The sequence below is a fragment of the Enterobacter sp. 168J2 genome (assembly GCF_034107265.1).
GTDB lineage: Bacteria > Pseudomonadota > Gammaproteobacteria > Enterobacterales > Enterobacteriaceae > Enterobacter > Enterobacter nematophilus.
This window is the reverse complement of sequence record NZ_JAWNEB010000005.1, coordinates 1-57,671: the sequence shown is the minus strand read 5'-3', so window position 1 is coordinate 57,671 and position 57,671 is coordinate 1. Positions and strand designations below refer to the sequence as shown.

The window sequence follows — 57,671 nt, the reverse complement described above, 5'->3', positions numbered from 1 at the left end:
GCCCACCACCACGGCGCCAATCACCGCGCTTTTATTGGCGAGGAATTTCTTCAGCACCCGGTTCTGCGCGCGCGGCAGCGCGGGGGCTACGGTTTGCGTCGTCAGTTCCGCCATGGTTAACCTCGCATTTTCGGGTTGATAAGGACGTAAAGCACGTCGGCCAGCAGGTTGAGCAGCAGGAAGCCGATCGCCACGATCAGCACCACGCCCTGCACCACCGCGTAGTCACGGTTGAACACCGAATCGACGATCATCTTGCCAAAGCCCGGAATGGTGAACACCTGCTCGGTCAGCACCGCGCCGCCCAGCAGCTCGCCGAACAGCAGCGTGGTGAGGGTGATCACCGGCACCAGCGCGTTGCGAAACGCGTGCTTTAGAATGACCGCCTTCGGCAGCAACCCCTTGGCGCGTGCGGTACGGATATAATCCGCTTTCAGTACCGCAATCATCGACGCGCGGGTATGGCGCATCAGCGTCGCCGCCAGCCCGGTTCCGAGCACGGATGCGGGCAGCAGCAGCGTGCGCAGGTTCTGAAGCGGATCTTCACTGAACGGCACGTAGCCGGACGCGGGCAGCCACTGCAGGTTCACCGAGAAGACCAGAATCAGCAGGATCCCCAGCCAGAAGTGGGGAATAGAGATCCCCGAGATCGCCACGAAGTTCGCCCCGTGATCGACCCAGCTGTTTTTGTTCACCGCCGCGACGATCCCCATGCTGATGCCAAACACCAGCGCGATAATCATCGCCAGCAGCGACAGCTCCAGCGTAACCGGCAGCTTGCTGGCGATAAGCTCGGTCACCGGTTCGTGCGTGCGCAAGGAGACGCCCAGATCGCCCTGCAGCGCCCGCGTCAGCCAGTGGAAATACTGCACCGGGATCGGCGCATCCAGGTTCAGCTCCGCGCGCAGCTGGGCGATCACCGCCGGATCGCGCTCCTCTCCGGCCATTGCAATCAGCGGGTCGCCGGGCAGCAGCTTTTGCAGCCCGAACACCATCATGCTCACCAGCAATAGCGTCGGGACAGCCAGCAGCAGACGTTTGCAAATCAGTTCCAGCATGGGTTCTCCTCAGGACGTTTATTTCGCCAGCGTCAAACCCGCCAGACGCACGATGCCGTCCGGGTAAGGCTTAAAGCCCTGCACGCGCTTGTTCAGGCCAAAAATGCGCGGCTCGAAGTAGAGGTAGGCAATCGGCATGTCGGTTTGCAGCTGCTTCACCACCTTGTCGTACAGCGGCTGGCGTGCGGCCTGGTCGGTGCTCTGGCGCGCCTGCGTCAGCCACTCGTCGACCTGCGCGTTGCTGTAGCGGCCGTCGTTCAGGGTGCCGTTGCTGTGAACGAAGCCGTAGATGCTGCCGTCCGGATCCGGGCGTCCCGACCAGCCGGAGAAGCTCAGCTGATAATCACCGCTCTGCTGGCGATCCAGCAGCGTGGCAAATTCGGTCATCTGCAGGTTCAGCGTGAAGCCGGCCTCGGCGACCATCGCCTGCAGCACCTGTCCCACCTGCTGTGAGGTTGGGTTGTTCGGCACCAGCAGGTTGACGGTCAGCGGCGCGGTGACGCCTGCCGCTTTGAGCAGCGCTTTGGCTTTATCAACGTCGCGCGGTGGAACCGGCAGATTCACGTGATACGGGCTCACCGTCGAAAACGCCTGGTTTGCCGGGGTGTAGAGGCCTTCGAAGACCACCTGGTTTAACGCCTCACGGTCGATGGCCTGAGAAAACGCCTCACGCACGCGGGCATCTTTGAACGGATCGTTCGCCGGAACCTTGCCGTTGTTAATATTGAAGGTGATCCCCTGATAGCCCAGGCCGGTGACCTTCGCCAGCGCCAGCTTGCTGTCGGCTTCGACGGTTTTGACGTCGCTAGCGGCGATGCCTTCGGTCAGGTCAAGATCGCCCGCTCGCAGGTTCGCAAGGCGCACGGAGGCATCCGGGATCGGCAGATAGATAATTTTATCGAAGTGGTAGGCGCCTTTGTTCCAGTAGTTGTCGAAGCGGGTCAGAACGATGCGGTCCTGCGACACGCGGCTGTCGAATTTATACGGGCCGGAACAGACCGGATGGGCGGCAAAGTCCGGCTTTTTCGCCGCTTCGGGTGCCATCATCGCCCCCGCGCGGTCGGTAAGCTGCATCAGCAGCGCGGCGTCCGGGGTTTTCAGGTGCAGCGCAATCTGCATCGGGCCGGTGACCTCTACCGACTCCACGGAGGAGATCTCGCTTTTCCTCAGGGAGCCTTTGAGGGTCAGGGCGCGGTCGAGGTTGTATTTCGCGGCGGCGGCATCGAATTTCTCTCCGTCATGGAAGGTCACGCCTTCGCGGAGATCCATGGTCAGGGTTTTGCCGTCGGCGCTCCAGGCCCATGATTTCGCGAGACCCGGCACGACCTTCAGATGCTCGTCGACGTCCACCAGCCTGTCGCACAGGGAGGCAAACACGAAGCGGCCATAGTAGGTGCGCGCCAGGTGCGGGTCGAGCATGTCCGGGTCTGCCCCCAGGCCGATTCGCAGCACGCTTTCAGAATGGGCGGGCAGCGCCGCGCCAAGCAACATAACACTTCCCAGTACGGTCAAAAGAGAATTACGCATAGTCATTATCATGAGTTCCTTGAAGGAAGGGAGGAGTGAGTGGCCGCGTGTTCAAACAGCGCGCGGCGGCGCAGAAAGGCTGCGGATGGCGGTGCGATCTGGATAACGCTGCGATCGCGGTTAATGTCCTGCCAGCGGTGGCAGGCAACCTGACGCCCGCCGTCGAGCACCTGATTAATCGGCTCGACCTGGCGGCATTCGTCGGTGACGTACGGGCAGCGGGTGTGGAACCGACAGCCCGACGGCGGGTTAGCCGGGTTCGGCAGATCCCCCTGCAGCAGCGGCGCGTCGCGCTCAACGCCCGGCTGCATCTGCGGCGCCGAGGCGATCAGCGCCTGCGTGTAGGGGTGCAGCGGGGCGTCAAAGATCTCATCGACGGTGGCAAGCTCGACGATTTGCCCAAGGTACATCACCGCCACGCGGTCGCTCATGTGGCGGATCACCGCCAGACCGTGGGCGACGATCACCATCGTCAGCCCGAGCTGGTGCTTCAGGCTCTCCAGCAGATTAACCACCTGCGCCTGCACCGACACATCCAGCGCGGAAACCGGCTCGTCGCCCAGCAGCAGCTCTGGCCCGGAAGCCAGCGCGCGGGCAATGCCGATACGCTGGCGCTGCCCGCCGGAAAATTCGTGCGGATAGCGCCCGGCCCAGGCGGCAGGCAGGCCAACGGTCTTGAGCAACTCGGCAACGCGGTACTGACGATCCGCTTTCTTCATGTTCTGGTGCAGCCACAGCGGCTCACCGACGATCTGCTCCACCGTCATGCGCGGGTTGAGCGAGGCAAAAGGATCCTGAAAAATAATCTGCAGCTCGCGCCGGAGCTGGTTCAGACGGGCGCCTGTGGCGTGGGTAATTTCCTCCCCCTGATAAAACACGCGCCCTTCGCTGGCGGCCAGCAGACGCAGCAGCAGACGGCCGAGGGTGGATTTCCCGGAACCGGACTCGCCGACAATCGCCAGCGTTTCGCCCGGCATCACGGAAAGCGAAACGCGATCGACCGCCGTGACAAACCGGGCCGGGGAAAAGAGTTTTTTCGGGCCGGGGAAAAGCTTGCTGAGGTCCCGGGCTTCAAGAATGGGCGTGGTCATGCGGTCTCTCCCAGAGCAATGTGGTGTTCGAGCGGCACGCGGAAGCAGGCGACCTGATGGCCCGCGCCGAGCGTGGTGAGCTGCGGTTTTTCATCGTGGCAGCGCGACTGCGCAAACGGGCAGCGCGTCGCGAAACGGCAGCCTTTCGGCATGGACTCCGGGAGCGGGACCGATCCGGGAATGGTGGAGAGCTGGCCTTTGCGTGCGCCCAGCGAAGGGATCGAGCCCATCAGGCCGATGGTGTACGGGTGCTGCGGGTCAGCGAATATCGCCTCCACGCTTCCCTGCTCCACCACCTGCCCGGCGTACATCACCGCCACCTGCTGGGCGACTTCGGCCACCACGCCCAAATCGTGGGTGATCATCAGCACCGCCGTGCCGGTCTCCTCTTTTAGGGTGTTCAGCAGGGTCAGGATTTGCGCCTGGATGGTGACGTCGAGCGCGGTGGTCGGTTCATCGGCAATCAGCAGTTTGGGGTGGTTGATCAGCGCCATGGCAATCATCACGCGCTGGCGCATGCCGCCGGAAAGCTGGTGCGGATACGCCTTGAGGCGCATCTCCGCCGCCGGGATCTGCACCTTCTCGAGGATCTGCAGCGCGACCTTCATCGCCTCCGGGCGCGTAACGTTCTGGTGGCGCATGACCGCTTCACTGAGCTGATCGCCTAACGTGAAGGCCGGATTGAGCGAGGTCATCGGCTCCTGAAAAATCATCGCCAGCTCGCTGCCGCGCAGGTCGGCATATTCCCGCGGCGAGAGCTTGCGCAGGTCGTGGCGGCGAAACTGCATATCGCCGCTGACGATCTGCGCGCTGGCGGGCAGTAACCCCATCAGCGCCAGTGAGGTGATACTTTTCCCGCAGCCGGACTCCCCCACCAGCGCCAGCGTTTCGCCCGCTTTGACCGTCAGGGAAATGCCGTCCAGGACGCTGACCGGCGAGCCGGAAAACTTAACGTTGAGATTATTCAGCCGGAGTACGGGCGTGGAGTCCTTAAACGGGATCGTCGTCATAGCGTGAAATCGTCCTCAAGGTGGATCGCCTGAATCAGGGCGTTTTGCAGGCTGAGCAGGTGTTCGCGCATGGCGGCCGCTGCTTCATTAGGCTGGCGATGGATAATCGCGAACATGATCTTGTGATGGTGGTCGTTGTAGCTGTCGACACGTTCGGGCGTGCGGGCTAATTCACGCAGATGCTGCCAGCCGGGTTCGCGCCGCACGGCATCAATGGCGTCAAACAGGCCGAGCATCAGGCGGTTGCCCGCCGCCTCGGCAATGGCGCGGTGAAAGGCGCTATCCCACAGTTCGTTGAGATCGCGGTCATCCGGGCTGACCTTGTCGATGCGTTCCAGCATGCGCTGCATGAGCGCGAGGTTTTCCCTGGTGGCACGCAGTGCCGCAAGCCGGGCTAAGCCGGGTTCGATCTGTATACGAGCTTCCATCACTTCCAGCAGATTGGTCTGCTGAACCAATCCCTGAAGGGCCAGCGGTTCAACCGGGGCAGCCGGACCAATAAAGGTGCCTTTGCCCTGTTTACGCCAGATCCGCCCTTCTTCTTCCAGCACGTCCAGCGCGCGACGCACTTCGCGTCGTCCTACGCCGAGTGTTTCCGACAGCTCACGTTCCGTGGGCAGCGGAGTGCCTGGTGTTGACTCATGCTGGTTGATTAGCCCGCGCAGCTGCTCAAGCGCGGTGCTGGAATTGGCCAGAAACCGTGACGGTTTTTCCATATTGGTTCGCTCACTATCATCATTATTTTCTTTTTATGAACGATAAGTTATTGATATGGCGTGCTACTTATCGTGCTAATGATTAAGCAATAAACGAACCAATTCTTTATTGGTTCGAAAAAGATTTGAAAAAGCGATAGTAAATGAAGGGGTTACAGCAACGTATTGTTACAGATGCAGGCGGCATCGGAGACGATAAAGGCGAGAAAAGAACATGAAATGCACAAAATCAGTGCAAATATCGCACTATAATGGTGCCAATGTTAAATTTTTGCACTGAAAATGATAACAATAAGTTAACAAAAAGTAATAAATAAGGCGTGCTCACATCTGAAAATGGCCCCCTTGCGAGGGCCGCGAAAGATTAAGGAACAGGCTGCCAAAGCGTCGCAGCCGCAGACGGTGCCCAGTCGGACTGAGACGTATGCCCCTGCACGCAGCGGTACTGCGTGCCGTTATACGTGACGATTTCTCCAGTCTTATAGCGCGTACCGACTTTCCACTCGCCTTCCGGCTCAGGCGTCACTGACCCCTCTTTCGTCGTGGCTTTAAACGGTGTACTGGCGAGAGACTGATGACCTTTGGCATTTTCGGCGATCACCTGGTAGCTGTAGGTTGTACCCGCGCGCAGGCCGCTGTCGAAGATCTGCGTTCCGCTTACGGTGAGTAACTCCGCGCCATCGCGCAGGACGTGGTATTTCACCGCTTTGTCTACCGCGTTCCATTTTACCGTCAGGCTGTTTTCCGTGGAAGAAACCAGGGCCAGGCCGGTTGGCGCGTCCGGACGTCCCTCTTCAACCTGTACGGTTTCTACCTTAACCACGTTGCTGCTTTCAGAGATATTGTTCGCTGCATCACGTGCTTTCACGCGGTAGTGGTACACCACACCGCCGGTTTCAACCGCATTATCGGTCCACTGGGTGTCCGTTGAAGACCCGACTTTTATGTCGTTACGGTAGATGTCATATCCCACTACGCCATGGTCATCGGTGGAGGGCTGCCAGGCGAGGGCGATCGTTAAGCCATTGCTCAGCACCTTCAGTTCTGTTGGCGCAGTTGGCGCGACGGTGTCCTGCGGGCGTTCAGGCGACATCAGGTCCGCGCGCTCTTTCATTTCATTGAAATAGTCAACCTGCTGCGACATGGACAGCTGCTGATCGTTTGAACCCAACGTCCAGATAAAGAACCCGCCATAGCCGTTTTCCGCCTGCCAGCCCGCACGGTTTACGTTGTTCTGTCGGCTTTCAACAAAGCGACCTTCTGGCCCCCACTGGGAGTTGATGGTCTGACCGAGAACGATTTTGCTCTTATCACCCACCGCCCGGGCGTAGTTAGCCATCGCCACGTCATACTTAAAGCGCGGACCGGCATCATAGGCCATGACGTTGAAGAAATCGAAAACGTTTTTCCCCTGCGTCAGCAGCGGCAGAACTTCGCCGTGGTGTGAAGAACGCTTCGGCTCAACGAAGGAGCAATTCTCGGTTACCGCGCTATCGTCGCAGTTCTCCGGGTCAGCGCCAACGTGATAGGTAGTCAGACTCAGCAGCTTTTTGCTGCCGGACGCATTGAGCTTATTACGAACCCGTTCAGCCAGATCCAGCAGGTTTGCATTTTCCTCTGGCGTGACGCGATCGGATTTTTCAAAGTCAAAATCGATGCCGTCAAGCTGAACGGTACCCGCCTTCTGGTAGTTAGCCATATTACATTTGCCTTGCCAGTCGGTGCTCAGGCATTCGCCGACCATCTCTTCAGGCTTCATGTTCTTTTTATACACCGGGAAGTTGGTGTTAAGCAGATTCACCAGATTCTGCGCCAGCGTTTCTCGCGTTTGCGCGTTATTCAGATAAGACCACATGGCGGAATACGTCTCACCGCCGAGCGCCAGCATCATTTTTTTCTCCGGGTGCGCCAGCTTCAGCTGACTCCACACGACATAGGCTGGCGCATTAATGTACCAGGGATCATATTGTGGTACTGCAACAATATTATCGGAACTGGACAGCTTACCGCTTGCATCCCAGCCACCAAATGAAAGCAGGAGCGTATCCGCTTTCACCTCTTTCATATCCTCAACGGACTCGACCGAAACGCCCCAAGAGGTCAGATAAGTTACCGCTCTCGGTGCCTGCGCCGCGAAAGCCGACTGCGCCATTAATGCGCTACCAATTAACAGAGATAATGTAAGTTTTTTCATCAAAGTTCCTTATTGCTTTGTGATGATAGTCCTGTGGATTACCTCGCAAATTGTCTTTTTTTTTAGCGCTGAGATCGTTGGGGATAATAGAGTGGTGAATCAGGAAACCCTCCGTATTAAATAAGAAATATCTCTCGCATTTATAATAAATACTTCAACGACAGCCCGGGAAAATTCTCGCATCCTGTAAGACGCTTCTTTATTTAATTTTCCCATCTTCACCAATTAAAAAAGATGGCATACCTGTGTGCCTGCTCTTTTATCAGGGAAAATTCAGGAATTAATCACAACTATTATTTTACAAGGGACGCTCTCAATGAAATATGCAACAAACGTGATGCGAAAACAGGGTGGTTTCACCCTGCTTGAATTGCTGGTCGTGCTGATGATTATTGCGCTGCTGGCAGGATTTGTCGGGCCAAAAGTCTTCTCAAATGTTGACTCGGCTAAGGAGAAGACCGCCATGCGCCAGATGCGCTCGCTTGCTGAGGCACTAGGGCAATATCGCCTCGACACCGGCAGTTATCCAAGTGAAACACAAGGTCTGAAAGCGCTGACTGAAAAGCCTTCCAACGCGCAAAACTGGAATGGCCCTTATCTCAGCCAGCATGTGCCGTTAGACCCGTGGGGCAATCCGTACCAGTGGCATAACCCCGCCCGGACAAAAGACGCCATTAATGAAGTCGAAATAACCTCCGGCGGTAAAGACGGTAAGCCTGTGACTTACGGGTTCTGAATATGCTGCGCCTGTCCTTATATTCGCTGTTTATCTTCAGCGTATTTTCCTGCCGGGCCGATTGCTGGCAGCTGGCGGGTGAACGTTACGGCATTGAGCCAGAGCTATTACAGGCGATAGCGATAGTGGAATCCAACGGTAATACCCGGGCCATCAATAAAAATCGTGATGGCTCAATGGATGTCGGTCTGATGCAGATCAATAGCATTCACTTCGATGCGCTGCGTAAATTTCGTATTAGTCAAAAAGATCTGCTAACCGACCCTTGCCAAAGTGTCATGACCGGCGCCTGGATCCTGGCAGGTCAAATCCAGCGCTTTGGTTATACCTGGGACGCGGTGGGGGCGTATAACGCCGGAACGGCAAATACCCCCCAGCGCCGCGCGCTTCGTCAACAATACATAAGAAAAGTGGCTCCGCATTATGCCCGCCTTAAAAGGCAGAGCCATACACTGTCGCCAAAATGAAACCATATAACGTCACCATCCTCCAGGGGGGGAAACGCGTCAATCAGACCGTGCTTGCCGCGTCGCCTGATGATGCCAGCGCCCGCATTATCGCCGGCGGCGGCATCGTTTTGCAGGTACAGGAACGCCCCGCCCGCAAGGAGAAACGCTTTCCACTGAATCTGTTCTTGCAGGAGCTTATCGCGCTGCTGGAGGCCGGGCTGGTCGTGGTCGAGGCCGTCGAAGCGCTGCGCGAAAGCAGCCGCGACGGTGGCACCTCGCTGGTTCTGGATACGCTGGTTAAAAAGCTCTACGAAGGCGCGCAACTCTCTCAGGCGATGATGGCGCTACCAGCACTGTTTCCGCCTCTGCTCATTAACACCGTTGCCTCTTCTGAGCAAACCGGACATTTACCCGAAGCGCTAAAGCGTTTTCAGTTTTACGAATCAAGAATGGAAATTCTGCGCAAGCGGATTAAATCAACCCTGCTCTATCCGACGATTGTCATTGCCGCCGGCGGGATAATTCTGTTCTTTCTGCTCGGCTTTATTATTCCGCGTTTTTCCGTGGTGTTTGACGGGATGAAGAACCCGTCCGCCAGCGCACAGCTTATCCTCTGGTGGGGACGCCTGACGCAGACCCATGGCTCGCTGCTGCTGGCCGGCTGTGCGGCAGCGGTCGCAGGCGTGGTGATGGCGGTGCGTAGCCCGCGCCTGCGCCAGCGCGCGCTCGGTTTGTTGCTGCGCATTCCCGCCTTACGCCAGCAGCATCAGCTTTCTGTGCTGGTGCGTTTTTACCGCACGCTGGGCCTGCTGCTTCAGGGCGGCCTCCCCGCGCCTGATGCGTTAATGCTGAGCCGGGAGATCCTGCCCGCCACGCATCGTCAGCAGGTTGAACAGGTTATCCGCGACGTCGCCGCCGGCGAATCGCTCTCCCGCATGCTGGAAGCGCAACGGATGACGACCCCTGTCGCCAGCCGCCTGCTGCAGGTCGGCGAGCGCAGCGGTGAACTGCCTGCCATGTGCGAGCGGATCGCCGCTTTTTATGATGAATCGCTGGAACGCGCGATTGAAACCTGTAGCAAAATTTTTGAACCGATTCTGATGATGGTCGTTGGCGGCATCGTTGGGCTCGTCGTGTTTTTACTGTACATGCCCATTTTTGAACTGGCAGGAGGATTGCAATAATGTCTCACTCACCGTCTGTAGAACCCCTTTTCGACCTGCCAGACGAGCAGCGCTGTCGGGCGCTGGCGGAACTGCTGGACAGTTTCCCCGGCGCGTTAGAAGAAGCCGCTGGTTCCCTGGGACTCACGCCGCTCTCACCTACACAGCTCGCCGACAGCGAGGAGGATTTCGAAGCCGTGCCGCTGACCGAATCGCTCAGCCAGCGAGCATTGCCGCTGCGCGTTAACGGTCGGCTCCACGTTGCGCTGGGCGATCCGTTTTCACTGGCGCTGCGCCAGTGGGCCTATAACGTAAATGCGCTCCCCGCGCTCGCCCCGCTCTCTCAGCTCAATGCCCGCCTTGATGAACTGGCAAAACAGCAGCGCACGCTCGATCAGCTGGAGCAGCAGCAGAGTGAAGAGAATAAAGAGGCCCGGTGGCTGGAGATCACCCCAGCGGCCATCGCCAGTGAACCCCACGCCGTTATTAAGCTGGTTAACGCCACGCTGTTTGATGCCCTGCAAAGCCGGGCCAGCGATATTCATCTTTGCGCCGTCGCGGATGGTCTGATGGTGAAGTACCGCATCGATGGCGTTCTGCACAGCATTCGCCACTGCGCCGGGCTTCAGCAGGCGGAACAGGTGATCTCCCGTCTCAAGGTATTAAGCTGCATGGACATATCCGAACGCCGCACGCCACAGGACGGGCGCTTCAAGGCGTTGATTCTCCAGCGTCCCGTCGATTTTCGCGTCTCCATCATGCCGGGCGTCTATGGCGAGGACGCCGTACTGCGCGTGCTGGATAAATCTCACGATCAAAACCTGCGCCTGGAGACGCTCGGCTTTGATGAGCACACGCTGGGCGCTATTCGCCAGTTAACCCATCTGCCCCACGGTATGGTGCTCGTCACCGGGCCAACGGGGAGCGGGAAATCCACCACCCTCTATTCAGCACTCAGCGAACTCAACAGCGGTGAATGCAAAATTATCACCATTGAAGATCCCGTGGAGTACCAGCTCAACAGCGTGCTGCAAATTCCGGTCAACGATAAAAAAGGGCTCACCTTCGCCCGAGGCCTGCGCGCCATTCTGCGTCACGACCCGGACATCATTCTGGTGGGTGAGATCCGCGACGGTGAAACCGCCGGCATTGCCGTGCAGGCGGCGCTCACCGGCCACGTGGTGCTCTCCTCGGTTCACGCCAATGACGTCTTTAGCGTACTGGAACGTTTTTTATATATGCAGGTAGAGCCCGCCAGCCTGATCACCGCCCTTAACGGCGTCGTGGCGCAGCGGCTGGTGCGCCAGATTTGCCCGGACTGTATTGATGACACCACGCCCACGGATGACCTTCTTGCGGCGTGGCAATCCGGTCCGCTGCAGCAGCTCACGCCCCGCTGGCGTCGAGGGCGAGGCTGCGATACCTGCCGCGACAGCGGCTTTCGCGGCAGGCTGGCGCTGGCGGAAGTGCTGCATTTCAGCGATGCGATGAAAGAGGCAATGCTGGCGCGATCGCCCCGGCGCAGGCTAAAGGAAGTGGCGCTTAATGACGGTTTTGTTCCGCTCTCGACCATCGCGCTGCGCGCCGTGGTCGAAGGCAAAACCACCTGGGAGGAGGTGAACCGTGTTATCACTCACTAACACCTGGCAGTGCGACATCTGGCCTCATGCCGTGCGGTTGCGCCGCAACAGCGTGGTTCTCGCCACCCGTGAACGCCAGCCAGATGAGCCTCTTGAAGCCGCACTCGAAACGCTGCTGCGCCTGCGCCCTTCCGTCTTACCGTGGCGTGACGCGGTGGAGTTTCACCTCGATACCGACGATCTGACGTTTTTAATTCAGCCCTGGCATGACGGCGTGACCACACCGCAGGAGCTGCTCCAGCTCGCCCGACAGCAGGCGGTTCTTCGCGCGAGTCCGCCCGTCGACTGGCAGGTGCGCTTCGAGACCCTTAGCTGGCAGCAGTCGGCGCTGGCCGCGTGCCTGAAGCAACCTTGCTGGCACCTGCTTGCCGCGCTGGCGCGTCGGGAGAGGCTGCGTTTTCGCGGCGTTGTCACGCCGTTTCAAAAGCTGTTGAGCCACTTCACCAGCGCACTGCCGGAAAACGGCCTGTTTGTGGCGATGAGTCCCCACCATAGCCGGATTGCCAGCCGTCAGCACCACAGCTGGCGCGACGTCTGGACGCTCACCCTGCCACAGCAGGAGATGGACGCTCAGCTGCGGGTTATCGCCCGGCTAAGCGGATTGCAGGACTGTCCTGGCTACGTCATTCATACCGACGGTGAGCATCACCAGGAAGTCGCGCTACAGGAGAGTCCTCATGACACCGCTGTTTACGCGTAGCTCCCCGTGGGCCGCACGCACGCTGTTGTTAACCGGACTCCTCTGTTTACCGCTCACCGGTGCCGTGGTGTATGGCCTGTTTGAGCACCAGCGCCTTGAGCTGGAGACGTCGCAGGTAGAGCAGCAGCTCGCCCAACGGCAGCAGGTGCTGCGCCAGCTGCGTGAAGCAGAGCAGCGCCGGTTGCGCCACGCTCGGCAACTGCAGGCCGTCCCGCCGGCCATAAAGCTGCTGGACAACATCGGCAGCGTACTGACGCCTGATATTGCGCTCCTGAGCATTGACGTCATTGCCAGTAAAGGCGACGCGCGGCTTACTGTAAATGCAGGCAGCCTTGACGCCCTGCTCGCCTTTAGCGAGCGGCTACAGCAGTTGCCCGCACATGTGGTGCTGGAGAACCACCGCCAGTCGGCCCAGGGCGATCCCGCCTGGCCGATTAACGCGGTACTCGACGTTAAGGTGACGACGGAGGAGCACCATGCGGCTTCAGAATAAACCCGCCGTGCTGCGCTGGCAGGCGGCGTTATTTGCCGGACGCATCGGAACGGTTCCGCTCGTGCTCGCCGGGCTGCCCGCAGGGCTGCTGCTGTTATGGCTTGGCGGCGTGCGGCCGCATACCGTTCATTTGCAGGAGAACCTTGCGCGGATCCAGACGCAGCTACAAACCGCGCTGCCGCTGGATAAACAGCAGCCGGAGCTGCAAAACCGCATCAGCCTCGGAGAATATCAGCAGGTCAGGCTCATTTTTGAGCAGCTCAGGAGCCGGGGGATGAAGGTCGACGCCAGCCGCTATCAGCTGGAAAACGACGACGGTAAAACCGCGCTACGGCTGGATATTCCGCTGCGCGGGGAATATTTGCCGCTGATGGATGCTCTGGAAACGCTAAGCCGCACGCTGCCGTTACGCATTGAACAGCTAAGCCTGCGGCGCGCCGGGCCATCGGAAAGCCAACTCAGCGCCACCGTGCAGCTTCGTCTTTTGAAGGAGTCGCCATGAAACTGCCGCGCTATTTACAGCTGGCGCTGGTGCTGACCGCCGGTGCTGTGTTCTGGAGCCAGTTTGCCGATGACGAGATATCGCAAGCGCCGCCTGAGGCGCAGCCGGTCTCACGCTCGCGCCCCGCGCCAGCAAAGCTGGAGACGGCTCACGCAACGCGCGTCGATCTCTTTTCAACCCCACACAGCAGGGGGCAGGACGCAGCAGAAAAGCCGCCGGAGAACGATCGGCCTGAAGAGGCGGCACCAGCCGCACCGCCGCTACCGCTACAGCTCCTCGGCGCCTGGTGGGACAACAGTCAGAGGATCGTCGTGCTGACGGATGGCAAAGAGACCTGGCCGGTCTGCGAGCGCTGCAGGGCGGACGGCAGGATCTGGATCGGCAGCTCGCCGGTCAACAACTGGATTTTAAAAGCGGTGGCGAACGACCACCTCCTGTTTGAATGGCAGCCCACCCATAGCCAGCAGCGGCTGGAACTGGATGAGCTGCAATCGGAACCGACACATTAATCATGAAAAAAACAATTGCTCTCACTTTTTTGTTGTCATGCGCGCTACTGAGCGGCTGTGCACAACGTGCGGCGCCTCCGGTCCGGGAATCAGTGACCGCCTCGCCGCAGGTGCTGGTTAAGCGGCTGAAGGAGATAGACCAGCAGCGCATCGCCAGCCCGCAGGATATTGCGCTTCGCGCCGAGCAGGCTGACATCAGCAAAAAGCTGGTAAATGACTATCTAAAAAACGCCGATCTCGCGGTGCGTCAGAACAACTACACCCTGGCGACGCAAATGTGGCGCGATGCGCTTACCTATGAGCCCGGTAACCTGCGCGCCCTGCAGGGGTTACGCAAACTTGATGCCCGTCGGGCGCTGGACGCGTTGTATAAGGATGCGGTGGCTAACAGCACCCGCGACCCGGCGCGCGCGCTGCACAAAATCCAGCAGGTGCTGGAAGAAGATCCCAACTGGCCCCAGGCGCGCGCGCTGCGCGATCACCTGATGCGTGAGGTGTCGCGGCTCAACCAGCCGGAGCAGCGTCTGAACCGGGAGCTGCAAAAAACGATAGCGCTTAATTTTCGCGAGCACAGCCTGATGGCCATCTTTAACACCATCAGCCAGATGACCGGGGTCAATATCATCTTCGACAAAGATATTTCCTCCAGCACCACCGGGAGCCTGATAGCCAAACGCACCACTGCGGAAGATGCCATCAACGTGCTGCTGTTGTCGAATAACCTGCGGAAGAAGGTGCTGAACAGCAATACGTTGCTGATCTACCCCGCCACCGCGCAAAAAGAGAAGATCTATCGCGACGTGGTCGTCAAAACCATCTTCCTGGGCTACGCGAAAGCGAAAGAGGTCAACGTCGCCCTGCGCAACATGGTCAAGCTGAAGGATGTGCACGTTGATGAGCGGACCAACTCCGTTACCCTGCGCGGGCCAAAAGAGAGCGTGGAAAAAGCGGAGCGCCTGTTAGTGACGCTCGACCGGCCTGAAGCGGAAGTCACGCTGGCCGTCGAGGTGCTGGAAGTGAATACCAACGATCTTGAAGCGCTTGGCATGAAGCTGCCGCAAACCATCAGCGCGGGTTTTGCAAAGCCTAAAGAAGGGGAATTAGAGGGAAGTGGAATTCCGGTGGGTGATATCTCATCCAAAAATCTCATGGTCAATATCGACAATATGACCGTTGATCTGAAAAAAGTGCTGAGCAACGCCAGAGTACTGGCCAACCCACGAATTCGTGTGAAAAACAATAAAAAAGCGCTGGTTGATATCGGTGAAACCATCCCGGTGTTGACCACCACCACCAATGAAGGCGTCACGCAACAAAAAGTGGATTATCAGGACGTCGGCCTGAAACTGGAAGTCACGCCGGAAGTCAGTATGGACGATAACATCTCGATGGAGGTGAAGTTCACGCTCAGCAGCCTGGGCACTGCGGAACCGGGTGAAAAAGGGACGAAATATTACCGTACCAATAAACGCGAAGCCAATACCACGCTCAGCAGTATGAATGGCGAAACCCAAATGCTGGCAGGGCTGATTAAACAGGAAGAGAGCGATGAAAAAAGTGGCACGCCACTTTTAAGCGAGATCCCTGGGTTGGGTCGTCTGTTTAGCCGTAAGGAAGATAAGAAAGCGCGCACGGAGGTGGTGCTGTTAATTACGCCGACCATTGAGCGCAACCTCGATTTACCGGGAAGCCACGTCAGTACCATTGAGATGGGCAGCGACGACTTAACGGGCGACAGCATTCAGCTGCGCGACCTGCAGCGCGAGGAACCTGGCAGCGGGTTTACCGCACCGGCGCTTGCGCCGCCGGCCCATTTCCCTGACCGGGCGGCCACGCTGCCGCCACCGATCCTCGATGAGTCAGAGACGGAAAACGGAGCATCGTAATGCAGCGCCAGCGCGGTTTTACCTTGATTGAGATGATCGTCACGCTGGCGCTACTTGCCACGCTTGCCGCTGCCGCTGCGCCGCTGATGCGTAACTACCATCAGCGGCAGCAGGAGACGCAGCTACGCGAATCGCTGCGCACGCTGCGCGATGCCATTGACCGTTATCACCAGGCAAGCGTGGACGGCATCATTGAGAAAAAAACCAGCGAATCGGGATATCCGCCGTCACTGAAAAGCCTGGTGGAAGGCGTCCGGGATAAGACATCGCCCACTGGCGCGATGATCTACTTCCTGCGCCATATTCCGCGCGATCCGATGTGCGATTGCGAGGGAAAAAATGATGAAGAGACCTGGCGGTTACGCGCATCCACGCAGCCACCCGGCGATTTCAGCGGCGGAGGGAAAGACGTGTTTGATGTTAGTAGTACCTGTACGGCCAGCGGTCTGAATGGAGTGCCCTATGCGCAATGGTGAAAAAGGTTTTACGCTCATCGAGCTGCTGGTGGTGATGGCAATCATCGCGACATTGATGACCCTTGTCGCTCCACGTTTTTTCCAGCACGCGGACAGAGCCAAAGAGGTGGTGCGCGAGCATAACCTGCATGCGCTGCGCAGCGCGATCGATCACTACCGCCGCGATCGCCTGGCGGGGCCATACAGCCTGGAGGATCTGATCGAGGCCGGTTATCTTCGCCAGATGCCGCTGGATCCGATCACCAACCGCCGCGATATCTGGGAGGCGAAGACCGATGACGAAGGGCAAATTATTGACGTCGAGACGCCACCTAAACCCGGGCAGGATCATCGCGATGCGTTCGATTAAAGGACAGGGGGGTTTTACCTATCTGCTGCTGCTGATTGCGCTCTCCACGCTGGCGTTGTCGCTGCTGAAAAGCCGCGACGAGGTGCAGATGCGTTATCAGGCGCAGCAGGAAGCTGAGCTTTTATTTCGCGGCGATCAAATCCGCGCGGCGATACTAGCCTACCGCGGCAACGGTGATGGCTGTTTTCCCGTGCGTTTTGAACAGCTCCTTATTGATAAACGCGGGCGAAAACCGCTTTATCACCTGCGCCAGCACTACGCCGACCCGCTAACCGGGAGTAAAAACTGGGGCATGATCCTCGATCCTCAGGGGCGCTGGATTGGCGTGCGCAGCCTCGGAAAAGGGACGCCACGGAAAAAAATCGGCTTTCGCCACGATCCAAAACATTTTGCCAAAGCGAAAACGTATTACGACTGGAAATTTCAGGTAGAGAGCGATCCGCAGGCCCCGCTGCCTGCGGCCTGTGGCCGCTGATGGAATAATAAGGTATTAGCCGCATTATCATAAAAATATGTCTTTTTCTTACCAGCGAGACCATGGCGGACATGTTATTGATCGCCACTCTGGAAGTGCGGAAATACACAAACTGGAGAGTGCGTATATGCAAAAAAAAAGACTGGCTTATTTTTTCATCTCGCTGGCCGCTGTGTCTCAAAGCATGAGTCCTGTATTTGCTGGTGAGCAGGCAATTACGGCAAAAAATCACGTAACGGCTATTCCACTGGAGGAAGTTGATCATTATCTGAATCAAAATAAAACGCAGGAGACGATTGTTATAGAAGATGCGGCGCTGCTTGATGTTCATATCTCGTATGCTAACCTGCCCGCCGATGCGACAGTGGAAATTGCAGGTAAAAATAACAACGAGGTCTACCGCTATGCGGCTGAGAAAATCCTGAGCGGCTCGGATGAGCACCATGTCAGTTTCGATGCATTATCCGTCTTTGGCGATAGCGTAACGGTACGGTTGTTGGCTGCAGATGGTTCTGCGCTTCCCTCTTCCCGGCAGGCCGAAATTGCCTTCCAGGTCAGGGGCGAGGCAAAGCTTCAGGATTTGTCATTGTTTAATATCATTCCGGGTGACAAAAACCCGCCCCCGCACTCCTGCTTTAAAGACTCACCTTTTATCTATAACTATACAAAACCCGTCGCGGTGATCCGCGATACCTATGACCGAGAAAAACCGCATTACAATACCGGATGGCGCATCGGCGAAAAAGGGGTTGATGGTGACCTGCTGGTATTAAGCAGTTTCCCGTTAAAAGAAGATAAAAAGGTAAGAACCACAGAGGTCTGGTTTGTTCAGGAGGTTGAGGTCAATCCAAATGATTGCACCAGTTATCAGATAAAGAAAACGGCCAAAGTGAAAGCATTTGGCAAATCATCCAGCAGAGACGGTAAATATCGCTTATTGTCGTTAGATTTTGCGGGTGATAAAGCGCAGGAAGATTTCGTCAAATCACTGGGTTATTTAGGGATTGACCCAAGAGATGAGACGAAGGCTAACGACATTGCCACTCAAAAAACGGAATTTTATCTGCCGCAGGCGCAGTTTAAAAAAGATAATGCACGTTTGTATGACGCAGTGAATAAGTCAGATGGCACCCACTGTGCTATTGAGCTATACGACCGCGAAGCGGGTCAATTCCGGCATCGTTGTAGCACGTACAACAACGATATGGGCAATAAGAACAACCCTATGAAGCCGGGCGTAGGTGCGCCGCTGATCGATAACTACACGCAGCGCGTTCTGGCTCTCAGTACCAGCGGTGAGCTGGTGAATGGTTATAACCAGGCGATGCCGATTGCCCGGATCTGGCCGCAGATTAAAGAATTCTTTCCTGATGGCGCGATTCCCGATACGTCTTTTATCATTAAAGACCAGATGGCTGCCGCCCAGAAATCATTGAAAGGCTATGCGAGCGTCAATGTGGCGCAGGTCATTCCGGATCCGGGCTCCATACCCGATGTTTCCCAGTTTGCCTGCAAATGGTGGCTACCCGCAGGGGTTAAAGCATCCGAACCCAACCCGGAGAGCAGTACAATGTTACTCTATGAAAAAACTGGCGCTGTTACCGACCCGCTAATGGCCTGGTGTGATATCAAAGGCGGGGAACAAAAATATCGACCACAATGGGTGATGACCGCCATTCCATAAAAATCTTGCACGTCAGGCAACATGATTTTTGAGATGTTGCCTGACGGCTTGTTAGCTTTTCGCTAACCTATTTCCGTTTTTATTGCGCGATGGGAATGGTCCCTTTGATAACCACTAAGGTAATCGTCGCTTTTGCGTCCCCTGCTTTCAGCGGGATTTTATATTCACCCGGCTGGGTATAAAGGGCCATGTATTTATCATCCGGCATATCAATGATGACGTCATCGTCTGCGGCGGTGGCTTCGATCCGTTGCAGAAGTTCTGCTTTGGTCAGGGGTTTGTACCATCCGGCAACAATACGATCGTTTTTAATATGAATATCGTTGCTCTCAAGGACGCAGAGCGCATTTTGCTCTCCGCCCTGAAGGCGATAAAGCCGGTTTTCAGTTAAGGAGTCCAGTGACGGACAGACGACCTCTTTTTGCGCCCCCGACTCAGCCAGCGTGTAGCTGAACTTCACTTTCAGGTTGTCACCGTGGCGAACGCCCTGTTTTTTCCATGTGCCACTGTCCCCGGTGAACATGCGAATCCCGTTCGGATTAATACTATAGTTATCTGCAAAAAAATCATTTCCGTTTATTGAGAAATTGGGTCTGAGATATAAAGAGGAATCATTGATAATGGTAACTACCGGAGAGTTAATGGAACGGTAACTCTTTTTCTTATAACTACAGTTTTTCCCGTTTGCCTGTAAGTAAACACCGTTATCTTTACTGACAATCATGGCATAGTTACAGTTACGACCATTTTCAATGGATTCGTTCAGCACTATACCATTATCAACAACAATGTTCATTACGCCATTGTCTTCACTTCCGACGTATAAATGAGGAATGAAATCATTGCTGTACCCTTCCTCGTAGGTAGCATTGTTAATCGTGAGTTTCAAACGGTCGGGGTTTTCAATATTCATCATGCGTGAGTAATCACTGGCATATACTGACGCTGTTGAAAAAACGCTAAGCATTGCTAATGCTACGACTGTCTTTGTCATGAAAAAATCCTCTTTGAGAAAAAGAAAAACAACAAGATTACGCAACAGTGACCATACCTTAATGCGTCAGGCCTTAGAATATACCTCCAGATAAAATCATCGTTTATTTATTTTTAACTCATAGATACAGAGAAGATTCTTACTAATCAGAGGACCAGTACCGTCTTATTTTATTCTGAGGAATGAATATAATGCCTTGCCACTATTCAGACTGGAATAGTAGGCTTAAAAGCCATCTCATATATTTTACCCTGATGAGCGAGACATAAGATGGAAACGTCAATTAAACAGACTCATGAAAAAATTCGGGTTTGCGTACGAACAAACTCTTTTTTATTCGAAAAAGGGCTTGAAGAAATAGCGCGATTTTATTTTATCGCCAGAGATAAAATGCTTTGCATTATCGATGCTGACACGTTTGGCACGACGTTGCGCCTGGTGAAGTATCTGGAGTTCATCAGAAGAATTAAACCCGACATGCTTGTGTTGATCACGGGTCATCATCCCCGAAGCGAGCAGCATAGATGGTATGTGAAAGCAAATGAATCCCTGTCAGGCTGGCGTGAAACCATCGATGCCATGAACTTTATGCTCCCCAATCTCGACAGCGTTATTGATTTTTATAAAAGGAAGCATGGTTGAACCACTTTTGCAAAAGGAGGACTAAACGTGAAGTTAAGTTTTTGTATCAGGACGAATATTTTGGCGAAGATGGCCGATGTCACTGAAGCTGAATTAGTTTATGCGCTTATGACGACGGGTGAGCTGTTCGGCGTGAAAATACCGGCACCGTTACCGGGCAGGCATAATGCCAGGACGCGTAGCTTTGATTACAAAGAAGCACTGGATTTTGCTGAAGAAGTGAAAATCGCCCGAGACAGTAAAAGGCAGGTCTGAAAACGTAATAAGACCATCCCTTAATCAAGAGATACCTCAAGCCATTCTTTATATTTACAGCAGCATTGCCCGGATGACTTAGCGTTTTCCTTCAACATTGATAGTGCAATACAAATAACTTCAGCGTATAAGCAATCATCAATACTCCGGGCATACTCGAGTTTTTTACCCAGATAGTGGCTAAGCGAAACATGATCAATGTTAATCCCCTGCAAGGATAAATGCGTGGCGGCGTCGCCAATGAGTATTGATGCTTGCTTTTCAGGATAAACGTTATTCATAAATTTTAGCCCTGCGCTCCGTAAAGAAATATTCGACAGGTAGGATTCAGGGGGGCTTATGCCCCCCTGTTTACAAAAACACCTCAGAATGAATTAACGTGTTTACCAATCACAGCTACTTGAGCCCGTATTTTTAAACGTTTTTGATTCCGTCTTTCCTCTGATACCGTCTTTATTAACTGGCGTCACATAAAGTGTGACTTCCCCCCAGTAGCCTAACGTAACGCCTTGTACGTTGGAAACCACGGTGCTCCCCCACTTCCACTGAAATATCGTGTTGCCTTCAGACGCACCGCCATTCGCATTGTAAGTGTACGTTGCCGTTATTCTGTTACAGGCTCCGGTTCTGCCGCTGTAGCCCAGGTTTGTAACGAAAGGCGCAGGCTTAGATTTTATGGTAACAGCGCCACTAAAGGCCTCGGTGCCAGATAAGGACTGCCCTGAACCTTTAGGCGTCACCACCACCCGCACGTCATAGCCCGCATAGCTGTCCGGCAGCGTGAACGTTTTTGCCGTGCCGCCTGCGACATCCCTCCACGTCTGGCCATCCTTCCACTGCCACTGGAAGCTGGAGATGTCCGTACCGGTCCCGTTTGCCGTGAAGGTGTATTCCGCCCTCAATGTCTGCCCCACCTCCGGCGTGCCGGAGATCCTCAGCCCCGTCACAGACGGCATACCATACACCGCTACCGCCGGGCTGTTCTGTACCGCACCGGTCAGCGACGGCTGGCTGCTGCCCTTCGGCGTTACCATTAGCCGCACGTTGTAACCTGCATAGCTGTCCGGCAACGTGAACGTGCTTGCCGTGCCGCCTGCAGCATTCTTCCATGTTGCACCATCCTGCCACTGCCACTGGAAGCTGGAGATGTCCGTACCGGCCCCGTTTGCCGTGAAGGTGTATTCCGCACTCAGGGTCTGCCCCACCTTCGGCGTGCCGGAGATCCTCAGGCCCGCCACAGACGGCGCGTCATAGGCTGCCATCGTCGGACTATCCTGTACCGCACCGGTCAGCGACGGCTGGCTGCTGCCTTTCGGCGTTACCACCACCCGCACGCTGTAGCCCGCATAGCTGTCCGGCAGCGTAAACGTTCTTGCCGTGCCGCCTGCGGCATTCTTCCATGTTGCACCATCCTGCCATTGCCACTGGAAGCTGGAGGCGTCCGTACCGGCCCCGTTTGCCGTGAAAGTATATTCCGCACTCAGGGTCTGCCCCACCTTCGGCGTGCCCGAGATATGCAGATTGGTTATTGACGGCGCACCATAGGCATCCACCGCCTGGCTGTGCTGTGTCTCGCCCTGCAGCTGAGGCTGGCTGCTGCCCTCCGGAATTACCGTCACTTTAATACTGTAACCCGCATCCTCGGTCCGGAGGGTGTATTCCCGCCCCGTGGCTCCCTCGATCGGCATCCAGCTGGTTCTCTCATACCTTCCCCAGATAAAGGTGGATTTATCCGTACCGCTTCCGTTTGACGTGAAGGTGTATTCCGCCCTCAGGGTCTGCCCTACCTTCGGCGTGCCGGAAATCTTCAGGCCCGACACCGACGGCGCGCCATATACCGCGACCGCTGAACTTTCCTGCGCCACTCCGACCACAGCCGGGTGACTGCTGCCCTTCGGCGTCACCACCACCCGCACGCTGAAGCCCGCATAGCTGTCCGGCAGCGTAAACGTTCGTGCCGTATTGCCAGCGGCTGCCGCATTCCTCCATGCCTCTCCGTCCTTCCACTGCCACTGGAAGGTGGACGCATCCGGCCCGGTGCCGTTTGCCGTGAAGGAGTATTCCGCCCTCAGGGTCTGCCCCACCCTCGGCGTGCCGGAGATGTGCAGATTGGTTACCGACGGCGCGCCATAAACGTCTACCGACGGGCTGCTCTGTACCGCTCCGGCCAGTGCCGGATGGCTGCTGCCCGTCGGCGTCACCACCGCCTTAATGCTGTAACCCGCATCTCCGGCCTGGAGGGTATATTCCCGGCTGTTGGCCCCATCGATCGGCATCCAGCTGGTTCCCTCGTATCTCGCCCAGATATAGGTTGAGGCATCGGCACCGCTTCCGTTCGCCGTGAAGGTATATTCCGCCCTCAATGTCTGCCCCACCTCCGGCGTGCCGGAAACGTGCAGATCTGTCACCGATGGCGCACCGTAAACATCTACCGCCGGGCTGTGCTGCACCGGCCCGACCAGCGACGGCTGACTGCTGCCCTCCGGTATTATCGTTACTTTAATGCTGTAACCCGCGTCCCCCGCCTGGAGGGTGTATTCCCGGCCGTTGCCCCCTTCGATCGGCATCCAGCTGGTTCTCTCATACCTCGCCCAGATATAGGTTGAAGCATCCGCACCGGTTCCGTTCGCCTTGAATGTGTATTCTGCCCTCAGGGTCTGCCCCACCTCCGGCGTGCCGGATGTGCGCACGTCCTCCACCGCTGGCGTGCCGTAAGCCGTCACCGCCTGGCTCTCCTGGATCGTTCCGGTCAGCGACGGGTGACTGCTGCCCTTCGGCGTCACCACCACCCGCACGCTGTAGCCCGCATAGCTGTCCGGCAGCGTGAACGTTCGTGCCGCATTGCCAGCGGCTGCCGCATTCTTCCAGGTCTCACCGTCCTTCCACTGCCACTGGAAGGTGGACGCATCCGCCCCGCTCCCGTTTGCCGAGAAAGTGTATTCCGCACTCAGGGTCTGCCCCACCTTCGGCGTGCCGGAGATATGCAGGTCTGTCACCAACGGCGCGCCGTAAATCTCCACGCCGGATTCGCCTTTTTTGCCGTTGACCGTGGCGCTCACCGTGATGGTTCCACCGGTATTTTTCGTGGTGACGGTCATCATCCCTACGCCTCCGGTTCCGGTGATGGCGCTGGTCTCCCCCCGGGCCACCAGCTCAGGTTTGTCGATATCCCAGACAATCGCCTCGCCTACTACCGCACGGCCAAAGCGGTCCTTCGCCGTGGCGGTGTAGGTAATGGTGTTCAGTCCGTTAGCCTCCACGCTGGCCGCGCTGGCAGTGACCGTCACGGCTGACGCCTTCCCGATGACCGGCTCCGTTTTCGACGACGCCTTATAGCCCTCTTTTTTGGCCACGTTGGTGGCGGTTACCGCGACAAACAGCGTTGCCCCCGTGTCCTGCTCTGTCAGGGTATAGCTGGCCTCTTTCGCACCGCTGATGCCCCCGGACACGTTGTTTATTTCACGTCCCCACTGGTAGCTCAGCGTCACCTCGCCGCCGCCGTTCTGCTCCACGTCCACCTTCTCAACGCTTACCGTGTCACCCACCTTCAGCCCGGCGGTTTTGCTCAGCGTGATGCTTTTGATCGTCGGAATTCCCTGCAACGCCACGCCGGACTCGCCTTTTTTGCCGTTGACCGTGGCGCTCACCGTAACGGTTCCGCCGGTATTTTTCGTGGTGACGGTCATCGTACCCGAGCCTTCTGTACCGGTGACGGCGCTGGCCTCTCCCCGGCTCACCAGCTCCGGCTTGTCGATGTCCCAGACGATCGCCTCGCCCACTACCGCACGGCCGAAGCGGTCCTTCGCCGTGGCGGTATAGGTAATGGTGTTCAGTCCGTTCGCATCCACGCTGTCCGCGCTGGCGGTTACCGTCACATCTGACGCCTTCCCGGTAACCGGCTCCGTTTTCGACGACGCCTTATCGCCTTCATTTTTGGCCGCGTTGGTCGCGGTCACCACCACAAAGAGAGTCGCCCCCGTATCCTGTTCCGTCAGGTGATAACTGTCCGACGTGGCGGCATCGATCGCTCCCTCGTCACGGTGCCACTGGTAGCTCAGCGTCACCTCACCGCCGCCGTTCTGCTCCACGTCCACCTTTTCCACGCTTACCGTGTCGCCCACCTTCAGCCCGGCGGTTTGGTTCAGCGTGATGCTGCGGATAATCGGGTAACCGTTGAGCGTCAGCTGCGTCGCTTGTTTTTGCCCGCCAATGTCGACCTCTATTTGCGCATTGCCCCCCGCTGATGCGGTCGTAAACGTGGCCGTCGCTTTGCCTTCTGCATCGGTTTTTTCAACCGCGTTGCTCAGCGCGCCAAACTGCTGCGTGATGAGCGTCCACGTTACGGGAGCGTCCGGTACGCTATTGTTGTGCTCATCCAGCGCGATGGCGGTCAGCGTCGAAGTGCTGCTCCCATTGGCATTCAGCGTATCTGGGGTACCTTTAAGCTCGACATGATTCACCTTCCCGACATTCACACTGATGATCTTCTGCTCATCACCGGCGGACACTTTCACCTGCGATGGCGCTTTTTCAGGTACGACAACGGCTGCACTGGCAATACCGTGCTCATCGCTGTCTCCGGTGGGCGCTTCCCGGAACTGACTCCCTTCTATCCGCCAGGTGATAGCCTGTTTACGGCTGATAACCGCGTTATCAAACCGGTCATACAGCTGCGCGCTGACGGTTTTATCCTCACCGCCTGCAACCGCGTTTTCCGGGACGTCCAGCACCACTTTTGCCACCGGACCCGGCTCAAGGCTTACGGGCGCTGACGGGCTACTCACGGTATCTACCGTGGCGTTCACCACCCACTTTTCTGCTGCTTTTTGCGGCGCGATAAGTGCGATGGATGCTCTTCCCTCGCTATTCGTTTTGCCGCTCAGGGTTTCACCGTTACTGCTCCACGTGACGTTTTTCTCAACCGTCAGAGGCTTACCATCCTGATCGGTAACTTCAATCGTGAACGTCTTTTCTGTGGCAACTTCTGCACGCTCGGGAGACGCCACGAAGCGGATGGCAAGCGGGTGGGCAAAATCGACAACCAGCGCCATCTTCTCCTGCTGAGCATTGTTATCACTGGCGGTGCTCAGGGTCTGGCTCCCGCCAGGCGGGATCAGCGAGGCCGTGATTTCATCTTCACCATCCGCCATGATGTTTTCTATTTTTACCAACGCCTGACCGTGCTCATCGGTGCGTACGCTGTTTTGCGACAACGAGCCAAGCGAGTTCCTGCTCTGCCAGTACACCATCTGTTCGGTCAGAGGGGAGCCCTGACCGTCTTTCACCTCGGCTAACACCAGCAACGCCCCGTGACTCTCTTCGAAGAACTTCACGCTGCCGTCACGGCGGATTTCACCGGGTGAAAGCAGATGATCGATACGCAGGGTAGTTATCGTTGCGCTACCGGTAATTTTCGCCGTTCCGCTCTCCCCGGGTATCCCTTTTTTGTTGACCGGCGTGACTTCGAAGATCACCGCGCGGGCCATATCACGCGTTTGCACCTCATACGTAGCACTCCCTTCCTTCAGCGTCTCGCCTGATACTGCGTCATACCACCGCAGCCGGGTTTGCTCAGGATCTTCATCTTCCCCTTCATTGCTTTTATAGAGGTAACTTCCCTCCAGGATCTTGCCGGGTGACATGACCCCCTTAATGGCAACGTTTTCGACGGAAGGGGCAAAATCGCCCGGCGTAACGGTCAGGTGATAGCTGGCGGAACTTAATACGTGCTCCGGATCGACAGGTGACGTTTCCGTCGCGGTGATGGTGACATCGCCCCGATGCGTTGGGTTCACCAGACCGCTGCCCGGCTCCACGGTGGCGATCGCCGTACTGGAGGAGGTGTAGCGAATGACGCCCCCCTGCCCACCTTTCACCGCGTGAAGAAGCGGCACGCCAGCCTGCGTAGTTTTTTCCGTAGGGCTGAAATAGAGGCGTCTGTCTTTTTCTTCCTGCTTATAGGCAAGAACGATGTTGTTATTACGGGTGACAAACTCCGTGCGGGACTGCATCAGCGATGGCAACGCCGCCGCATTTTCACTTGCCAGCATCTCGGAAAGTTTTCGGCCAAACTCCCAGTGGAAATTCAGCCCCACAGAGAAGTTATCCCGCTGGCCGCTAATCATGCTCTGCTCCGCGCTGATCCCCACCAGCGGCACAGGTTGCCACTTAAGCCCGAGGTTAAGCCCGTGAGGATTGTGGCTGGCTTCGCTGCGGCTGCCGTTAACGTCCACTTTGTCGCCATACCACTGGAACCAGCCCAATTTGAGCGCAACGTGCTGTGAAAGGGCCGTCTCCAGATTGAGATCCCAGCCGCGGGCGGCACGTTCATACAGTTCATAGCGGTCGGGATCGTCATTAAACATGCTGTCGTCAGAATGACGCCAGCCGCTCAGGGGCAGGTAGTAGTTCGCGGACGCACGAATCCCATCGCTCCACAGCTCGGCGCCTGCCCCCATTCGGTTATGGTGGCGCGTGACATCCTGATCGAAAAAGAGGTTTCCACCCGCCATCAGATGCGGATTAAAAGTATGTCGCCAGCCCAGGCCAACGTTAAGGATATCGCGCTCGTTCCAGCGGTGTGCGCTCATCTGAGTGAACAGAATGTCATGTTGCCAGATTTTAACCGGCCACAGATAGTCCAGCCCAAAATCGCGGCTATCGCTCCCGCCAATACCGACGTCTGCCGTAACGCGGGCTTTCCCGCCGATATTGTTTAACCACGCTTCCACTTCCTGGGTTAACGCGGCATTCACCTCGCTGTTTGCCGCACCGCGCAGGGCATCGCCCGCGCCGTTTTGTTGGGCGCTTCCCCACATGCTGGCCATTTTATCCCGCAGGGGTTGATTGCTTTCGCTTTCAACGGTTGCGTGAGTTTCAGTTTGCGCCCGCGCGACGGGGGGAACCGTGAGTAAAAAGATGGAAAATAAATAATGTAAGAGGATTATCCACACGGATAATTTTTGACGTAAAGAACAGTACGAAACACCGGGCATTGTGACGCATCCCTTATTAATTAAACTCCCTGGTTAGTGATATTAAGTTCCAGATAATTCCTAAACTCCATACAGCACTCAGGAGATGTTCATGAGATTTTCCGTCTCTCATTAAATTCAATAGTTACGCGTTGATGTTTAACAACTCTTTCAGCCTGCTTCATAAATCCCTCAGCCTAATTTCAGCCTTATATTTTCCGGAGCAGGTAATTCTCAACACCGACCAGACACCTCGCAATTTTATTGCTGACCGTCTCCTTATGCAGGTTTTCCCCTAATGGCAGGATGCTCCCGGCAATACTCTGGATGTCATTTTTATAAGGAAGATCGTTGACATGAATAAAACTGGACTGGCCCTGCTTATTTGTGCACTACTGAGTGCTCCCGCTTTTGCGCAAAATGCCGTCACGCACGAGCAAGCCTGGGAAGGCACTTCGTATCTCTCCGTTATCGTCAAATTAAAACCCGGCACGACTCTTAATAAGTCTTTACCCTTCTCATTACGCGACAGTACCCTCACCGTGAGTCCGTTATTTACGGCAAATCATTTGCGCAGCAGTGAATTAAGCGAGATGGATGCGCTTAATGAACGCTATGGCTTTAATCGTTATTTACGTATAGCCCTGCCAGCCGATAAGCAACATGACGCGGCGTATATCAATAACGTAATTAATGAACTGGCGACGCGACAAGATATTGAGCTGGCTTACCCGGAATCCATGCCGGTGTCGCTGGAAAAGGGTGTCAATGCTCCCGACGTGCCGCCCTATTCCGGGCTGAGCTATGCCCTGAACAGTACCAGCCAGGCCACCGTCCCAGATTTTCGTGGATTGCAGGATTACAGCAAATCGCCAGAGGAAAAACGGCCCGGCTACTATATGGGTGGCGTTAATCGCGACAGCGTGAGTCAGTATTCAGGGCACGATGGTAGCGGCATTTCGCTGGTCTCAATGGAAAACAACGCGTGGAATACCAGCCATGTGAATTTGCCGCCGATCGATTTCCATGAAGGTGATAATCGCTATACGCCAGGTGAAGATCACGACACCAGCTCCGTCGGGATTATGGCGGCGAAAGATATCAATGCGGGCATCAAAGGCCTGACGTGGAACGCCCGTATGGGATACGTCAAATGGCAGGCCAATAATCTCTACAATATGATCCCCAGACTCCAGGCAGGCGATGTGGTGCAAATTGGTATGCAGACCGGCGGAGGGGATGTGACAGGCTGCACCTCCTCTTGCTATGTCCCGCAGGAAAACGCTCCAGCCTATTACGACGTGATAAAAGCGCTGACGGATAAAGGTGTGCACGTTATTCAGGCGGCAGGCAATGGCAATATCAACCTCGATCACGCCGGATTTAATGGCAAATTTGACGTTAAGAAGCGGGATTCCGGCGCGATCATTGCGGGCGCGTTTTGTGCAAACAATGGCAAAAAAGCCTCTTTCAGCACCTATGGCTCACGCGTGACCAGCGCCAGCTGGGGCTGCTGGGATGTGGTTACGACGGGTTACGGCGGTTTGCATAGCATAAAAAATGCGGAATACACCTCAAGTTTCTCCGGCACGTCCTCCGCGAACCCGATTATCGCAGGCGTGGTTGCCAGCCTGTCGGCCATTGCAAAAGCTCACAATATCACCGTCACGCCTCAACAGATGCGCTCCATCCTGCAGGAAACCGGTACACCTTTAGCGGCAGGGGATTCAGCGAAAGTAGGTACTCACCCAAATATGGCGAAAGCGGTAGCCAGGATTCTGGAACTCAAAGAAGAAGAGCAGGAGGAAGTAAAGGCAGTGCCTGGAGAAAGCTTTACCGTTACCGGCACGACCGATTCCTCCCGGGCGTATCAGTTAGACGGGAGCGCCAGCAAGAATGCCGTCTCCTGGAAATGGACCATCGACAAAAACAGTGCAGACAAATTCTGGCTACAGGAAAAACATGCCGGAGGCTGGATACGTGAATTTTCAGGCCCTACCGTCCGGGCACTCATTCCCGCTAATACTGACGGAGAAGCAACCTACTGGTTAACCGTGACGGGCAAAGACGGAAGCGTGAATTCTGAGAAGATCACCGTAACGGTGAAAAAACCGCAGTTACCTGATATTCCTGATGACGGCGCAGAAGCGTATAACCCACGGATCGCCTACCCGGTGAAATGTACCCGCGTATCGCATAACGGCAAAATCTGGCTGAATCAGTGGTATGTCAACGCAGGACAAGAGGAGCCAGGAAGCGGCGGTGAGTGGGGGGCATGGCGAGCGTCGGATGCAGCCAATAATAGCTGCCCTTAAATACCCTTTTGGTTAACATAATAGTAAAGCCTGGATATAAGCCAGGCTTTATTTTATTAACTCAACGCTCAGGAAAACCGTAAAAAAGACATTTCTTAACAACCGTACTCGTTCAGATTTTATTAACAAGCGTAAAGGACTGAAATTGGCAGTACTATTTCATACCCTGTCGCGCTCCGCCCTCTTTACAGCACGAACGGTCGCTCTTCTCTGCCGAAACTCCCCGACTCTTAATGGCTCAGAGAAGTCTCTTATTCAAGCCGGTTGTCTCCTCCCGTTACTATTTGTCCCTGTTATCACACGGTAATAACGCCTTTTTTACCTGCGCTGCAGGTGAGATTTACCTCTCGTTATTGTTCAGTAATTAATAAGGGAACTTATGAAATTAACAGGATCTGCTTTTGTCCTTGCCACTTTACTGGCAGGGGCGGGCGTCAGCGTTTCAGCTAACGCCGCCACGACCTCGCCATCGGCAAACTGCGAACAGGGTCATCAGAACTGCATGAAAGAACTTGGTTCACTGGAACGCGCCGTCAACGGTGTGAAAGTGAAGGTCGTTGAAGGGCAAACGATTCGTGCGCGCTTCTTTAACGACGGAACCGAACTGCCAAACCTGGAAACGCGCGTCACCATTCTTGCTGGCGAAGAGGCCCACTGGTCCTACGCCCTCGCCCAGGCTATCAACCAGCAGCACCCCGAACTGCGTGCCGGTTTCAGGCACAGCAACGGCGAGATTACGCCCGATGAGTCGCAGCCAAATAAGGTGTATGCCAAAGAGAACAACCCCCTCAGTCACGTAGAAGTGTCCTTCAATTAATTCAGGGAAGATTATTTTGAAACTACTCAAGATGAATAATATTACGTCGGCGTTAGCCGTGGCATTGATTGGCATGTATTCCACGGGCGCACTGGCGCATGGCTATGTTTTTGAACCAAAATCCCGTTCGGTGGTTCATTTCCCGCCGATGAATGATAAAGGTGAACATAGTAACGTATGGCCTGCTGACGCCGTGGAAGCGCCGAAGCTCCCGGCTGGCAACGATATGAGCCCAACCCCGATCGCTAACGAACAGCTGTTCCAGTTCCCGCCGGATGGAAAACTGGCAAGCGGTGGTTCAACGGCAAGTCCGGACTTCAGCAAGCTGGATGACGAAAAGCAGAATACCTACAACAACCCGATGTCTGCGGGCCCGCACCAGTTTAAATGGCATTTACCGGCTAAGCACCGCACCACCTATTTTACCTACTACATCACTAAGCCGGACTGGCAGTCAGTTCCGGGTGCGGATTCGCGCCTGACCAGAGCGATGTTTGAAGATAAACCTTTCTGCCACAAGGTTTATACCTATGCGCCAGGCAACCCGTCGGCCGATATTTCGCTCCCGACAGGTTTCGAAACCCACACCTGCGACGTACCGGAGCGTGAAGGTAAGCAGAAAATTTATGCCGTCTGGCGCGTGCGCGATACCGATAACGCATTTTATCAGATGATTGACGTCGATTTCGGCGGTGAAGTCATTACCAAACCGGTGGCCAGCGTCACGACATCCAGCCATAACCTGTCAACCAGCGCGCTGTCGCTGGACGGTAGCGCCTCAACGGGGAAAGAGCTGAAGTACAGCTGGGCCGTCACCAGCAATGCCGATAAGGTCATTCTGGAAAACAGCACCAGTGCTAAAGCCAGCATTCGCCTGAAGGCTAAACCTGAGAGCGATTTTAGCGTCAACGTGAAGCTGACCGTCACCAACGATAAAAACGTGAGTGACTCAAAAACCGTTACCCTGAATGCCAAAGCTGAAGCGGATAGCACGGCACCGGTAGCGAAGGCAGGCAGTGACTTCACCGTTAACAGCAACAGTGAATCCCGAGGTTATGATCTTAACGGTTCCGCAAGCGTCAATGCTGAAAAATATCAATGGACTATCGTTTCCGGTCAGGACTTTGGTGCTTTGCAGGTCGCTAACGGTGGCGAATGGGTTTCAACCGTCCACGCGGCAAAAGCCCGCGCGCTGATTAAACCTGGCAAAATCGGTAAAGTGACCTATCGCCTGACGGTAACGGCCAAAAATGGCAAAACCAGCACCGACGATATCACCGTGACCGTGAAGGATGCACAGCAGGCTTCCGATGTGCAGATCAATACGGGCAACAACCAGGACACCATCGTTGGCAGTGACATTATTGCTGCCGCCGTCGTGTCAAAAAACAATGATTCCTTAAAGGGGTCAAAAGTTGAATGGTCCGCATTGACACACGCCGATAAGATTCAGATCTCGTCACCAAATGAGTTCAGCACCAACCTTATGGGCAAACATCCGTATACCGACAATGTGGACGTGACGCTGCAGGTGAAAGTGACGGCGCCTGATACCGGTAAAGTCTCCACGGCAACGAAGGTGATCAAGCTGCGCCCGGCGCAAACCGATGTAAAAGCCTGGGATCACAGCAAGACTTACAAGACACCTTGTGAAAAAGTGAGCTATGAGGGCAACATCTGGCTGAACAGCTGGGAAACCCGAGGCGTTAAGCCAGGTTCCGATGGCGAGTGGGGCGTCTGGAAGAAAGAAGGCGCTGCCAACATGCCTAAAGAATGCAAATAATACAGTAAGTTAACCCTGGCCGGGTCTTCACCGACCCGCGCCTGACATTGTCATTCCCCCATGACGCACTCGTTAACTATTTTGCGCCGGAAATCGCCCCTTCGTTCCGGCGCTTTTTTTATCGGTACAAGATCACCCATCCTATCGCGGCGATAATCGGATACGGGCCGAAGGGAAACGGTTGACCGGGCTTAATCCGCAGCAGAATCAGCGCCGTGACCAGCGCCAGCAGGGTCGAGGCAACAAAAACATCCAGCAGCGCCAGCGGGCCAAGCCACGCCCCGATCGCCGCCAGCAGTTTCATATCCCCCATCCCCATCCCTTCATGGCCGCGCAACAAACGGAACAGCAAAGAGAGCGTCCAGGGCACGCCAAAACCCAGCAGAGCGGCGATGACTGCCTGCACTGGCTCCACCCGGCTATAGCCGCTGACGGCAAACGCCAGCGACATCGCCAGCAGCGGGAGCGTCAGACGGTCGGGCAGGAGCATGGTGCGCAGGTCAATAAACAGCAGCGGCAGCAAAAACGTCACCGCCAGCACGTCGAACAGGCTCTGCGGCGTGACGCCCTGCTGCCAGATAATCACCCCGTACAGCAGCGCCATGAGCCCTTCAACCAGCGGATAGCGCCACGATATCGCCTGACCACAGTTGGCGCAGCGCCCGCGCAGCAGCAGCCAGCCAATCAGAGGAACATTGTGGCGAAATTTAATGGGGTGTTTACAGCGTGGGCAATGGGAAGCAGGCCACGATAAAGAGAGTGCTTCACCGTGGAGAATCAAGGGGAGCCGGTAGATGATGACATTGCAAAAGCTGCCGATAATGGCGCCCAAAAAAACGCTAAAAACGAGTATTACACTCTCAACCATGGTTCCACACTCTGAGGGACATGCAATCTCCGATAATAGCAGAGACTATTCGTTATATTTAGGCAGCCTGTTTGCACGTAAAGTACAAAAGTCTCCGCGCAAGTTCGCCCATTCAATATTCAGATGCGCTTTTGCATATTGTGCCGCTTCTTTCCACAATAATGCCGCAATATGCCACTCCTTTCCCTGCTCATGTTCTGCCGCTCGTGAAGAAAGTGAAAACCACAGGGTAGCAGGATCGCGTTTGTCGCTTTGCCAGTCCATCGTTAAGCCCTTTAGAAAAAATCCCAGCGTATCAATAGCGACGATAAAATAATTGAGCTTAAAATGATAAATACCTGAATAACGCTGAATGCCTCAGTGGGAGAACAACGCTGATTACCAATATTATCCGCTGGCTGGCCTTTTCGGGTCTCTACATCCTGCTGGCATTGCTGAGCTTTCATACGCGGGATAGCTGGAGCCTCTCCACCACGCTCTGGCTTCCGGCGCCGCTGCTTTTCGCCGCGTTATGGCTGACGGCCCCGCGAGAGTGGCCGCTGTGGCTGGCTACCGCGGGCCTGCTGCATGTGTTCGTTGGCGTCTGGATAGGCCGCCCGCTCACGCTGGCGTGCCTGTTCGCCCTCTTCGACGTCGCAATATTCCCGCTGTGCGTCGCCGTCTTTCGTCTGAATGCGCAACTGCCTGCGCTGCGTTTTGCGCGCAGGCCGATTATTGGTGAACTGATCTACCCCCTGCAGTTAATCTTCAGCATTTTTTGCGGCAGCCTGCTGCTTAATCTGGCGCTGTTACTGTCAGGGTATCCGATTGCGCCACTGCATTTTTTTTCCTGGGTGCTGGCGGCGTTAACCGGCATTCTCGCCATTCTGCCGCTGCTGCGTGAGAGCAAAATGCCGTCGCACCAGCGGTTTAACGGGCGGGAAGCTCTGCTTCTTGCCGCGAATACCCTTGTGCTGGTGACGGGCTACTTTTTCCTGCCACCGCTCTGGCAGGGGCTCAACCTGCTGCTGGTGCAAACGACGGTGGTTTTACTGAGCGTGTTTGCGCTCTCCGGACGCGGTGTTGGCTCTCTGCTGCTTATTCAATACCTGATTGTGGTGCTGGCGACCCAGCAGCGGGAAGGGATTTTTTACACGCTAACGCCCGATCTTATCCCCGCAATCTGGCAGGCGCAGTGGTATCTGGTATTTTCGGCGATTTTTGCCAACTGTTTATATCAGTACCGCCGCTGGATCCAACAGCAACAGGCACTCGCGGCCAGCACCAGTGCCATCATTATTCGCCTGTCGCAGACGGGGTCATGCGTCGTGTTTCGCCTCTCGATGCCGGAGGAGGAGATTCGCTGGCAAGGCAGCACGGAAGCGCTGTTCCCTGGTGAGGAAAAGACGCTGAGCACCCTGACGCTACTGGACGCACACTGCGATACGCCGTTCCTGCCCGATTTTCGCGCCTGGTACTCGCAGCAACGTGAAAGCAGCTTTGCCCAGGAAGTTGTTCTGCAAACGCTGCACGGAAGGCAGATGCGCGGGATGGTGATGTTTCACAGGATCGGCAGTACCGCGCATCTGATGGGGGGAGTGAGCCTCTTTCTCACAGCATCCGCTGCAGAATCTCCCGCTGCCCGCTAAAGGTGTATTTCAACACCGCCGCCACATGCCCAAGCAGAATTACGCCCAGCAGGATGCAGCTATAGCGATGCACCTGGAAGAAAAACGCATTCACTTCGGCGATGGTAATCGGGCGGGAAACCGGCACCAGGCCAAACAGGTTGTAATCTTTTTGCAGCATCAAAAAACCGCTAACCAGCACCACCATAATGGTCAGATAAAACAGCTCATGAATAAACACCACCAGCTGTTTTTTACGTCCGGCCACCGTGGCCGGATAGGGTACCGACGGGCGGAAGAAACGCCAGACGAAACGCACTATCATGATGGGCGTGGCGATGGTGCCAAGCGACATATTCAGCACGGAAAAGAAGGTAAACCAGCGGGTTCCTTCCAGCGCGTGCAGAATATAGCCCATGCACATCGCGTAGATAATGACGGCGGCGACCACCCAGTGCAGAAGGCGAGAAAACCGATCGTAACGTTTGGCAATAACCAGAGAAGTTTGCATAGTCGTTGTCCTTTAAAACAAACAGCACGGCTCCCTGCGAAGCCATGCTGTTCTAAAAAAAGAGGTTATTCAGCTACCCACAAGTTTTGGGCCCGATCCGGCGACCAATGGCTGGCACCTGTATGGCCAATCTGGCAGCGGTAAACTTTGCCCTCATATAAAACTTTATCCCCTACGGCATAGAGTTTGCCCGGCGTGAATGCGGTTACGTCGCCGTCTTGGCCGCCCACTTCGCCTCCGCCATCGTCATTATCGGGCACGGTAACGTTGACCGGCTGGCTCGGCGTGGCGAAGTTGTCGGCTGCATCATAGGCGATGACCGTATAGCGATAGCTCATGCCCGGCTGGGTTTGGGTGTCGGTAAAGTTGAGTTCACGAGTGTCGCCGATCTTTTCCAGACCGCGCCAGACGGCATACCCCGCCACGCCGGTATTATCCTTAGCTGGCAGCCAGCTGAGCGAAACATCCTGCCCGTTCAGAGTGGCCTGGACGCCCTGCACCTGTGTTGGCGCCTGAGTATCCGTTTCGTCGCCCCCACCCGGCAGGCTGCCATCAAGGATGCTCTGGTAACGGTTCAGGAATTCATAGCCGTAATGTTGGCCATTTTTAGTGTTGCCATTATCCCAGTTGACTGACCAGGTCATGAGCCCTTTTACCGCCTCATTTTTCGCTTCGAGGCGCGAAAGCGCGTTAAAGACACTCTGCGCGTCTCTCACATAGCCGGTTCCTGCCGCATCCGCATTGGCCGGGAGACCAATCACCAGCTTGTTCGCCGGGATCTTCACATAACCGCGCGTCCCGTTTGCCAGGCTGTCGGTGAGGTAGTAAAGGAAAAGCTCTTTTTGACGGTCGCTGTAGCCCGTACCCCATTCCTGCGGCAGCCACCATTCACCGACTTCGTCCTTCTCCTCCTGCGTCATCATATTCACGCCGTCGCCCGCCTGGTTGTAATACTGTGGAGCGATAAAGTCATACACGCCCTCAAGATTTTGCAGGTAGGCTTTGTAGTTCACCCCGCGATCGGCCTGAAGATAAGGGAACTCTGGCGCCATGCTGATGATGAAGTGTTTGCCCTGCTGCTGATAATGGGCGCGCACCATTTTCAGCGCCGCCGGGATCACCGTACTGTTGTCAGCAGCGGCAATGGCCGTCTGCTCCAGGTCGATATCAAGACCATCAAAACCATAGCGATCGGTCAGGCGAATAATCTCCGCTGCGAACGCCTCCGTCTGGTCTTTTTTCAGTTCGATGTGCGCGTCAGCGCCGCCCAGTGAAATCAACACCGCGCGCCCCTGCTCGTTCAGCTCTGCAACCTGAGCGCGGAACGCTTCATCACTCGCGTTGTAGGGTTTGAAGGTGGGGATCTCACCCTGCCCTTCCATGACTTTCATGAATGCGACGCTGATGACGTTGTAGCCTTTCGGCACTTCACGCAGCGACATATCAGAAGGTAAGCCTCCCTGATAGCCGCGCGCTTTGTCTATCTCTTCCGGGTTGATCCCCCAGTTGTGCCAATAACCTACGAGAATTTTTTTCTGACTGATATCCGGCATCTGTGAGGCGGCGTCGGTTGCGGCCGCATGGCTAAACGTGCTGACCAGCATTCCGCTTAACGCCAGCCCCGCGGCGATAGCGCTCAGAGATATTTTATTTTTCTTTAACATGGGAGATATCCTGCTCCAGGTTTAATAATGAAATCCTGTCCCGCAAGATAGGATATTCATCCCCCTGAAAACAGGAGAACAGCTCACTGCAGCAGCAGATTTAAAACTCGCCAGCCTGGATATGTCTTATAATAAAATTATCGTGAGATTATTTATACTCACACATTGCTACCCAGTTATCATTAATTTTCATCAGCCAGCTATCTTTATTAATCGGCTTGAATAACAGATTAATATACTGATCGTCTTCACTTATCAGAAAGGTCTTCTCCGGAAGCTGATCGCCAACGGCAATTTTTAATTCTGCCACCCGGCCATTGATGACGTTTCCCTTCTGTGTCACCGATTTTAACTGCAGGGTTCGGTTGAATACCCGATTTCCGGCCTCATCGGTTTTTACACCAAATAACGTTAGCCTGTGCAGTTTGGGCCACCAGGTGATCACACCATTAAACTGATAATGCTGCAGGCTTTCATCAATAAATTTGCCATTACGTATGACGCTGCTGCAGGGCTCGGCGGGCACTTTTCTGCTCTCCAGGTAGTTGCTGGTCAGGTAAGCCAGCGCGCCACCCAGCGAAACGCTGATGCAAACCATCAATATGACGAATAGTATTCGTAACCGCATTTTCCCTCCTGAGATAGTTCGCCTTCACATTGCGCAACGAACACTTTTGGACCGTTCGACGCGATGTAAACGTTATTGATGCCCGCCGGCAGGGCATGCCGCTTTCTCGCCAGCGCCTGCCGATCGACGCTGCGCAGCGAAGAGAGATGAAACATGACGCCATCTACGTAGATATTTTCCTGAAAGGCCTGCGGCGTGTCCGCCGTGCAGACCACCACCAGCGTTGGAAGGATAATCAACAAGCTGCACAGCGCCGCCAGCAGAGCCCCGTATTGACGTGAGGGCGTTTTCAATGGCTCCGCCGTGATAGCAGGTAACGATGGGCAATCGACGTGAGTGGGACAAGACGCGTTATCTGGCTCTTCTGGCGGGCAAGCTACCTCACTGTCCTGCGTTTCGCAGGGGGCCAGTACTACACCATAACGGGGAATGGTTTTGATGATCGAGCCAGGCAGGCCGGCGTTTTGCAGCTTGCGGCGCAGCATTTTTATAAGCTGGTGATAACTGGATTCGCTAACAATCATGCCCTGGTTGAGCCAGATCTCTTCAAATATGGTCTCTTTTTTACATTTGCCGCTGAGGATCAACTCCAGCAAACGACGCTCGTTGGGCGTCAGATGTATATCGCCATGATCCACGGTTGCCAGAGATGATTTTTCCGGTACGAACGTTACTGACGCTGAAAGAGAGATTTCTTCGTTATTCACGGGTAGGTCCTGGATAATAAAATTACAGCGTTTACATTGTTATGACGAAAAAGTGCAGATATTAACAGTTACATCTCTGTTATCTAATTCAGGCACAAATTAACAACATATCCCTATAAATGATAGTACCTTCGCCTTTTGCACTATTTACCGTCCTGATTTTTCCACAACCAATTCATGATTTCAGAAAGTTTATTCTGAGTAACGCCTGAGTAATACCTGATATTCAACCTGAACAATAAGGAATTCCTTTCCGTACCTGAGAAATATCGCCCTCCATGCCGCTATTTCGTGATAAATAACAAACCATTCAGCTGCTCCGAAAAAAATCTATTTCGTAGAATGTGAAAACGTCGTTACTTTACCTTTCGGTTTTCCATCAGGATCGGCTGATGCTCCCCCAGCAACTATACAGCCCACCACTTTTTAGCTACTCTTTTTCACCTCACTCTGCTCTACACTGTAAGAGTGATGCTAAAGCGCCATTCGCTAAGATGTGCGGTGAACACCTGTCTTTTCCTTGCCGGATCGGATGTCATGCTAAAAACAGTTCTGATTGCCGACGACCACCCCGTCTATTTATTAGGCTTGCGCACATTGCTGCAGACGCGCCCGGACCTTTATCGGGTCGTTCACGAAGCGCTCAGTGCTGATGAACTCATGAATAAACTGGCGAGCGAGCCTGTCGATATCATCATCACCGATCTGAGTATGCCCGGCACGCGCAGCCCGGACGGATTAACCATGATCCGCTCGCTGATTCGGCATTATCCACAGAGCATGATTGTGGTGGTCACCATGATCACCAATCCTGAGCTTCTGGACTCGCTGCGTCGCAGCGGGGTGCATGCCGTTCTCAACAAAGCCAGTTTGTCCAATAATCTGCTGCAGACGCTGCGCAGCACCCTGCGGGGGCAAATCGAGCCGGTGAAGCCTCAGGCACAGTTGACCGAACGGGAAACAGAGGTGCTGCGCCTGCTGGTGCGCGGGTTTACCGTGAACGAGATCAGCGCCCAGCTTAACCGGACGAAGCAGACCATCAGTACGCAAAAAAAGAGTGCCATGAGCAAACTCAACGCCAGGAATGATTTCGAGCTTCTCCAGTGCGCGCAAAGTCTGGGACTGGTTAGCTGAGCATGCGCAGAGGCTGGCTGGCGATATTATTTATCCTCACGCTGATAAGCGGGCACGCGGCGGCCAGCGTGCTGCGCGTGGGCCTGCTGAGCGCCGCGCCGCCTTTTCTCGCTATCGATCGGCCGCCGGGGATTCTGGATGATGAGCTCAGCATATTGTTTAGCAATACGACGCTGCCGGACGTCCAGCGTTTTAGCGACCCGGCAACGGCGCTGGATGCGTTAAAGCGAAAGCGCATCGATGTATTAATTGCCGCCCGGCGTCCTGCTGCCGATCTGGTGGCCAGCGAGCCAATGCTCGCTTTCCCGCTGGCGTCCCTGAGCATAAAAGAGGGACGCGGCGGTACGCTGTGCTTTCCTGAATTACCGTCAGAGGTCGCGACCCGCTGCTCTGCGACAGGTTCAGCCTCGCCGGGGGAAAACGTCAGGCAGCTGGCAGCAGGGAAAGCGCGGGAATTCATCGCTCCGGAGTTTGTTTTGCGTAACTGGCTGACCCACTCCCCCGCCACCACGCTGGCCCTGACGCCGCTGGACGATGCTCCCCCGCTACATTTTCGCGCCTGGGCTCTGCCCGAGCAGGCAAACACGCTGGAAATATTCAACGAGCGTATTCACACCCTTAACCCGGAAGACGCTGAATGGCTGGAACAAAAGTGGCTTTTGCCGGACGGCAGCGTCTTTGACGCCCGCCATTCCCCCGTGAAGGAAAATGCGCCCAAAATCACGCTGCACGTTTTGCTTCCCGCCATTTCGCCGCCAATGGTCACGCTCACGGCTGACGGGCAGATTCAGGGCGTATGGCGCGATCTGCTGCTCGATCTGTTTCCGTCCAACCTGTATAGCCTGACCTTCAATCTTGATGCGCCTCCGCTGCAGTATGCGGAGAACACGTTGCGCATAGTCGCCAGCGCGACGCCACCGTCAAAGAGTGCCATCGCGTTTGACTCGCTGAGCTGGGCCCTGCTCACTGAGGACAGCAACCCGCTTTCCGGCTCCTTGTCCGCATTACAGCATAAGCGGATTGCCGTCATGCGCATCTCACCGCTCGTCACGTTACTGCGCCAGGTATTACCTGCGGATAACCTGGTGCTGGTTAACTCGCTCGAACAAGGCTTTGAGTTGCTTAAAGCCGGAGGCGCGGACGGGCTTGCGGGCGATGCGTTTATACTCCATCACCTGCTGCGCCAGCACAACGCCAGCAATCTGTCGCTGACGCCGCTGGCGCTGCCGGAAGTGCCGCTATGGTTTGTACCAAATATTTCTGACCCGGCGGATGCCAAAAGGGTGAATGCGGTCATGGCGTCCGTCACGCAGGCTGATATCTACGCGAGCCTTAACCTGCCGCAGCCCGCACAGACAACAACCACCGCCCCGGTGCAATCGCTATGGCTGGTCATGCTCGCCGTGGTGGCGATTTGCGCGGCATTAGTCGCCCTGCTGACCTTTAGCGCCGCGCAGAGCCAGCGGCGCCAGCGCGAGCGGGACACGGCAGAATTGCACAACGCGCTCTCCCTCTGGCAAACCCTGATGAACAATGTCCCGGTGCCGCTGTTTGTCTGCGATCCGGCCGGGCGGCTGACGCGCTATAACGACTCCTTTATTCACTCACCGTTACTCACGGCACTGCCCGAAGAGGGCACCCCCTTTTCCAGCCTGCCTCTGGGCGAGCTTGCCCAACAATTTACATTGCCGCATCGCCTCTCGCTGCTCCATGCCGCGTCGCCGTTAACGGGTGAAACCACTCAGAACACTTCCACCCTTTACTGGTGGCTTTGCCGCTATACCGATACGCGGGGGCGGCCTCAGGGCGTGGTCGGGGGATGGATCGATATCACTGAAAAAGCCGCGCTGACCGCTGCGCTCAATCAGGCGCTGGCGCAGGCGGAGCAGGCCAGCACTGAGAAATCGAACTTCCTCGCCCGCATGAGCCATGACATTCGTACCCCGCTCAACGCCATGCTGGGCCTGCTGGAGATGGAGCGCGACAAAAGCGAATCCCTCAACATCGCCTGGCAGGCAGCCGGGTCATTGCGCGACGTGATTGGCGGCGTACTGGATTTGTCGCGCATTGAAGCAGGCGAGCTAAGGCTGGAGCCACAGGCCTGGCCCCTGTGGCAGACGCTCAACGCCAGCGCGGAGATTTTTGCCAGCAGCGCCAACGCTAAAGGCCTCCACTGGCGCAGCGAGTTGAACGTGCCGCACGACGGCTGGTTCATGTTCGATAAAGCACGGCTGAATCAGGTCATCGCCAATCTGTTGGGCAACGCCATTAAATATACGCCGCAGGGAGAAATTGTTTTTCACGCCCAGCTTAACGGTGAACATTTGCAGCTGTTGATTCGCGACACTGGCATCGGTATCCCGGCCGATGCCCTTCCACACCTCGGCCAGCCGTGGTTTCAGACTGACAGCAGCACGCCGCAAAGCAGCGGGCTGGGCCTGGCGATCTGTTATCAGCTAGTCGAGCTGATGGGAGGCGTGCTGACGATAGCCAGCGAAGCGGGGAGCGGTACGCAGGTGACGGTGAGCATACCGCTTCACGTCGCCAGCGCGGCGGCAACGGCCAATGAGACACCCGTTATAACCCCGCTGCCACCGCATCGCATTATGATTGTTGACGATTTTCCGGCTAACCTGACGGTGCTGGCGCTTCAGCTGCAGGAGCTGGGTCAGGAGGTTATTCCTTGCTCCAGCGCTGGCGAAGCGCTTGCGCGCCTGGAAAACGAGCCGGTTGATATCCTGATAACCGACTGCCAGATGGCCCTCATGGACGGCTATCAACTTACATCGTTAATACTCCTGCGCGATATTGCAGGCAGTATCACCGCGCCGGCCGCTATTCTTGGTTATACCGCCAGCGCGCTGCAGAGTGAGGACGATCGGGCAAAACATGCCGGGATGGACGCGTTATTGCGAAAACCGCTCTCCCTCAATGCCCTGCACCAGGCGCTGGCGCAGCATCACAGCCTGCGCAATCAGGTGCCTGATCTCAGCGAACTCCGGCGTCTGGCCAACGGTCAACCGGAGATCATGGCCCTGATGCGCCAGCAAATGCGCGAAGCCATTACCCTTGATATACGCCAGCTACGGGAAAATACCCCGTCACCGCATACGTTAAGCCAGCTTGCGCATCGTCTGAAGGCCTCCTGGAGCCTCTTTGCCATGCGCAACGCCACCCGAACCTGTCAGGCGATTGAAGTGTTGCCGGAGATGCTGGCGGCAGGGGTAATAACGCCTGAAGCCCTGCCTGCGCTGTCATCGCGCTTCTGCGCGCGCATGGAAGCGAATCTGCAGCAACTCGATACCGCACTGAAGGAATTATCTGACAAGTACTAAAGAATGCTCTGCACAGGATCTGTATCTTTCTGGTCATCCGGCGGCGTTATCCCTACCGTCGCCCGCATTTTCGAAGGAGAAACCATGAAAGTTCGTATCGCTATTGCCGATGAGCACACCATTATCCGTCGTGGCGTCTTATCCATGATCACCAATATGCCCTCTCTTTTCAGCGACGGCTCCCCCCGCCCGGAGTTTTGCATTCAGGGCGATACCGCAACGCCATCTGAGCTGCTTTCACTGCTCTCCCAACAGCCTGTCGACATTCTGTTCCTTGGCTTTTCTCTTGCCACCAGCCAAACCGTTAACCCGCTCAACGGAATGGACGGCGTATTGCTGATTAAATGGCTCAGCCGTAAATATCCGCAGCTTAAAATCATTGTGCTTTCGCCCTACAAAAACACGCAGCTTATCCGCATGTCGCTGGAGGCAGGCGCCAAAGCCTATATTAGTCGGGACACCTGTGAGAAAACCCTGAGCAGAACGCTGACGTCAGTAATCAATGGGGAAGTCTATATTGAGCGCGAGCTGATGCATTCCCTGTTCCAGACCGGCGCGCAAACGGAGCAGGAGCTCTCGCCCCGTGAAATTGATGTATTACGTATGCTTTGCAAAGGGATGAGCCTGACAGAGATCGCCAGACAGCTGCATTTGAGTAATAAAACCGTCAGCGCCCATAAACTGCGCGCGATGGAAAAGCTGGGGGTAAACAGCGACTGCCAGCTCTATTGCCTGCTTGCGAAAACGCAAATGTTCGATATTGCTATCTGAAATAAAAAAACCGCCTGTAAACAGGCGGTAGAGGCAAACGAACGCCTCAACGGTCGCTCTCAGCAATGACACTCAGGGTCAGAAATGGTATGTCATAGCCAGCCACCAGACGCGCCCCGGTTCAGGGATTTGCTGATTTGCGGCGTATCCGAACTGGCTGGCCCCCGCCAGGTTGAGATGCTCGCTGTAGTATTTGTTGAACAGATTCTCAATACCCACGCGGGACTCAAAATGGTCGTTAAACGTGTAGCCCGCGCTCCACGAAAGCACGGCAAACCCCGCGCTCGGGCCGAGATCCTGGCCGGTGACGTTACCTTTGTTTTGCGCCACGCGATGCTGCGGCGCAACCACACGCCACAGTAATCCGGTGCGCCACTGTTGCCCGGTATAGTCCAGCGCCAGCCGCCCTTCGAGCGGCGGCATCTGCGGCAGCGGCTGTTTATCGCTACGATTCTCGCCCCGGGCGTAGCTCATGCTTCCCGTCAGTGCCCAGCCGGGAGTCAGGCTCCAGCTTGCGCCCGTCTCCGCACCCATTACGGCGGCATTGATGTTGCTGGCCTGCGACGGCGTGCGGCTATAATCAAACAAAATGTAATCGGCAGTCCGCCCGACATAGGCCGATGCCCAGGCGCTCACCTTGTCGCCGTGGAACTGCACGCCGCTATCCCATTGCAGGGTCTTTTCTGTTTTCAGCTGACGAAAGCTTTGTTCTCCGGCCTTGCCGGAAAAAAGCTCCCAGTAATCAGGAAAACGTTCGGTATAACCGATGCCGCTATAAAGCATGACGGGTGCGTCAGGTACGCGATACTCATAGCGCGTGAACACGCCGGGCAGGAGATCGTGCCGGGAGCTATTTTGCGCGCTGCGCCGATCGTCCGCGCGGAGGCTATCCAGTCTCGCCCCCACGATGACCGTGTCGTCTGCCGTGACGGACTGGCGCCATTCGCTAAACAAACCCGCCTGGGTAAAACGGGCATCGTCACGCCACGATCCGGCGCTTTTTTTACGGTGGCTTTTACGCATTACGTCCGCGCCGGCGGTAAGCGTGGTGGTTTCATCTTCCCACACGCCGGCAAGACGGCTGCCCATCACCACGCCGCCAACTTCAGACTTACGCTTCGGTCCAACGGGCTGACGCAGGCTGTAGTTATCCATGATGTGGTCAGTATCATTGGCATAGAGCTGCCAGCTAAGTTTGCTGACGTGCTCGCTCAGGTGATACTTCTCCAGTTTTAACGCCGCGCTTTTACGGGCAAAGCGGCTACCATCCATCATCCGACCCGCATAGCGGGCTTTACCGTCGCTGGCCCCCACGCTTAGCTCCGCCAGCGTGTCCTCATCAGGCGTGAGCCCTACCGTGACGCCGCTGTTCCATCTGCGCCACAGGCCCGGCACACGGTTGCCGTGACCATCCCGGTAGTCATCCGCCTCCGAATGATTACCATCCAGGCGGACGTAGCCGCGCGGGTCGCCAAACGCGAGATTAAGGTTTTGATCCGCGCGTCCGTTAGCGCCCCGCAGCAGCTCAGCGCTGCCTTTTAGCTCAGGTACGCTGAAGTAGTCCGGCTGGCGTTCAAAAAGCAATGTTCCGGCGGACCCCATAGGCCCCCAGAGCACGCTTTGTGGGCCTTTAATGACGGTTATCGTGTCGTAACTTTGCGGGGTGATATAGGCCGTTGGGGTATCCATGCGCGAGCCGCAGCCCCCTTGAGTGCTAACGCCGTCTGCAAGCAGCGTCAGCCGGGAGCCGAACATCCCGCGCAACACCGGATCGCCGTTACTCCCGCCGCTGCGCAGCACGGAAAAACCCGGGATGTTTTTTAGCGCGCCCGCACCGTCGCTGGCAGGCAATTGTTGTGTTGGAGTATGAGCCGGAGCGATAAATGACGCGGGATCGCGATAGTGCCCCTCAACGGTCATCGACTCTTCAGCGTATGCCGGCAAAGCGGTGGCACAGCTGAGAGCCAACAAGAGTGGACGGGAGGCGAGCAGGGAACGAATACCGCTCGCGGTGATACCAGACATAACACAATTCCGTTTCGGTAAAGAAAATAAGCAAGGCGCTTATTGTCTTCATCCCCTGCAGCGGAATACACGACCTGCGGGCAAGAAGGCCCTCAGGGAAATCAGGAAATATCTGGCGGATAACGGAAATCTCAGGGGCGCGGTTCAGAGCGCTTCGCCCAGGCGTGCCGTTTGCTGTCGTAAAAAATCCATCAACCGCAAACAGGCCGGAGAGAGCGGCTGCCCGGCGTTTTTGACGATGCCCACATCCATATAGGTAATACAGTCGTCAATGGTGCGCCGGATCACGCGCTGACCGCTGAGCGCCCACGGGCGATAGACCAGATCGGATAAAATCGTCACCCCCTTTCCCTCCGCGACCAGACTTCGAATCGCCTCAAAGGAGTTGGTGCGAAAATGAATGTCAGGATGACAGCCCCGGCTTTGCCAGTAGTCGGATATCACGTCGGGATAGTCGTCCGTCACCAGCAACAGGAAGGGCACCTTTTCCACCTCTTTTAACCGAAGCTCCGGCAGGCTGAGGAGAGGATGGCCGATGGCGGTCCATAACCGGCGCGGCGAACGGATCCACGTTTCGACTTCAAGCGTACTATCGTGGCTGATATTGGAGGTCAGCAAAAGACAAAAATCGAGATCTCCCTGACGCAAGGCCTGAAGCAGTTGCGATGCGGGCGCCTCATGAAACGCCGTCTCCAGCAGCGGAAAACGCTGCGCGATATCGCCCCAGAGATTCGGCAGCAGATAAGCGGAAAGGGTTTCGGCAATACCAATGCGTACGACGCCGTTAATCGCCTCAGGCTGCTGATGGAGATCCTCCACCGCCGCGCGGCTATCGTGGAGGATCTTGCGGGCATGGTTGAGAAATCGCTCGCCCACGGGCGTTAACTGGATCCCTTTTGCATGGCGGATAAAGAGAGGGGCATTCACCGCCTCCTCCAGATTACGCATAGAGACCGTCATGGAAGATTGCGATATATGACAACGGCTGGCCGCTTTGGAAATTTGTAGTGTTTCCGCTAACGCAATGTAGAACTCAAGTTGCCTGAGAGTAAACTTCATAGTTTCAGCCAATACCGTGAGATGAAAATATTATATTAGCATTTAATTCTGCACCGGCAGTACTCTAAAGGCAGACAAAACATTTATTATCAGGAGCCTCTATGCCCTATTTTTTTCTCAGTCTCGCGGCCTGTTTTTGGGGGGGTAATTATGTCGTCGGTCATTTACTGGTGGCGCATGCAGACCCGATTATATTATCCGCCGCACGCTGGATACTGACGGCTCTTCTTTTATCCATGCTTTATATCAGGCAGATCCATGCCCAGTGGCCGATGATGAAAAAGGCAAGTGGTACGATTATATTTCTTGCGCTGTGCGGACAGGTTATGTTCCCACTCACGCTCTATATCGGCCTGCAATATACTTCATCTCTTAATGCAGCTATTTATTTATCCACAACGCCAGCCCTGGTTTTATTGATAAATAAGCTGGTCTTTAAAGAGAAAATATCGGTGCAGAATATTGCAGGGGTTGTTCTCAGTTCATTGGGCGTCGTCTGGCTGGTCATGCAGGGCGATCTGCTGCATCTGGATACGCTTAAAAATCTGAATCGCGGCGATATCTGGACCATGGGTTCTGCCGCCAGCTGGGCCGTTTATTGTGCCTTCTTGCGGATGAAGCCGAACAACGTCGGTGGGAACGCCTTTGTGGCCGTGAGCGCGGTCTTCGGTGCCCTGGTGTTGTTACCGGTACTGGGGATATCGTTGATAAAGACCGGCTTACCTGACTGGACGGCCTATACCGCACCGGGCTTTTTAAGCGGCCTGCTGTACCTGGTAGTCTTTCCTTCCTGGCTCTCTTACCTGCTGTGGAATAAAGGCATTGCGGCTATTGGTGCAACCCGCGGGGAGATTTATTCCCACCTTATTCCGCTGAGCGGCGGTCTGTTCAGCGTGATGTTCCTGCACGTTACGTTGCATTCGTATCATCTGGTCAGCACGGTACTAATTCTGTTTGGCATTGCCCTCTGCTCTCGCGCCTCGCAAAGGAAAGTCGTGAAGATTGAAAGCGCAGACGAAAAAGTACAGATATGAAAAAGGCCCACGTTATAAATAACGTGGGCCTGAATAGTGGCGGAACGGACGGGACTCGAACCCGCGACCCCCTGCGTGACAGGCAGGTATTCTAACCGACTGAACTACCGCTCCACTGTTCCCGCTTGGGGAACGAGGCGCATATTACGGTGTGCCTCCGATCTCGTCAACGCTTTTTCTCACGTTTTGAATCGTTTGCTGCAAAATTCACCCAACCGATGATTTTACAGGCATTGTGGCGTTTTTTCAGGCGCGCCACATGCAGCTTCCGCCCTTCTTCTGCACCAGGTCGAGACGGGATTCATGGTTAAGTAGCTCTTCATCACTGGCTAAAACAACCCGCAAGCGGTTTGCCTGGCGGACAACGCGCTGAATGCCCGCTTCGCCCTGCGTCTGCTGTGACTCATTTTCCATGCTGAACTTCATCGACGTCTGTCCGCCGGTCATTGCCAGATAGACGTCGGCCAGGATCTGGGCATCGAGCAATGCCCCGTGCAGCGTTCGCTTGGTGTTGTCTATTTCGTAACGTGAACAGAGCGCATCGAGGCTGTTACGCTTGCCGGGAAACATCTTCCTCGCCAGCGCCAGGCTATCGGTCACTTTGCAAAAGGTGTTTGTTTTCGGAATATCGCGATGGAGCTTACTAAACTCATAGTCCATAAAGCCGATATCGAACGAGGCGTTATGAATGACGAGCTCGGCGCCTTTGATGTATTCCAGAAACTCGTCAGCCACCTCACCAAAGGTCGGTTTATCCAGCAAGAACTCATCGGCAATACCGTGAACGCCGAACGCCTCTGGATCCACCAGCCGATCGGGTTTGAGGTACACGTGGAAGTTGTTCCCCGTGAGACGACGGTTCACCACTTCAACGGCACCGATCTCAATGATCTTGTGCCCTTCGTAGTGCGCACCGATCTGGTTCATACCGGTGGTTTCGGTATCGAGGACAATCTGGCGAGTAATTGCAGTGCTCATAGCGGTCATTTATGTCAGACTTATCGTTTAACTGAACGTTTCAAATACAGGAAGTCTACCAGAGATGCGTAAACAGGTAGAAATTTTCACCGATGGATCTTGTCTCGGCAACCCGGGGCCCGGCGGCTACGGCGCGATTATGCGCTATCGCCAGCATGAAAAAACTTTTAGCGAAGGCTATTTCCTGACCACCAACAACCGTATGGAGTTGATGGCGGCCATTGTGGCGCTGGAAGCCTTAAAAGAACACTGCGACGTGGTGCTCAGTACCGACAGCCAGTACGTGCGCCAGGGCATCACCCAGTGGATCCATAACTGGAAAAAACGCGGCTGGAAAACAGCGGATAAGAAGCCGGTTAAAAATGTCGATCTCTGGAAGCGTCTGGATGCGGCATTGGGTCAACACCAGATTAAATGGGAATGGGTAAAAGGGCATGCTGGTCACCCTGAGAACGAACGCTGCGACGAACTGGCGCGCGCGGCGGCTTTAAACCCGGCCCATGAGGATGCAGGCTACCAGCCTGAATCCTGATCAGGGCTTTCGGTACTGCCGCGTTGCGCCAACGGTCTGCCGGATAGGCGTTTTCGATTTGCTCTGCTTCATCGGATTAAGCGTAAGGGGGATGGTTCGCTTACGCGCAACGATAAACTGCATGCAGCCTAAAGCGGGCAAATGCGTGCTTAACAGCACTCCCCCCTTCCGCGCCCACGGCAGTACCTGAAAACCGCCGTAGCAGAGCACTTCAAAGTTCAGCAGTGAAAGCCAGTCGAGCTGGCGCATCATGGTGAACATTCGGCTGTTATAGGGTGGCGTTCGGCGCAGCACGGGCACCAGCTTGCGCAGCCCCATCAGGCTCAGCGGATTGAATCCGCTGAGGATCAGCCAGCCGTCGTCAATCAGCACGCGATCGGCTTCACGCAGCATACGGTGAGGATCGCTGCACCAGGGCAACGCGTGTGCAAGAAGGCACGCATCAACGGATTTCTCTGCAAACGGCAGATGCAACGGGTCTGCCTTTACCTGAACCGGCGATCCGCCGAGAGAGACGTTAACCTGATGTGAGATAGCGCAGCTTTCGGTATTGATTTCCGCGCTGAGATTGCCAATCTTAAGCAGGTGAAAGCCATACATTTTCGCGAGCCAGGGCTTTAGCTGCTGCTCCAGTGCTTCGCGATAGTATTCACCCCAAGGCAATTCCGCCCAACGTTCCGGTGCTGCGACAGTCTGAGGTATCCTTGCCGGTTTCATCAAAACACCCGCCACGCTATAAGAGGTAATGTATGAATCTTATCAGTATTCCCGCTTTTGAGGACAATTACATCTGGGTTTTGGTCGATGACGCTCGTCGATGCGTCATTGTCGATCCCGGCGAATCCGCCCCTGTACTGAGCGCCATAACTGAGAACGGCTGGCAGCCAGAAGCCATTCTGTTGACGCATCATCATAACGATCACACTGGCGGCGTGCAGGAACTGCGCGCCCATTTTCCGCATCTTGTGGTGTACGGACCGGCTGAGACACAAAATAAGGGAACGACGCAAGTAGTCGAAGAAGGCGAAAATATCCTCATTCGCGAGTGGGAGTTTTCCGTATTTGCCACACCAGGTCACACTTTGGGACATCTGTGTTTCTACAGCAAGCCTTATCTTTTTTGTGGCGACACCTTGTTTTCCGGCGGCTGCGGAAGGCTGTTTGAAGGCACGCCTGAACAGATGTATCAGTCTTTACAAAAGATTAGTGCGTTACCCGATGACACCCTTATTTGTTGCGCCCATGAGTATACATTAGGGAATATGAAGTTTGCTGCAAGCCTCTTACCTGAGGATCGGGCGATTCAGGATTATTATCACAAAGTGAAGGAGTTACGTGCAAAAAACCAAAATACACTGCCCGTAATTCTGAAAAATGAGCGCCGAATTAATTTATTTTTACGAATAGATGATATTGATTTAATTAATAAAATTAACCAAGAAACAAATTTGCAACAACCAGAACAGCGATTTGCATGGTTAAGGTCAAAGAAAGATAACTTCAGATAAATGCGGGTTGCCTTTTCAAAATTTCGCCGTTATCATCGCTCGTCTTTTAAGCAACTATTGACACACACATGAAGGCAAAAGCGATATTACTCGCCTCTGTCCTGCTTGTAGGTTGCCAGTCGCAGAACGGCAGCAACGTACAACAGCACGCACAGAGCCTTTCTGCAGCTGGTCAAGGGGAAGCAGGGAAGTTTACAAGTTCGGCGCGCTGGATGGACGATGGGACATCTTTCGCGCAGGAGCAAGACTTGTGGACCTCTATTGGCGACGAGCTAAAGATGGGAATTCCGGAAAACAGCCGGATTCGCGAACAGAAACAGAAGTATTTAAGAAATAAGAGCTATCTCCACGATGTAACGTTACGGGCAGAGCCGTATATGTACTGGATAGCCGGGCAAGTTAAAAAACGTAACATGCCTATGGAGCTGGTACTCCTACCCATAGTGGAGAGCGCTTTTGACCCACACGCGACGTCTGGCGCCAATGCCGCAGGCATTTGGCAGATCATTCCGAGCACCGGGCGAAACTATGGTCTGAAACAGACCCGCAACTATGATGCGCGTCGCGATGTTGTCGCTTCAACGACAGCCGCTCTCGACATGATGCAACGTCTGAACAAGATGTTTGACGGCGACTGGCTGTTAACGGTCGCAGCGTATAATAGCGGCGAAGGTCGTGTACTGAAGGCAATGAAAGCGAATAAAGCACGGGGTAAATCCACCGATTTTTGGTCGCTCTCACTGCCACAGGAAACGAAGATTTACGTACCGAAAATGCTAGCCTTGAGCGATATTCTCAAGAACAGCAAGCGTTACGGTGTACAACTGCCAACACCAGACGAAAGTCGTGCACTGGCGCGCGTTCGCCTCAGCAATCCGGTTGATATCCAACAGGTTGCTGATATGACGGGTATGTCGGTAAGTAAATTGAAAACCTTTAATGCAGGCGTTAAAGGCTCAACGCTGGGGGCAAGCGGCCCGCAGTATGTAATGGTTCCGCAGAAACATGCTGAGCAGTTACGTGAGTCTTTAGCATCGGGTGAAATTGCCGCCGTTCAGTCAACGCTGATCGCCGATGCTTCATCCGTTAGCAGCCGCAGCTATAAGGTACGTTCAGGTGATACGCTTTCAGGCATTGCCTCACGTCTTGGCGTGACGGCGAAAGATCTGCAGCAGTGGAATAATCTACGCAGCTCTGGGCTGAAAGTGGGTCAGACGTTGACCGTGGGTGCAGGTAGCAGCGCACAGCGTCTCGCCAGCAACAGCGATAGCATTACCTATCGCGTGCGCAAAGGCGATTCACTGTCCAGTATCGCAAAACGACACGGCGTGAACATCAAAGATGTAATGCGCTGGAATAATGATACTGACAATCTGAAACCGGGCGACCAGCTGACGCTGTTTGTGAAGAACAGCGCCACGCCAGACTCCTGATAGCACGATCGAAAGATAAAAAGGCACCGATTCCCCTCGGTGCCTTTTTTGTTTATCCCGCTTTTTGCGCTTCAGCCATGATGGTGTCGCTCGTAAATGAGCCATCCGCCTGCAGTTCAAAGTACGCCTTCACCTCTGCGGACGCACTCTCCTGGTAAAGCCTGATTGCCTGGCTTAACGCTTCCGGGGTACGCATACGGGCGATCCAGGAGTTGAACTCCAGCGGTAAACGGTCTGTTATTAACGAGCGCGCAATCAGCCCGGCTTCAGTGATAAACGATAACCACTCCCCGCTGGCGTAGTTTTGCACGTGCGAGGTGTCGCGCAGCGCTTCGACCGTCTGCAGCCAGATATTACGCACCGGATGTCCGGGAGACATCACATCCATAATGATGAAGGTGCCACCCGGCTTCAGAACTCGTCTGACTTCGCGCAATGCCTGGCCAACGTCATGCCAGTGGTGTGCGGAATAACGGCTGATCGCCACATCAAACGACGCGTCATCAAACGGTAAAGACTCCGCATAGCCCTGCCGCGTATCAATATTGTTCAGCCCTTTCGCTTTCGCCGCCTCAGCAACGACGTCCAGCATCTGGCTGGATAAATCATACGCGGTAACGCGGGCCACCTTCTGCGCAGCCGTAAAGCTGGCGTGCCCTGCCCCACAGCCCAGGTCCAGCACGTGCGCCCGCGGGAATGCCGCCAGACGTTCACCGAGACGCACCAGATCGCGACCTGAGGCATGCACGGCGCTGCTCAGATAAGCACTTGCCTGAGAACCAAACTGTTTTTCTACGTTGTCATGATGGGAGTGTGTTGTTGTCATCGTACTGTCCTTTGTTGGTTAAAAATAAAAGGGCAGCACCCGCGCAGGCCTGCCCCACGGCAGACCTGACACACCATTATTTATCAGGCTTGCCGGGACTGAATTCAACTAGTAGAGGGTTGTGATCCGAAGCTCGCGTCACCAGAACGGAGGCGTCGTGCACGTTCAAACCGCGATAGAAGACAAAGTCGAGAGGACGACCAAAAGCTTTTTTACGCTGGTCATCACTGAAGCGAACTTCACGCAGGGACATTTCGCGCGCAAAGCGATACAGCGCATTCATGCGCGGACGGCTCCAGGCATTAAAATCGCCGGCCATGATGATCGGCCCGCTGTGATGCGCAATCTGATCGCCAATGGGAAGTAACTGCTTACTATATACATCCACGCCGAGGCTAAAGTTTACCGCGTGGATATTCACGACCATCAGCATTCGGGTATCCGGCAGCGGATAGACCGTCACCAGCGCGGATTTCGCCAGACGCAGGATAGGTTCGCGCTCGCGGAGCGGGCAACAGTAGACCGGATGTGCAGCAGAAAGCGTCATTACGCCAGAGGGATGCTGCGGCAGGACAAATGCCGGCACCTGGTCAGCGGCAAGGTAGTTCGTGGTGGCAAACCGAACCAGTTCAGGGGTAGTTTGTGCCTCCTGGAGCAAAACCAGGTGGGCATCTTTTCCAAAATTTTTGAGGACCGATAACCACTCCGCACGCTGCTGCTTGAAGATATTCCAGACCAGAACCCGGATTTTATCATCGCTGCTTAACGGTGTGCCGGCGGGTAATGCCTGGCTTATGCTCGCAAACGACCCCGGAGGTAAGATCCTCTCCGCGGGCATTCCGGCAACATAACGCATGGCATAGGTATTTTTTCGCACTTTTGGAAACAGCCCCTGTAACATGAACCAGCCCTGAAAACGGACTGGTTCTAATGTTATAGGGACTTTAGGTCACACTTTCAACGCAATTTCTGAGAAACCGCTTTCCAGTTTTGTAAGCAAGCACTTACTGATGTTATCCCAGCGCTACGCGGGCTGGCTTATCGAGGCGTCCACTCAGGCCAATCAGCAGGAAGGCGACCAGGACAATCACCGCACCAATCCATGGGGTCTGGGTTAATCCGAAGTGTTCGACGGTTTGTCCGCCAATAATGGAGCCCAGCGCAATACCAATATTAAAAGCGGCAATATTCAAACCGGATGCCACATCCACCGCATTTGGCGTATAGAGCTCGGCTTTCTGGACAACGTAAACCTGTAGCCCGGGCACATTACCGAAGGCGAAGATCCCCATCACCAGTACCGTGATCAGCGCGGCGTATTGCATTGAAGCCGTGAACTGGAAAATCATCAGCAGAACGACCAGGGCGGCGAAGATAAATTTCAGCGCCGGTACCGCACCATGCTTATCCGCGAGCTTGCCGCCCCAGATATTGCCGATGGCCACAGAAATACCGTATCCCAGCAAAATCCAGCTCACAGCATTCGGGGAGAAGCCCGCCAGGTCCTGCATCATCGGCGCCAGGAAGGTGAAAGCGGTGAATACGCCGCCATAGCCCAAAGCCGTAACCGCATAGATGATAAGCAAACGCGGATGGGTAAGCACTTTCAGCTGATCGTGCAGGCTGGCACTTGCCCGTCCCGGGATATTCGACGGTACCAGCAGCAGGCTGGTCACGAGAGCGATAACGCCCAGTAAGGAGACGGCCAGGAACGTTTCACGCCAGCCGAAATGCTGTCCGATAAACGTTCCCAACGGTACGCCCGTGACCAGCGCGACGGTCAACCCACCGAACATGATCGCGATCGCTGAAGCCGCTTTCTCTTTGGGAACCAGACTGGTTGCAATGGTGGAACCAATCGAGAAGAACACGCCGTGTGCCAGGCCGGTCAGCAGGCGGGCAATCACCAGCGTGGTGTAGTCCGGCGCCTGCCAGGCCAGAACGTTGCCAGCGGTAAACAGCACCATCAGCGCGACTAACAGCTGCTTGCGCGGAAAACGTCCGGTCAGGGCCGTCAGCACCGGCGCGCCGACGGCAACCCCCAGGGCGTAGATGGACACCAGCAACCCGGCTGAGGGCAGCGAGATGGCAAGCTGGTTAGCGATGGTGGGAACCAGTCCCACGATAACAAATTCGGTCGTGCCAATTGCAAAGGCACTGATCGTCAGGGCAAGTAGCGCCAGTGGCATAAAATACTCCGTATCATCAGGATTAAGATGACAGGCAGTATGCGCCAGTGCTTAAATAACAAAAATGGTCAAAATATCAATAGAATTTTGCAGGTGGTGCAACAATGAAAGCAACGTCGGAAGAGCTGACAATCTTTGTCGCCGTCGTCGAAAGCGGCAGCTTTAGCCGCGCAGCCGAGCAGCTGGGACAGGCTAACTCGGCCATAAGCCGTTCGGTGAAAAAGCTGGAGATGAAGCTTGGGGTGAGTCTGCTCAACCGAACGACGCGGCAGCTCAGCCTGACGGAAGAAGGGGAACGTTATTTCCGCCGCGTGCAGTCGGTGCTGCAGGAGATGGCAGCTGCGGAGACGGAGATTATGGAAACCCGCAGCACGCCGCGCGGGTTGCTGCGTATTGATGCAGCCACGCCGGTTGTGCTTCATTTTCTGATGCCGCTAATCAAACCTTTCCGTGAACGCTATCCGGAGATGACGCTCTCTCTGGTCTCCTCCGAGACGTTTATTAACCTCATCGAGCGAAAAGTGGATGTGGCTATCCGGGCGGGAACCCTGACGGATTCCAGCCTGCGGGCCCGCCCGCTGTTTGCCAGCTACCGCAAAATTATCGCGTCGCCACAGTATATTGCTGAATATGGTAAACCGGAGACGGTTGAAGAACTGAAGCAGCATCTGTGCCTGGGCTTTACGGAGCCGGTGTCGCTGAACACCTGGCCTGTTGCCTGTCATGATGGCCAGCTTCATGAAATTACCTGCGGGATATCTTCTAACAGTGGAGAAACGCTGAAGCAGCTTTGCCTGGAAGGGAATGGGATCGCCTGCTTGTCAGACTATATGATTGATAAGGAGATAGCGCGGGGTGAACTGGTGGAGCTAATGGCCGATAAACGTCTGCCGGTAGAGATGCCTTTCAGCGCGGTATATTACAGCGACAGAGCGGTGAGTACGCGCATACGCGCCTTTATCGACTTCCTGAGCGAGCATATAAAAACAGCTCCCGGAGGAGCTGTGTGAGGGTTCAGGTTACAGAGGGTGGGACAGACTTAATCCCAGCCAGGGGCTAAACCTTCCGGGCTGACCAGGCGATCGTTGCACTCCAGTGCTGCGATCGCTTTTTTGTCATCGTCATCCAGATGAAGATCGAGCGCTAACAGGTTGCTGGCCAGGTTTTCACGTTTAGTTGATGATGGGATCACGGCATAGCCTTCACCCATTGCCCATGCCAGAATAACCTGCGCGGCAGTCGCGTTATGTTTCTCTGCGATACGGATAATTACCTCATCTTTCAGAGCCTTACCGTAGGCCAGCGTCATGTAAGAGGTAATGTGGATACCGTGCTGCTTTGCCCAATCCACGACTTTGCGGTTTTGCAGGTATGGAGACAGCTCAATCTGGTTGGTCGCAATATTCTCAGCGCCAACAGCGGCAATCGCCTTTTCCATCAGCGGGATGGTGAAGTTGGAAATACCAATTTCACGGGTCAGGCCCTGCTTTTTCGCTTCCAGCAGCGCCTGCATGAACTCTTCCACAGAAACGGCATCATTCGGTGACGGCCAGTGGATCAGCGTCAGATCGACATAGTCGGTACGCAGTTTCTTCAGGCTCTCTTTCAGGCTTGGGATCAGCTTGTCTTTGCTGAGGTTTTCGATCCAGATTTTGGTGGTGATGAACAGTTCATTACGCGGTACACCGCTCTCTTCAAGAGCCTGACCGACGGCAGCTTCGTTTTCATAGATCTGTGCCGTATCAATTGCGCGATAGCCAAGTTCAAGAGCGGTTTTAACTGATGCGATAACTACGTCGTCTTTCAGGCGGAAAGTGCCCAGACCAAATGCAGGGAGAGTCATAATATTCCTCAATCGTTATGTTCGTAAACTGAGGAGGATTATTGCCTGTGCTGTTATAGAGAAAAAGATCGCAAAACGCAGAGGATTTTTGCTAATTTCGCAATAATTACACGGTAGATAAGAAAAAAGCCCTGAGCGTTAACTCAGGGCTTTTAATAAGTGGCGGAACGGACGGGACTCGAACCCGCGACCCCCTGCGTGACAGGCAGGTATTCTAACCGACTGAACTACCGCTCCACCGAAGACTGCTTGTAACCACCGGATTAATGCACCGGTTTACTACTTAATTTGATGCCTGGCAGTTCCCTACTCTCACATGGGGAGACCCCACACTACCATCGGCGCTACGGCGTTTCACTTCTGAGTTCGGCATGGGGTCAGGTGGGACCACCGCGCTAAAGCCGCCAGGCAAATTCTGTTAATCTGTATCAGGCTGAAAATATCGTGTCTGTCTCTCACCGCCAAAACATCTTCGGCGTTGTAAGGTTAAGCCTCACGGTTCATTAGTATCGGTTAGCTCAACGCATCGCTGCGCTTACACACCCGACCTATCAACGTCGTCGTCTTCAACGTTCCTTCAG

General features: G+C 55.2%; 51 protein-coding genes, 2 tRNA genes and 2 rRNA genes (1 of these 55 running past the window's edge). 27 read left to right on the top strand and 28 right to left on the bottom strand.

All coding sequences use genetic code 11. The features are described from left to right. The 7 genes from USG84_RS14340 to USG84_RS14310 all read right to left on the bottom strand — a co-directional run. Window positions 1-114 carry the start of an ABC transporter permease gene (locus USG84_RS14340; protein WP_048957588.1) on the bottom strand. Its footprint begins 762 nt before the window's first position, so the window shows 114 of its 876 coding nt (coding positions 1-114); the start codon lies at window positions 112-114; the stop codon falls past the left edge of the window. A 2-nt stretch (window positions 115-116) separates the two neighbouring features. Next, entirely contained in the window at window positions 117-1,058 is a 942-nt protein-coding gene (locus USG84_RS14335) for an ABC transporter permease (protein ID WP_061099113.1), read from the bottom strand. 18 nt (window positions 1,059-1,076) lie between these two features. Next, the gene (locus tag USG84_RS14330; RefSeq protein WP_253540842.1) at window positions 1,077-2,591 is read right to left on the bottom strand and encodes an ABC transporter substrate-binding protein; all 1,515 of its coding nucleotides are present in this window, start codon (window positions 2,589-2,591) and stop codon (window positions 1,077-1,079) included. A gap of 2 nt (window positions 2,592-2,593) precedes the next feature. After that, a complete protein-coding gene (locus USG84_RS14325; RefSeq protein ID WP_253540840.1) occupies window positions 2,594-3,676 on the bottom strand; it encodes an ABC transporter ATP-binding protein in 1,083 nt (360 codons plus the stop codon). Then, entirely contained in the window at window positions 3,673-4,686 is a 1,014-nt protein-coding gene (locus tag USG84_RS14320) for an ABC transporter ATP-binding protein (RefSeq protein WP_151413059.1), read from the bottom strand. The genes USG84_RS14325 and USG84_RS14320 overlap by 4 nt, the downstream gene beginning before the upstream one ends. After that, window positions 4,683-5,402 (bottom strand): FadR/GntR family transcriptional regulator, encoded by a 720-nt coding sequence (locus tag USG84_RS14315; RefSeq protein WP_151413058.1) that lies wholly within the window; start codon window positions 5,400-5,402, stop codon window positions 4,683-4,685. The genes USG84_RS14320 and USG84_RS14315 overlap by 4 nt, the downstream gene beginning before the upstream one ends. 364 nt (window positions 5,403-5,766) lie before the next feature. Beyond that, entirely contained in the window at window positions 5,767-7,596 is a 1,830-nt protein-coding gene (locus tag USG84_RS14310) for a glycosyl hydrolase family 18 protein (RefSeq protein WP_320738316.1), read from the bottom strand. Between the two features lie 316 nt (window positions 7,597-7,912). Between USG84_RS14310 and gspG the strand changes: the two genes are divergently transcribed. The 13 genes from gspG (at window position 7,913) to USG84_RS14245 (ending at window position 18,658) form a co-directional block, all read left to right on the top strand. Beyond that, window positions 7,913-8,332, top strand: a complete 420-nt coding sequence (gene gspG / locus USG84_RS14305) for a type II secretion system major pseudopilin GspG (protein WP_045259779.1) — start codon at window positions 7,913-7,915, stop codon at window positions 8,330-8,332. Window positions 8,333-8,334: 2 nt separating this feature from the next. Next, window positions 8,335-8,799 carry a lytic transglycosylase domain-containing protein gene (locus USG84_RS14300; protein WP_126300296.1) on the top strand — a complete coding sequence of 155 codons (465 nt, stop codon included), beginning with the start codon at window positions 8,335-8,337 and terminating at the stop codon, window positions 8,797-8,799. Further along, window positions 8,796-9,965 carry a type II secretion system F family protein gene (locus tag USG84_RS14295; protein ID WP_151413057.1) on the top strand — a complete coding sequence of 390 codons (1,170 nt, stop codon included), beginning with the start codon at window positions 8,796-8,798 and terminating at the stop codon, window positions 9,963-9,965. The genes USG84_RS14300 and USG84_RS14295 overlap by 4 nt, the downstream gene beginning before the upstream one ends. Further along, on the top strand, window positions 9,965-11,584 hold the full coding sequence (locus USG84_RS14290) for a GspE/PulE family protein (RefSeq protein WP_253540833.1): 1,620 nt from the start codon (window positions 9,965-9,967) through the stop codon (window positions 11,582-11,584). The genes USG84_RS14295 and USG84_RS14290 overlap by 1 nt, the downstream gene beginning before the upstream one ends. Then, window positions 11,568-12,284 (top strand): hypothetical protein, encoded by a 717-nt coding sequence (locus USG84_RS14285; RefSeq protein ID WP_253540830.1) that lies wholly within the window; start codon window positions 11,568-11,570, stop codon window positions 12,282-12,284. The genes USG84_RS14290 and USG84_RS14285 overlap by 17 nt, the downstream gene beginning before the upstream one ends. After that, window positions 12,262-12,777: a hypothetical protein gene (locus USG84_RS14280; RefSeq protein ID WP_151413054.1), complete on the top strand. Its 516-nt coding sequence runs from the start codon at window positions 12,262-12,264 to the stop codon at window positions 12,775-12,777. The genes USG84_RS14285 and USG84_RS14280 overlap by 23 nt, the downstream gene beginning before the upstream one ends. Beyond that, window positions 12,761-13,279, top strand: coding sequence for a hypothetical protein (locus USG84_RS14275; RefSeq protein ID WP_151413053.1), 519 nt, complete (start codon window positions 12,761-12,763; stop codon window positions 13,277-13,279). The genes USG84_RS14280 and USG84_RS14275 overlap by 17 nt, the downstream gene beginning before the upstream one ends. Next, window positions 13,276-13,788, top strand: coding sequence for a hypothetical protein (locus tag USG84_RS14270; protein WP_151413052.1), 513 nt, complete (start codon window positions 13,276-13,278; stop codon window positions 13,786-13,788). Before USG84_RS14275 ends, USG84_RS14270 begins: the two co-directional genes overlap by 4 nt. Window positions 13,789-13,880: 92 nt before the next feature. Further along, window positions 13,881-15,674 (top strand): secretin N-terminal domain-containing protein, encoded by a 1,794-nt coding sequence (locus USG84_RS14265; protein ID WP_253540827.1) that lies wholly within the window; start codon window positions 13,881-13,883, stop codon window positions 15,672-15,674. Further along, complete coding sequence (locus USG84_RS14260; RefSeq protein WP_320738315.1) at window positions 15,674-16,150, top strand: type II secretion system protein; 477 nt, start codon at window positions 15,674-15,676, stop codon at window positions 16,148-16,150. Before USG84_RS14265 ends, USG84_RS14260 begins: the two co-directional genes overlap by 1 nt. Then, a complete protein-coding gene (locus USG84_RS14255; protein ID WP_080339181.1) occupies window positions 16,137-16,499 on the top strand; it encodes a type II secretion system protein in 363 nt (120 codons plus the stop codon). The genes USG84_RS14260 and USG84_RS14255 overlap by 14 nt, the downstream gene beginning before the upstream one ends. Then, window positions 16,486-16,974: a type II secretion system protein gene (locus tag USG84_RS14250; RefSeq protein WP_151413050.1), complete on the top strand. Its 489-nt coding sequence runs from the start codon at window positions 16,486-16,488 to the stop codon at window positions 16,972-16,974. Before USG84_RS14255 ends, USG84_RS14250 begins: the two co-directional genes overlap by 14 nt. Before the next feature lie 127 nt (window positions 16,975-17,101). Then, window positions 17,102-18,658, top strand: a complete 1,557-nt coding sequence (locus tag USG84_RS14245) for a hypothetical protein (RefSeq protein ID WP_253540825.1) — start codon at window positions 17,102-17,104, stop codon at window positions 18,656-18,658. Window positions 18,659-18,737: 79 nt separating this feature from the next. Here USG84_RS14245 and USG84_RS14240 read toward each other — a convergent pair whose 3' ends face one another. Continuing rightward, window positions 18,738-19,652 carry a hypothetical protein gene (locus USG84_RS14240; RefSeq protein WP_151413048.1) on the bottom strand — a complete coding sequence of 305 codons (915 nt, stop codon included), beginning with the start codon at window positions 19,650-19,652 and terminating at the stop codon, window positions 18,738-18,740. A 270-nt stretch (window positions 19,653-19,922) separates the two neighbouring features. Between USG84_RS14240 and USG84_RS14235 the strand changes: the two genes are divergently transcribed. Together USG84_RS14235 and USG84_RS14230 are read left to right on the top strand one after the other, a co-directional pair. Next, window positions 19,923-20,294: a hypothetical protein gene (locus tag USG84_RS14235; RefSeq protein ID WP_151413047.1), complete on the top strand. Its 372-nt coding sequence runs from the start codon at window positions 19,923-19,925 to the stop codon at window positions 20,292-20,294. Window positions 20,295-20,321: 27 nt separating this feature from the next. After that, window positions 20,322-20,549, top strand: a complete 228-nt coding sequence (locus USG84_RS14230; RefSeq protein WP_253540821.1) for a hypothetical protein — start codon at window positions 20,322-20,324, stop codon at window positions 20,547-20,549. 20 nt (window positions 20,550-20,569) lie between these two features. On the opposite strand, the gene USG84_RS14225 is transcribed toward USG84_RS14230, so the two are convergent. Together USG84_RS14225 and USG84_RS14220 are read right to left on the bottom strand one after the other, a co-directional pair. After that, window positions 20,570-20,830, bottom strand: coding sequence for a hypothetical protein (locus USG84_RS14225; protein WP_061099133.1), 261 nt, complete (start codon window positions 20,828-20,830; stop codon window positions 20,570-20,572). Between the two features lie 102 nt (window positions 20,831-20,932). Next, complete coding sequence (locus USG84_RS14220) at window positions 20,933-27,376, bottom strand: inverse autotransporter beta domain-containing protein (protein ID WP_320738314.1); 6,444 nt, start codon at window positions 27,374-27,376, stop codon at window positions 20,933-20,935. Window positions 27,377-27,879: 503 nt separating this feature from the next. Here USG84_RS14220 and USG84_RS14215 point away from each other — a divergent pair. The 3 genes from USG84_RS14215 (at window position 27,880) to USG84_RS14205 (ending at window position 32,438) form a co-directional block, all read left to right on the top strand. Further along, on the top strand, window positions 27,880-29,838 hold the full coding sequence (locus tag USG84_RS14215) for a S8 family serine peptidase (RefSeq protein ID WP_253540817.1): 1,959 nt from the start codon (window positions 27,880-27,882) through the stop codon (window positions 29,836-29,838). 379 nt (window positions 29,839-30,217) lie between these two features. Further along, window positions 30,218-30,655: a hypothetical protein gene (locus USG84_RS14210; RefSeq protein WP_061099136.1), complete on the top strand. Its 438-nt coding sequence runs from the start codon at window positions 30,218-30,220 to the stop codon at window positions 30,653-30,655. 16 nt (window positions 30,656-30,671) lie between these two features. Further along, complete coding sequence (locus USG84_RS14205; RefSeq protein WP_320738313.1) at window positions 30,672-32,438, top strand: lytic polysaccharide monooxygenase; 1,767 nt, start codon at window positions 30,672-30,674, stop codon at window positions 32,436-32,438. A 118-nt stretch (window positions 32,439-32,556) separates the two neighbouring features. On the opposite strand, the gene USG84_RS14200 is transcribed toward USG84_RS14205, so the two are convergent. Both USG84_RS14200 and USG84_RS14195 read right to left on the bottom strand, forming a co-directional pair. Further along, window positions 32,557-33,306 carry a prepilin peptidase gene (locus USG84_RS14200; RefSeq protein WP_151413413.1) on the bottom strand — a complete coding sequence of 250 codons (750 nt, stop codon included), beginning with the start codon at window positions 33,304-33,306 and terminating at the stop codon, window positions 32,557-32,559. 45 nt (window positions 33,307-33,351) lie between these two features. Next, the gene (locus USG84_RS14195; protein WP_120247323.1) at window positions 33,352-33,570 is read right to left on the bottom strand and encodes an ANR family transcriptional regulator; all 219 of its coding nucleotides are present in this window, start codon (window positions 33,568-33,570) and stop codon (window positions 33,352-33,354) included. A 167-nt stretch (window positions 33,571-33,737) separates the two neighbouring features. Here USG84_RS14195 and USG84_RS14190 point away from each other — a divergent pair, with 167 nt between their 5' ends. Then, window positions 33,738-34,934, top strand: coding sequence for a hypothetical protein (locus USG84_RS14190; protein WP_253540812.1), 1,197 nt, complete (start codon window positions 33,738-33,740; stop codon window positions 34,932-34,934). Here the strand turns inward: USG84_RS14190 and USG84_RS14185 are convergent. The 4 genes from USG84_RS14185 to USG84_RS14170 form a co-directional block, all read right to left on the bottom strand. Next, window positions 34,897-35,424, bottom strand: a complete 528-nt coding sequence (locus USG84_RS14185) for a cytochrome b (RefSeq protein ID WP_151413417.1) — start codon at window positions 35,422-35,424, stop codon at window positions 34,897-34,899. The genes USG84_RS14190 and USG84_RS14185 overlap by 38 nt on opposite strands. Window positions 35,425-35,489: 65 nt before the next feature. Continuing rightward, a complete protein-coding gene (locus tag USG84_RS14180) occupies window positions 35,490-37,088 on the bottom strand; it encodes a glycosyl hydrolase family 18 protein (RefSeq protein WP_316330350.1) in 1,599 nt (532 codons plus the stop codon). A gap of 148 nt (window positions 37,089-37,236) precedes the next feature. Further along, window positions 37,237-37,716, bottom strand: coding sequence for a hypothetical protein (locus USG84_RS14175; RefSeq protein ID WP_151413419.1), 480 nt, complete (start codon window positions 37,714-37,716; stop codon window positions 37,237-37,239). Further along, entirely contained in the window at window positions 37,686-38,423 is a 738-nt protein-coding gene (locus tag USG84_RS14170; protein ID WP_253540810.1) for a winged helix-turn-helix domain-containing protein, read from the bottom strand. The genes USG84_RS14175 and USG84_RS14170 overlap by 31 nt, the downstream gene beginning before the upstream one ends. Window positions 38,424-38,960: 537 nt before the next feature. Between USG84_RS14170 and USG84_RS14165 the strand changes: the two genes are divergently transcribed. From USG84_RS14165 to USG84_RS14155, 3 genes are all read left to right on the top strand, one after another. Further along, window positions 38,961-39,557, top strand: a complete 597-nt coding sequence (locus tag USG84_RS14165; RefSeq protein WP_028015617.1) for a response regulator transcription factor — start codon at window positions 38,961-38,963, stop codon at window positions 39,555-39,557. Between the two features lie 2 nt (window positions 39,558-39,559). Further along, complete coding sequence (locus USG84_RS14160; protein ID WP_253540807.1) at window positions 39,560-42,892, top strand: ATP-binding protein; 3,333 nt, start codon at window positions 39,560-39,562, stop codon at window positions 42,890-42,892. 84 nt (window positions 42,893-42,976) lie between these two features. After that, window positions 42,977-43,663 (top strand): LuxR C-terminal-related transcriptional regulator, encoded by a 687-nt coding sequence (locus USG84_RS14155; RefSeq protein WP_041911170.1) that lies wholly within the window; start codon window positions 42,977-42,979, stop codon window positions 43,661-43,663. Between the two features lie 78 nt (window positions 43,664-43,741). Here USG84_RS14155 and USG84_RS14150 read toward each other — a convergent pair whose 3' ends face one another. Next, window positions 43,742-45,688: a TonB-dependent copper receptor gene (locus USG84_RS14150; protein WP_253540804.1), complete on the bottom strand. Its 1,947-nt coding sequence runs from the start codon at window positions 45,686-45,688 to the stop codon at window positions 43,742-43,744. A 144-nt stretch (window positions 45,689-45,832) separates the two neighbouring features. Beyond that, on the bottom strand, window positions 45,833-46,747 hold the full coding sequence (locus USG84_RS14145; protein WP_151413425.1) for a LysR family transcriptional regulator: 915 nt from the start codon (window positions 46,745-46,747) through the stop codon (window positions 45,833-45,835). Window positions 46,748-46,848: 101 nt separating this feature from the next. Here USG84_RS14145 and USG84_RS14140 point away from each other — a divergent pair, with 101 nt between their 5' ends. Beyond that, complete coding sequence (locus USG84_RS14140) at window positions 46,849-47,781, top strand: DMT family transporter (protein WP_253540801.1); 933 nt, start codon at window positions 46,849-46,851, stop codon at window positions 47,779-47,781. A gap of 37 nt (window positions 47,782-47,818) precedes the next feature. Here USG84_RS14140 and USG84_RS14135 read toward each other — a convergent pair. Then, window positions 47,819-47,895, bottom strand: a tRNA-Asp gene (locus USG84_RS14135). Between the two features lie 132 nt (window positions 47,896-48,027). Then, window positions 48,028-48,759, bottom strand: coding sequence for a DNA polymerase III subunit epsilon (gene dnaQ / locus USG84_RS14130; RefSeq protein ID WP_253540799.1), 732 nt, complete (start codon window positions 48,757-48,759; stop codon window positions 48,028-48,030). Window positions 48,760-48,823: 64 nt separating this feature from the next. Between dnaQ and rnhA the strand changes: the two genes are divergently transcribed. Further along, the gene (gene rnhA, locus USG84_RS14125; RefSeq protein WP_028015610.1) at window positions 48,824-49,291 is read left to right on the top strand and encodes a ribonuclease HI; all 468 of its coding nucleotides are present in this window, start codon (window positions 48,824-48,826) and stop codon (window positions 49,289-49,291) included. Here the strand turns inward: rnhA and USG84_RS14120 are convergent, their stop codons facing one another. Continuing rightward, window positions 49,292-50,008, bottom strand: coding sequence for a class I SAM-dependent methyltransferase (locus USG84_RS14120; protein WP_028015609.1), 717 nt, complete (start codon window positions 50,006-50,008; stop codon window positions 49,292-49,294). 32 nt (window positions 50,009-50,040) lie between these two features. On the opposite strand from USG84_RS14120, the gene gloB reads away from it, so the two are divergent. After that, window positions 50,041-50,799 carry a hydroxyacylglutathione hydrolase gene (gene gloB, locus USG84_RS14115; RefSeq protein WP_253540797.1) on the top strand — a complete coding sequence of 253 codons (759 nt, stop codon included), beginning with the start codon at window positions 50,041-50,043 and terminating at the stop codon, window positions 50,797-50,799. Between the two features lie 68 nt (window positions 50,800-50,867). Continuing rightward, window positions 50,868-52,232 carry a murein transglycosylase D gene (gene mltD / locus USG84_RS14110; protein WP_253540795.1) on the top strand — a complete coding sequence of 455 codons (1,365 nt, stop codon included), beginning with the start codon at window positions 50,868-50,870 and terminating at the stop codon, window positions 52,230-52,232. Between the two features lie 52 nt (window positions 52,233-52,284). Here the strand turns inward: mltD and USG84_RS14105 are convergent, their stop codons facing one another. From USG84_RS14105 to USG84_RS14095, 3 genes are all read right to left on the bottom strand, one after another. Continuing rightward, window positions 52,285-53,058 carry a class I SAM-dependent methyltransferase gene (locus tag USG84_RS14105; RefSeq protein ID WP_151413428.1) on the bottom strand — a complete coding sequence of 258 codons (774 nt, stop codon included), beginning with the start codon at window positions 53,056-53,058 and terminating at the stop codon, window positions 52,285-52,287. A 76-nt stretch (window positions 53,059-53,134) separates the two neighbouring features. After that, window positions 53,135-53,935 carry an endonuclease/exonuclease/phosphatase family protein gene (locus USG84_RS14100; protein ID WP_061099701.1) on the bottom strand — a complete coding sequence of 267 codons (801 nt, stop codon included), beginning with the start codon at window positions 53,933-53,935 and terminating at the stop codon, window positions 53,135-53,137. A 136-nt stretch (window positions 53,936-54,071) separates the two neighbouring features. Further along, on the bottom strand, window positions 54,072-55,247 hold the full coding sequence (locus tag USG84_RS14095; RefSeq protein WP_151413429.1) for an MFS transporter: 1,176 nt from the start codon (window positions 55,245-55,247) through the stop codon (window positions 54,072-54,074). 104 nt (window positions 55,248-55,351) lie between these two features. Between USG84_RS14095 and yafC the strand changes: the two genes are divergently transcribed. Then, a complete protein-coding gene (gene yafC, locus USG84_RS14090) occupies window positions 55,352-56,257 on the top strand; it encodes a DNA-binding transcriptional regulator YafC (RefSeq protein ID WP_253540791.1) in 906 nt (301 codons plus the stop codon). Window positions 56,258-56,286: 29 nt separating this feature from the next. Here yafC and dkgB read toward each other — a convergent pair whose 3' ends face one another. The 4 genes from dkgB to USG84_RS14070 form a co-directional block, all read right to left on the bottom strand. Beyond that, entirely contained in the window at window positions 56,287-57,090 is an 804-nt protein-coding gene (dkgB, locus tag USG84_RS14085) for a 2,5-didehydrogluconate reductase DkgB (RefSeq protein ID WP_151413430.1), read from the bottom strand. A 160-nt stretch (window positions 57,091-57,250) separates the two neighbouring features. After that, window positions 57,251-57,327, bottom strand: a tRNA-Asp gene (locus USG84_RS14080). 56 nt (window positions 57,328-57,383) lie between these two features. After that, a 5S ribosomal RNA gene (gene rrf / locus USG84_RS14075) occupies window positions 57,384-57,499 on the bottom strand. Window positions 57,500-57,572: 73 nt separating this feature from the next. Beyond that, a 23S ribosomal RNA gene (locus tag USG84_RS14070) occupies window positions 57,573-57,671 on the bottom strand; the annotation flags it as partial.

Coding starts and splice junctions, on each gene's coding strand:
- USG84_RS14335 (WP_061099113.1), bottom strand. CDS start 1,058: ATGCTGGAACTGATTTGCAAACGTCTGCTGCTGGCTGTCCCGACGCTA.
- USG84_RS14330 (WP_253540842.1), bottom strand. CDS start 2,591: ATGACTATGCGTAATTCTCTTTTGACCGTACTGGGAAGTGTTATGTTG.
- USG84_RS14325 (WP_253540840.1), bottom strand. CDS start 3,676: ATGACCACGCCCATTCTTGAAGCCCGGGACCTCAGCAAGCTTTTCCCC.
- USG84_RS14320 (WP_151413059.1), bottom strand. CDS start 4,686: ATGACGACGATCCCGTTTAAGGACTCCACGCCCGTACTCCGGCTGAAT.
- USG84_RS14315 (WP_151413058.1), bottom strand. CDS start 5,402: ATGGAAAAACCGTCACGGTTTCTGGCCAATTCCAGCACCGCGCTTGAG.
- USG84_RS14310 (WP_320738316.1), bottom strand. CDS start 7,596: ATGAAAAAACTTACATTATCTCTGTTAATTGGTAGCGCATTAATGGCG.
- gspG (WP_045259779.1), top strand. CDS start 7,913: ATGAAATATGCAACAAACGTGATGCGAAAACAGGGTGGTTTCACCCTG.
- USG84_RS14300 (WP_126300296.1), top strand. CDS start 8,335: ATGCTGCGCCTGTCCTTATATTCGCTGTTTATCTTCAGCGTATTTTCC.
- USG84_RS14295 (WP_151413057.1), top strand. CDS start 8,796: ATGAAACCATATAACGTCACCATCCTCCAGGGGGGGAAACGCGTCAAT.
- USG84_RS14290 (WP_253540833.1), top strand. CDS start 9,965: ATGTCTCACTCACCGTCTGTAGAACCCCTTTTCGACCTGCCAGACGAG.
- USG84_RS14280 (WP_151413054.1), top strand. CDS start 12,262: ATGACACCGCTGTTTACGCGTAGCTCCCCGTGGGCCGCACGCACGCTG.
- USG84_RS14275 (WP_151413053.1), top strand. CDS start 12,761: ATGCGGCTTCAGAATAAACCCGCCGTGCTGCGCTGGCAGGCGGCGTTA.
- USG84_RS14270 (WP_151413052.1), top strand. CDS start 13,276: ATGAAACTGCCGCGCTATTTACAGCTGGCGCTGGTGCTGACCGCCGGT.
- USG84_RS14260 (WP_320738315.1), top strand. CDS start 15,674: ATGCAGCGCCAGCGCGGTTTTACCTTGATTGAGATGATCGTCACGCTG.
- USG84_RS14255 (WP_080339181.1), top strand. CDS start 16,137: ATGCGCAATGGTGAAAAAGGTTTTACGCTCATCGAGCTGCTGGTGGTG.
- USG84_RS14250 (WP_151413050.1), top strand. CDS start 16,486: ATGCGTTCGATTAAAGGACAGGGGGGTTTTACCTATCTGCTGCTGCTG.
- USG84_RS14245 (WP_253540825.1), top strand. CDS start 17,102: ATGCAAAAAAAAAGACTGGCTTATTTTTTCATCTCGCTGGCCGCTGTG.
- USG84_RS14240 (WP_151413048.1), bottom strand. CDS start 19,652: ATGACAAAGACAGTCGTAGCATTAGCAATGCTTAGCGTTTTTTCAACA.
- USG84_RS14235 (WP_151413047.1), top strand. CDS start 19,923: ATGGAAACGTCAATTAAACAGACTCATGAAAAAATTCGGGTTTGCGTA.
- USG84_RS14225 (WP_061099133.1), bottom strand. CDS start 20,830: ATGAATAACGTTTATCCTGAAAAGCAAGCATCAATACTCATTGGCGAC.
- USG84_RS14220 (WP_320738314.1), bottom strand. CDS start 27,376: ATGGCCAGCATGTGGGGAAGCGCCCAACAAAACGGCGCGGGCGATGCC.
- USG84_RS14215 (WP_253540817.1), top strand. CDS start 27,880: ATGAATAAAACTGGACTGGCCCTGCTTATTTGTGCACTACTGAGTGCT.
- USG84_RS14210 (WP_061099136.1), top strand. CDS start 30,218: ATGAAATTAACAGGATCTGCTTTTGTCCTTGCCACTTTACTGGCAGGG.
- USG84_RS14200 (WP_151413413.1), bottom strand. CDS start 33,306: ATGGTTGAGAGTGTAATACTCGTTTTTAGCGTTTTTTTGGGCGCCATT.
- USG84_RS14195 (WP_120247323.1), bottom strand. CDS start 33,570: ATGGACTGGCAAAGCGACAAACGCGATCCTGCTACCCTGTGGTTTTCA.
- USG84_RS14185 (WP_151413417.1), bottom strand. CDS start 35,424: ATGCAAACTTCTCTGGTTATTGCCAAACGTTACGATCGGTTTTCTCGC.
- USG84_RS14180 (WP_316330350.1), bottom strand. CDS start 37,088: ATGTTAAAGAAAAATAAAATATCTCTGAGCGCTATCGCCGCGGGGCTG.
- USG84_RS14175 (WP_151413419.1), bottom strand. CDS start 37,716: ATGCGGTTACGAATACTATTCGTCATATTGATGGTTTGCATCAGCGTT.
- USG84_RS14165 (WP_028015617.1), top strand. CDS start 38,961: ATGCTAAAAACAGTTCTGATTGCCGACGACCACCCCGTCTATTTATTA.
- USG84_RS14160 (WP_253540807.1), top strand. CDS start 39,560: ATGCGCAGAGGCTGGCTGGCGATATTATTTATCCTCACGCTGATAAGC.
- USG84_RS14155 (WP_041911170.1), top strand. CDS start 42,977: ATGAAAGTTCGTATCGCTATTGCCGATGAGCACACCATTATCCGTCGT.
- USG84_RS14150 (WP_253540804.1), bottom strand. CDS start 45,688: ATGTCTGGTATCACCGCGAGCGGTATTCGTTCCCTGCTCGCCTCCCGT.
- USG84_RS14145 (WP_151413425.1), bottom strand. CDS start 46,747: ATGAAGTTTACTCTCAGGCAACTTGAGTTCTACATTGCGTTAGCGGAA.
- USG84_RS14140 (WP_253540801.1), top strand. CDS start 46,849: ATGCCCTATTTTTTTCTCAGTCTCGCGGCCTGTTTTTGGGGGGGTAAT.
- dnaQ (WP_253540799.1), bottom strand. CDS start 48,759: ATGAGCACTGCAATTACTCGCCAGATTGTCCTCGATACCGAAACCACC.
- rnhA (WP_028015610.1), top strand. CDS start 48,824: ATGCGTAAACAGGTAGAAATTTTCACCGATGGATCTTGTCTCGGCAAC.
- USG84_RS14120 (WP_028015609.1), bottom strand. CDS start 50,008: ATGAAACCGGCAAGGATACCTCAGACTGTCGCAGCACCGGAACGTTGG.
- gloB (WP_253540797.1), top strand. CDS start 50,041: ATGAATCTTATCAGTATTCCCGCTTTTGAGGACAATTACATCTGGGTT.
- mltD (WP_253540795.1), top strand. CDS start 50,868: ATGAAGGCAAAAGCGATATTACTCGCCTCTGTCCTGCTTGTAGGTTGC.
- USG84_RS14105 (WP_151413428.1), bottom strand. CDS start 53,058: ATGACAACAACACACTCCCATCATGACAACGTAGAAAAACAGTTTGGT.
- USG84_RS14095 (WP_151413429.1), bottom strand. CDS start 55,247: ATGCCACTGGCGCTACTTGCCCTGACGATCAGTGCCTTTGCAATTGGC.
- yafC (WP_253540791.1), top strand. CDS start 55,352: ATGAAAGCAACGTCGGAAGAGCTGACAATCTTTGTCGCCGTCGTCGAA.
- dkgB (WP_151413430.1), bottom strand. CDS start 57,090: ATGACTCTCCCTGCATTTGGTCTGGGCACTTTCCGCCTGAAAGACGAC.